Genomic DNA, 54,661 nt, shown 5'->3' with positions numbered 1-54,661 from the left:
TGATCACCGGCGGTGCCGGATACATCGGCGGACACGTCGTCCGACAGCTGCTCGACGCCGGGGAGCGCGTCGCCGTCCTGGACGACCTCAGCACCGGCGACGCCTCCCGGCTGCCGGCCGGCGTCCCCCTGATCGAGGGCTCCACCCTGGACCGCGCCGCCCTGGACGCCGCGATCCGCGACCACGGCGTCGAAGGCATCCTGCACTTCGCCGCCAAGAAGCAGGTCGGCGAGTCCGTCGAGCAGCCCTTCCTGTACTACCGCGAGAACATGATCGGCCTCCAGACCGTCCTGGAGGCGGCCGCCGAGGGCGGGGTGAAGCGCTTCCTCTTCTCCTCCTCCGCCGCGGTCTACGGCATGCCGGACGTCGACCTGGTCACCGAGTCCACGCCCTGCGCCCCGATGAGCCCGTACGGCGAAACCAAGCTGGCCGGCGAGTGGCTGGTCGCCGCGGCCGGCAAGGCCCACGGCATGTCCACCGTGGCCCTGCGCTACTTCAACGTGGCCGGCGCCGCCTCGCCCGAGCTCTCCGACGCCGGGGTGTTCAACCTGATCCCGATGGTCTTCGAGCGGCTCACCGCCGGCGAGGCCCCGCGGATCTTCGGCGACGACTACCAGACCCCGGACGGCACCTGCGTCCGCGACTTCATCCACGTCTCCGACATCGCCTCGGCGCACGTGGCGGCCGCCAAGCGGATGGCCGCCGACCCGGCCGGCGCGACCTCCCTGGTGCTGAACATCGGCCGCGGCGAGGGCGTCAGCGTCAAGGAGATGCTGGAGGTGATCGGCAAGGTCACCGGTTACGACACCGCCGCCGAGATGACCCCGCGCCGCCCCGGCGACCCGGCCCGCGTGGTGGCCTCGGCCGACCTGATCCACCGCGAGCTGGGCTGGACCGCCCGTCACGACGTGACGGAGATGGTCTCCTCCGCGTGGGACGGCTGGTGCAGCCGCCACCCCGGGGCCCGCAAGGCCTGAGTCCCGGACTGACGGCACCGACCCGTCGGCACCGGCACCGGTGGTGCCGACGGGCTGGTGCCGGCGCCGGCACCAGCGGTGTCCGCCCCGCGGTTCAGCGGGCGGGCACCGCCGTGCCGTAGAAGGCGTCCAGCGCGTACACGCAGCGGTCCTTGGAGCCGACGAAGACCCGGCCGCCGACCGCCACCGGCGAGCCGGTGAGCTCGCCCTTGGTGCCGAGCTCCCAGCGCAGCTGACCGCTCGCCAGGTCCAGGGTGTGCAGCGAGTGGTCCCGGCTGCCCAGGTGCACCAGGCCGTCGGCCACCGCCGGGGAGCCGACGATCTCGCCGCGGGCGGTGTAGCGCCAGCGCTCCCGGCCGGTGGCCGCCTCGAAGGCGTACAGCACCTCGCCGTTGCCGACCAGCACCATGCCGTCCGAGACCACCACCGGGTCGGCCCCCTGGCGGCGGCCGGTGACCCCGCGCCAGCGGTCCAGGCCGGTGGCCGCGTCCAGCGCGTGGACCGTGCCCAGGTAGTCGGCCACGTAGACCGCGTCGGCGTCCAGGGCCGGCGGGGTGAACAGCACCACCGGGGCCTCGAAGCGCCAGCGCTCGGCCCCGCTGGCCGCGTCCAGCGCGTACACCCGGGTGCCGGCCGCCACGTACAGCACGCCGCCGCGCTCGACCGGGTGCGAGGGCACGTCCTCGCCGACCGGGAAGGACCAGCGCAGGCCCGCGCCGCGCGGGTCGACGCAGCGCAGCCGCCCGCCTCCGTAGTAGTAGGCGGCGCCGCCCACCAGGACCGGGCCGGACTGCGGGTTCTCGTAGTCCTGCTGGGCGTCGTCGGCGCGCCACAGCTCGGCGCCGTTGGCGGCCGAGCGGAGCTGGACGCCGCCGCCCCTGATGCCGCAGCAGAGCACGCCGTCGGCGGCGGAGAGCGAGTAGACCCAGCCGTCCAGCGAGGTGCGCCAGCGCTCGGTGCCGTCCGCGGCGTCCACCGTGTACAGGTGCGGGCCGTCCGCGGCGTGCGCCCGGCCGGCGTCCACCGCGAGCGCCCAGGCGACGTCCCGGGTCTTGTAGCGGCGCTCGCCGGAGGCGATGTCCAGCGCGTGCACCTCGAAGCTGGAGACGAAGAGCGTGCCGTCGGCGACCACCGGGGTGCCCCAGACGTCGTTGGACATCCGGAACCGCCAGGGGCGCCAGCGGGCGACCGGCGGGGGCGGCGGGGTCGGGGCGCGGCGGACCCAGTCCGTCGTGGCCGGGGCGGTGCTCGGGCCGGGCTGCTCGTGCTCGGCCCGCGGCCCCGGGCCTATCCGCACCGAGGCGCCGGACAGCTGCACCTCGACGGAGCCGCCGGTGGGCGCCCGGTGCCGGTTCGGCGAGGCGATCTTCGCGGTCGGGATCTCGGCGTCCTGGTGCGGGCCCGGCTGCGGCAGGCTGTGCACCGGTCCGGCGGGCGGCTGGGCGTGCCGCCCGCCCGGGTTGGTGCGCGGGTCGGCCGGTCCGAGGTGCTGCGGCGGGACGTGCGAGGGCGGGCCCTGGGGGTGCGAGGCCTGGGGGTGCACGGGCTGGGGGTGCGAGGCCTGGGGGTGCGCGGCCTGGGGGTGCGCGGGCGGCTGCGGCGGCTGGGCCGGGCCGGCCGGCGGGCGCGACGGCGGGGCGGCCGTCCGGCGGCCCCGCTTGCGCTCGATCAGCTCCAGCGCGTTGGCCGGCAGCCAGTCCCCGGCCTCGCCGGAGGCGTCGTCCCGGGAGAAGAGGTGCGGGGCCAGCTCGGTCTGGATCTGCGCCGGGGTGGGCCTGCGCTCGGGGGCCTGCTGCATGCAGGCGCGGACCAGGTCCATCAGCTCGCGCGGCATGCCGGTCAGGTCCGGCTCCTCGCGCAGCAGCTGGAACACCGTCTCGACCGGGTTGGTGCCCCGGTAGGGCGGGTGCCCGGTGGCGCAGAAGACCATCAGCGAGCCGAGCGAGAAGACGTCGCTGGCGCCCCGGACGGTACGGCTGTCCCGGGCCTGCTCGGGGGACATGTAGGCGGGGGTGCCGACCGCGACGTTGGTCATGGTGAGCCGGGTGCTGGACACCCCGGCCGCGATGCCGAAGTCGATCACCTTCGGGCCGTCCTCGACCACCAGGACGTTGGAGGGCTTGAGGTCGCGGTGGATCAGCCCGGCCGCGTGGATGGACTGGAGAGCCTCCGCGATGCCGGCGACCAGCCAGCGGGTGGCCTCCACCGGCAGCGGGCCGCAGTCCTCGACCAGGTCCTCCAGCGAGGGGGCCGGGATGTAGGCGGTGGCCAGCCAGGGCACCCGGGCGTCCGCGTCCGCGTCCACCACGGCCGCCGTGTAGAAGCCGCCGACCGTCTTGGCCGCCGCGATCTCCCGGGCGAAGCGGACCCGGAACAGCTCGTCCTCGGCCAGCTCACCCCGCACGGTCTTGATGGCGACCCGTCGCCCCGACGCGGAACGCGCCAGGTAGACCAGACCCATCCCACCCGCGCCGAGCCGCCCCAGCACCTCGAAGGGCCCGATCCGCCTCGGATCGTGCGCCGTCAGCTGGTCCACTCCGCTGCCACCTCCCCGTTGTCCGCACCCGCCGCGTGGTGCCGGACCCGATTCTCCAATGCCGTCCCACGCATATCCAACCTCCCCCACCCGCCGGAACCCGTCGTCCGGGCCCCCACGGCACCCCGGACAGGCCTCTGACCAGCGAGGACGGAACGGCCGGATCCTGACGCCCGCTCCGGGGGCGGCTTGCGCGCGGAGCCCCGGCCCGTTCCCGTCCGGTCATGTCCGGAGGGGAACGCACTCTTCGACCGTCGTCACGCTCTGTCACCCGACCACCCCTCAGCGGACTCGCCGTCACGCTGTGAGGTCATAAGCACACGGGGGGGCTTCAAGAGGGGCTTCGAAGCCCGGTGAATATCCGTCCGAAGTGGTTCATGCCGCTATAGCAACCCCCCGTGCGGAGTAATAGTCGCATCACCGAATCGCGCCAAGATCGTGCCACGGTAAGCTGACGGCATGACAGGACAAGTTCGCACCGTCGACGGTCGCGTCGCCGGGCGACGCGGACAGGAGACGCGGCAGAAGCTGCTCGATTGCCTCCGCGAGATGCTCAGCACGTCGCCCTATCGGGACGTCAAGGTCATCGACGTCGCCCGTATGGCGGGTACCTCCCCCGCGACCTTCTACCAGTACTTCCCGGATGTCGAGGGCGCCGTCCTCGAAATCGCCGAGGAAATGGCCAAGGACGCCGACCAGCTCAAAGAGCTGGTGGCCGGAAAGTCCTGGGCAGGGAAGTCCGGACCGACCACTTCGGAAGAACTGGTCGACGGATTCCTCGCCTTCTGGCGCAAGAACGACGCCATTCTCCGAGTGGTCACGCTCGGTGCCGCCGAAGGGGACAAGCGGTTCTTCAAGATCCGCATGACGGTCCTCAACGCGGTCGCCAAGCCGCTCGCGGAGGCCGTCAAGGAACTCCAGGCGAAGGGCCAGGCCGACAAGTCGCTCGACCCGAACGCCGTGGCCGGGGCCCTGGTCTCGCTGCTCGCCTCGGCGGCCGAGCACCAGAAGGCCTTCACCTCCTGGGGCGTCAAGGTCAAGGACCTCAAGCCCAACCTCGCTCCCCTGGTGTACCTGGGCGTCACCGGCAAGAAGGCGCCCAAGTAGGACCGTCCTCCGACCCACCATCCGCTCCGCGCGCAGCCCCGGCCTCCTGTCCGGGGTACGGCGGACGGCGGCCGTGTCCTCGGGGGAGGTCCGCCGACGTACCGCAAGCGCGCCAGACATGCCGGTGGGCGGGCACCCGTGACAGGGTGCCCGCCCACCGGCATGTTCGGGTTCGGGACGGCCGTGCGGCGCCGTTCAGGCGGCCGTGCAGCGCCGTTCAGGCGGCCGTGGAGCGCCGTTCAGGCGGCCGTGGAGCGGCGTCCGGGTCAGGGGCAGCGCACGACCTGGCCCGCGTAGGCCAGCCCCCCGCCGAAGCCGAAGAGCAGGACCGGGTCGCCGGGCGAGAGCTCGCCGCGCTCGACCAGCTTGGAGAAGGCCAGCGGGATGGAGGCGGCCGAGGTGTTGCCCGAGTGGACCACGTCCCGGGCCACCACCGCGTCCGCGCCGAGGCCCAGCTTGCCGGCGATGGCGTCGATGATCCGCAGGTTGGCCTGGTGCGGGACGAAGCCCTTCAGCTCGGACGGGTCGATCCCGGCCCGTTCGCAGGCCTGGCGGGCCAGCGGGGCGAGCTGGGTGGTGGCCCAGCGGAAGACCGACTGCCCCTGCTGGCTGATCACCGGGTCCCAGCCGGTGATCACCACGGCGTCCCCCCGCTCCGGCTCGGAGCCCCAGACCACCGGCCCGATGCCGGGCTCGGCGCCCTCCTCCTGGGCCTCGACCACCGCGGCGCCCGCGCCGTCGCCGAAGATCACGCAGGTGGAGCGGTCGGTCCAGTCGAGCGTGTCGGACATCCGCTCGGCGCCGATCACCAGGGCGCGGCGGGCCGCGCCGGCCCGGATCGCGTGGTCGGCGGTGGCCAGGGCGTACGAGAAGCCGGAGCAGACCGTGTTGATGTCGTACGCGGCGGGCGAGCGCACGCCCAGCCGGGCGGCCACGGCGGCGGCGGTGTTGGGGCTGCGCTCGATCGCGGTGCAGGTGGCGACGACGACGAGGTCGATCTCCGCGGCGGTCCGGCCGCTGTTGGCGAGCGCCTTCTGCGCGGCCTCGGTGGCGAGGTCGACCAGGCTCTCGTCCTCGGCGATGTGCCGGGTGCGGATGCCCACCCGGGTGCGGATCCACTCGTCGTCGGTGTCGACGAGCGCCGCCAGGCCGTCGTTGGTGAGGACCTTGGGGGGCTGGTAATGGCCGAGTGCCACAATGCGCGAACCGCTCATACTGCCATGGAACCGGGTTACCCGCTGGTCAGCATGGTATGACCGGCGACAGGATCCGCCCCCTCGATCTGTAGGAGGTGGACAAGGGGCCTTGGGGGGCCCGGGTTCCGCGTAGGCCGAGGTCAGACGGCCAGTGCGGTGGCGTCGCCCATCACGATGACCGGGTGGGCCGCCGGGTCGAGGGTGCGGATCAGCTGGGCCATCTTGTCCTCGGGGATCGACACGCAGCCGTGGGTCGGGCCGTCGTGGTCCACGTGGAGCCAGATGCCGCCGCCCTTCTTGGAGCCCATCGGGCGGCGCGCGTCGAGCGGGGAGTTGCCGGGGACGCGGTTGTAGTTGATCGCGACCACGTAGTCGAAGGAGCCGGCCAGCTGGTCCCCGAAGAAGCCCGTGCCGGAGACCACGAAGCTCGGGTCCTTGTCGTACGGGAGCTTGCTGCCCGGGTCCGCCTTGCGGCCGCCCGCGTCGGTGAGGTTGAAGACGCCGATCGGGCTGCGCAGGTCGCCCTCGTTGTGGTCGGTGGTCCAGCCGTTCTTGCCGTTGTGGCCCTGCCAGGTCTCGCCGGCCAGCCAGCGGCCCTCGGGGGTGCGGGTCCACAGGACGACGGTGTTCTTGTCGGTGTTCTTGTCCTGGCCGGAGGCGACCACGACCTGGGTGGTCTCGGCGGGTATCTGCGCGGTGAACTTCGCGCCGAGGCCGGGGATCGCGGCGACCGAGCCGTCCGCACGGGTCTGGCTGCGGCCGGCGGCCGGGGCCGCGGCCTGCCGGTCGGAGGCGGCCTGGGCGGCCGCGGGGCCCGGGCCGGGCTGGTCGGGCTTGCTGAGGCCGTCCGGGCCGGGGCCGTCGGCGGCGGTGATGCCGGGCTTGGCACCGTCCTGGCCGACGGCGTACCAGCCGGCGGTGGCGGCGACCAGCAGGGCGGTGCCGGCCATCACGGCCTTTCCGTGGCGCTTCTGCTTGGCCTTGCGCCGCCGTCCCCGCGCGGCCGCCCGGCCACCCGGCACGGGTGCGGCGGCGGTCACGGGCAGGGCGGCGGGCGCGGGCGCGGCGGCGGTCATGGCGGCGAGCACCACGGGCTCGGGTTCGAACGCGGGCACCGGCTGGTACACCGACGCCGGCTCGTAGCCGCTCTCCGGCCCGTCCGGGAGGGCCCGGAACGACGGGTCGTACGGCCCGGAGTACGCGTCAGGAGCCTGCTCGTACGGCTGGTACACACCGTGGCCGTACTCCTGCGCGTCCGGCTGTCCGTACGCCTCGTACCCGGTGTACGGCTGCTCGTACGACTGCTGCGGCACCCCGTACGCCGGCTCCTGCATCGGCTCGTACGACGGGTACTCGGTGGCGCGATGAGAACCGGACATACGGTCGATCCTGCCAAACGCCGTACCCGTTGGTAAACCCGGGTCAGGTGCGGAGGCCGTGAAGACAACCGCCGCCCGGGCCGGAGAGCGGCGCGGGCGGCGGGGGAACCCGCGGATCCGAACGGGATCGGACGGGTCCGGAACGGGTTCGAACGGGTCAGAGGCGCATCGCCTGCGGGGACTCGCGGCGCATCGGGTCCGGGCCGTCGTACTCGCGGATGACCTCGTAGCGGGTGTTGCGCTCCACCGGGCGGAAGCCGGCGTCGCGGATCAGCCCGAGCAGGTCGTCGCGGCCGAGCTTGTTCGGGGTGCCGAAGTTGTCCGCGTCGTGGGTGATCTTGTACTCGACCACCGAGCCGTCCATGTCGTCCGCGCCGTGGCTGAGCGCCAGCTGGGCCGTGGTGACGCCGTGCATCACCCAGAACACCTTGACGTGCGGGACGTTGTCGAAGAGCAGCCGGGAGACCGCGAAGGTCTTCAGCGCCTCGGCGCCGGTGGCCATCTCGGTGCGGGCCATCAGCTTGTTGCGCACGACGCCGTCCTTGGAGTCGTGGAAGTCGTGCTGGTAGCGCAGCGGGATGAAGACCTGGAAGCCGCCGGTCTCGTCCTGGAGCTCGCGCAGCCGCAGCACGTGGTCCACCCGGTGGCGGGGCTCCTCGATGTGGCCGTACAGCATGGTGGCCGGCGTCTTGAGGCCCTTGGCGTGCGCGAGGCGGTGGATCCGCGACCAGTCCTCCCAGTGGGTGTCGTGGTCGACGATGTGCTGGCGGACCTCCCAGTCGAAGATCTCCGCGCCGCCGCCGGTCAGCGACTCCAGACCGGCGTCGATCAGCTCGTCCAGGATCTCGTCGGCGGGCAGGCCGCTGATCTTCTCGAACCAGTGGATCTCGGTGGCGGTGAAGGCCTTCAGCGAGACGTTCGGCAGGGCCGCCTTCAGCTCCCGCAGCGAGCGCGGGTAGTAGCGCCACGGCAGGGTCGGGTGCAGGCCGTTGACGATGTGCAGCTCGGTGAGGGAGTCGACCTCCATCGCCTTGGCGAGGCGCACGGCCTCCTCGATGCGCATGGTGTACGCGTCCTTCTCGCCCGGCTTGCGCTGGAACGAGCAGTACGCGCAGGACGCGCTGCACACGTTGGTCATGTTGAGGTGGCGGTTGACGTTGAAGTGGACGACGTCGCCGTTCTTCCGCGTCCGCACGTGGTGGGCCAGCCCGCCCAGCCAGGCCAGGTCGTCGCTCTCGTAGAGCGCGATCCCGTCCTCGCGGGTCAGCCGCTCACCCGCGTAGACCTTCGCCTCCAGCTCGCGCTTGAGCCCTGCGTCCATGCGGTGCCCCGCCTCCTCCGACATTCGATTCCTTGCCGGAACGAGCGTACGCCTATGCCGAGAGCAGCTCGGCGAGGAGTACCGGGTCGATGTTGCCCCCGCTGACCACGGCCGCGACCGCCTGGCCCCCGGTCTCGGCTGCGCGGTGGAAGTAGGCGGCCGGGGCGACCGCTCCGGAGGGCTCGGCGACCAGCCGGCCGCGGCGGGCCAGCACGGCCACGGTGGCGCGGATCTCGTCCTCGGTGACGGTGACGATGTCGTCCACGTAGGCGGTGACGTGCTCGAACGGCAGCACGCCGAGCGACGGGGTGCGCAGCCCGTCCGCGATGGTCCGGTAGGTGTCGGCGACCGGCCACTCGACCCGGCGGCCGGCCCGCAGGCTGGCCCGGGCGTCGGCGGCCAGCTCGGGCTCCACGCCGATCACCCGGATGCCGGGGCGGGTGAGCTTGAGCGCGGCCGCCGTCCCGCCGATCAGGCCGCCGCCGCTGACCGGCACCAGGACGGTGTCCAGCTCGGCCGGGGCGTCCTCGGCGATCTCCAGTCCGACCGTGCCCTGGCCCGCGATGACGAACGGGTCGTCGTACGGGGGCACCCAGACGTAGCCGTGCTTCCCGGCCAGCTCGGCGGGCAGGGTGTCCCGCTCCTCCGGCGCGACCAGGATCACCTCGGCGCCGAACGAGCGGGTGGCCTCCACCTTCACCGCGGGCGAGGTGTCCGGCATCACGATCACGGCCTTGACGCCGAGCGTCCGGGCCGCGTACGCCACCGCCTGCGCGTGGTTGCCGCTGGACTGGGCGACCACGCCCCGGGCGCGCTCGTCCTCGGTGAGCGCGGCCAGCCGGTTGTAGGCGCCGCGGGTCTTGAAGGCCCCGGTCGGCTGGAGGTTCTCCGGCTTGAGCCAGAGCCGCCGCTCCCCCTCGGCCGCCCAGGGGGCGGGAACCAGCGGGGTGCGCACGGCGACCCCCGCGATCCGCTGCCGAGCCGCCCGCAGCTCCTCCAGACCGACCAGCGCCATGCGTCACTCTCCTACAGGAGGAAGTTCACTCACCCGGTTCTCCCACTTCGTGGAGAGTACGACGGTGGTGCGGGTCCGGGCCACGCCCTTCGTGCCCGAGATCCGCTTGACCACCGACTCCAGGCCGGCCACGTCGGCCACCCGGACCTTCAGCATGTACGAGTCGTCACCGGCGATGAACCAGCAGTCCTCGACCTCGTTGAGGTCCTTCAGCCGGAACGCCACGTCCTCGTGGTCCGCGGCGTCGGTGAGCTGGAGGCCGATCAGGGCCGTGACGCCGAAGCCGAGCGAGGCCGGGTTGACCGTCGCCCGGTAGCCGGTGATGACCCCGGCCTGCTCCAGGCGGTTGATCCGGTCCGTGACGCTCGGGCCGGAGAGCCCGACCAGGCGGCCCAACTCGGCGTAGGACGCGCGGCCGTTCTCCCGGAGCGCCTGGATGAGCTGTCTGTCCACCGTGTCCATATACCGTCCGCGTCCTTCCGAACCTCACCAGACCCACAGATCATTATCCGGATTCAAAGGCGCCCTGCGCCGAACGACCCGGATATCGCAGAGAAGATACTCTCCCGCCCTCGGTCTCCTTACTCCCCCTCAGCCGGTGCGCCGTCGCCGTCGGCCGCCTTGCGGGCGGCCGCCCCCAACTCCCCTTCCCAGCGCAGGTACAGGGAATGCGGCACGTCGACGGCGTCCAGCACCCGTCCGGCCACGAAATCCACGAGTTCGCGCACGGTGGAGCCGCCGGCGTAGAAACCGGGCGAGGCGGGCAGGACGACCGCCCCCTGCGCGTCGAGCTCCACCAAGTGCTTCAACGTCACCCCGTTGAGTGGCGTCTCGCGCACGCAGACGACGAGCGGGCGCCGCTCCTTGAGGGTGACGCTGGCCACGCGCTGCAGCAGGTCCTTGCTCAGACCGAGCGCGATCCCGGCCACCGCGCCGGTGGTCGCGGGCACCACGAGCATGCCCTTGGCCGGGTAGGAGCCGCTGGACGGGCCGGCCGCGAAGTCCCCGGCGGGCCAGTAGCGGACGTCGTCCAGGCCCTCGTCGCTCCCGAGCCAGGCGGCCAGGTCGGTGCGCCAGTGGGCGTCCCGGAAGGAGATGCCGGTCTCGTCCAGGATGGTGAGCCGGGCGGCGCGGCTGACGATCAGGTCCACCGCCTCGCCGGCGGCCAGCAGCGCGCGGATCACCGAGGCCGCGTACGGCGTCCCCGACGCACCCGAGACCCCGACCACCCACGGCTGACGCTTCGCAGTTCCCATGGGGCAATTCTGTCCCGCCCCACCCGCGTGTTCGGCCCGGGCGGGCCGGGAAGGGGTCCGGGAGCCCCGGTCCCTGGAAGGATGGGCGCATGGCAGCGACCCTCGTCGACCTCACCCATCAGGTGACCACCGCGATGCCGGTCTACCCCGGCGATCCGGCCGTCCTGCTGGAGCCCGCGCTCACCACGGCCACCGCCGGGGTGAACGTGCTGGCCCTGCACCTCGGCTCGCAGTCCGGGACGCACGTGGACGCGCCGTACCACGTGGACGTCACCTGGCCGACCCTGGACGGACTTCCGCTGGAGCGGTTCACCGGCCCGGCCGTGGTCGCCGACCTGCGCGGGCTGGAGCCCCGGACGGCCGTCACCCCCGAGCTGCTGGCGCCCGCGCTGGAGCGGGTGGCCGAGGGGACCGTCCTGCTGCTGGCCACCGGCTGGGCCCGGCACTGGGGCACCGACGCCTACCTCGCCCACCCGAGCCTGACCCCGGCCGCCGCCGAGGCGATCGTCGCCGCCGGGGTGCGGACGGTCGGGGTGGACGCGCTCAGCGTCGACCCGACCCCCGACCCGGGCCCGGGCGATCCGGCGGTGGCCGCCCTGCTCGCCGACCTCACCGACGAGCACGACCACGAGACCGCCGAGGAGCCCACGCTGGCCGCCCACCGGGTGCTGCTGGGGGCGTCCGGCGGCGGGGTGATCGCCGAGAACCTGACCGACCTGAGGCCGCTGCTGGCGGCCCAGGAGGCCGGCCTGCCGGTGGAGGTCTCGCTGTTCCCGCTGCGGCTGGTCGCGGCGGACGGGGCGCCCGTACGGGCGGTGGCCCGGCTGGGCTGAACCGGCGGGTAGCATCCCGGGACTTGGTCTAGACCATCCCCCGTCTACGCCAGTACGCTGTTCGGCCATGGCTGAGATCATCGGAGTGATCGAGCGACTCTGGCGCTACCCCGTGAAGTCCACCGGCGGCGAGCTGCTCGACTCCGTCGAGGTGGACGGGCGCGGCCTGGCGGGCGACCGCCTCTACGCCGTCCGCGACGCGGCCGGGAAGCTCGGCTCGGGCAAGAACACCCGCCGCTTCCGCCGGATGGACGGCCTGCTCCGCCTCTCCGCCCGGCTCGGCCACCGGATCGACGGCCCCGAACTGTTCGATCCGCTCGGCCGCCCGGTCGACCGGCCGAACGCCTTCCTGCGCGCCTACCTCCAGCGCGAGGACGTCGAACTCACCCGCGAGGACGCCGTCTCGCACTTCGACCGGCTGCCGGTCAGCGTGCTCAGCACCGCCACCCTCGACTGGGTCCGCGAGGCCGTCCCGTTCGCCGTGATCGACGAACGCCGCTTCCGCCCCAACATCGTGCTGCGCACCCCTCCCGGCACCCCGCCGTTCGTCGAGGACGCCTGGCTCGGCCGCCAGGCGTCCGGCGAGGCCGCCGGCAGCGCCCGGCTCTCCTTCGTCGGCTCCAGTGAGCGCTGCGCGATGACCGGCGCACCGCAGCCCGGACTCCCGCACGCCCCCGAGATCCTCAAGGCCGTCGTGCACGCCCACGACGGCCGACTGGACGCGCTCGCCGAGGTCGCCGCCCCGGGCCGCCTGCGGGTCGGCGACCGGCTGCTCCTGGGCTGACCGTCACGCCGGCCGACCGACCGTCACTTCCCGTCCCGGTCGGGCACCGGACACTGCGACTCTCCGAACGCGGCCGCCCTCAGGGCGAGTCGGCGCCTCCCCGGGATTCCGCCGCCCGCGTCGCCCCACCCTCGGGGACGGCGACGGCGCGCAGGTAGGCGTCGACGAAGATGTCCACGGTCTCGTCCATCGAGGGCAGTTCGGCCCCCAGGGCGGGCTCCAGCACCGGCCGCATCAGGACGTGGTTGAGCAGCGGGCCGAGCAGCAGCTGCACCAACACGGGGGTGGGCAGCGGCCTCAGCCGGCCGGACCGCACGTGCGGGAGCAGCAGCCGGTCGAGGCTGTCGAGCGACTGCGGCAGGCTGGCGGCCATCACCCGGGCGGCGGGGCCGTCCGGCCGGCCGAGCAGGTCGGCGAAGACCGCCGGGACGATCCTCGGCTCGTGCGCGAAGGCCGCGACGAAGGTGGCGTGGAGCGCCCGGACGGTGTCCTCCAGGCGCTCCGGCGGGTCGGCCGCGAGGGCCTCCAGGCCGGGCAGCGCGGAGTGCCGCTCGAAGACGGCGGCGAGCAGGCCGTCGCGCCCCTCGAAGACGGTGTGCAGGCTGGGCAGCGAGCAGTCGGCCCGGTCCGCCACCGCGTCCAGGGTGACGCCGGCCAGCCCGCGCTCGGCCACCAGCAGCGCCGCCGCCTCGATCGCGCGCTCGCGCACCGGCGGCCGTCCGCCCGGGTCGACGCCCGACTCCCGGACCGCCTCGTCCAGCGCCGCCCGCGAGCCGCCGAGCCGGCGCAGCAGCGTGCTGCGGGAGATCCCGGCCGTCGCGGCGATCGCCGTCAGCGGGACGTCGGCGACGTCCTGGCCCCGTTCCTTCGCCGCCGTGAGGGCGGCCGTCACCAGCTCCTTCATGTGACGCATAGTACTACTTGACACCTGAGACGGTTCCACACATCCTGTATATGCAGGTTCCACACGGACAGTGATCGATCGAACACCGAAAGGGGAGAGCCATGAGCGTCGTGATCTCCGGGGGCGGGCCGGCCGGAATGATGCTGGGCCTGATGCTGGCGCGCGCCGGCGTCGGGGTGACCGTGCTGGAGAAGCACGGGGACTTCCTGCGCGACTTCCGCGGCGACACCGTCCACGCCTCCACCGTGCGGCTGATGGACGAACTCGGCCTCGGCCGGAAGTTCGCCGCCCTGCCGCAGAGCCGCCTCGGCAACCTGGTCGTCCGGGTGCCCGGCGCCGACCCCGTCGCGCTCAGCGCCTACGAGCGGCTGCGGCCCCCGTACAACTACATCGCCATGGTCCCGCAGTGGGACCTGCTGAACTTCCTGGTCGAGGAGGCCCGGCGGGAGCCCACCTTCACCCTGCGGATGGACACCGAGGCGACCGGCCTGCTCCGGGACGCCGGCGGCCGGGTGACCGGCGTCCGGTACCGCACCCGGGACGGCGAGGAGGGCGAGCTGCGCGCCGACCTCACCGTCGCCGCCGACGGCCGGCACTCCACCCTGCGCCGGGAGGCCGGGCTGGTGCCCGAGGAGTTCCCGGTGCCCTTCGACGTCTGGTGGTTCCGGCTCCCCCGGCACACCCACGAGCAGGCCCTGCCGCCCAGCCTCGTCCCCGGCTTCGGGCACGGCGACATGGCGCTGAGCTTCGCCCGGAGCGACTACTTCCAGGTCGCCTACTTCCGCACCAAGGGCGCCGACCCGCAGCTGCGCGCCGAGGGCGTCGAGCGGTTCCGCGAGCGGATCGCCCGGCTGCTGCCCCAGTACGCCGACCGGGTCGACCGGCTGGCCGGCCTCGACGACGTCCACCTGCTCGACGTCAGGCTGAACCGGCTGCACCGCTGGTACCAGGACGGGCTGCTGCTGATCGGCGACGCCGCCCACGCGATGTCCCCGGCCGGCGGGGTCGGCATCAACCTCGCGATCCAGGACGCCGTGGCGGCCGCCGCCCTGCTCGCCGAACCGCTGCGGCGCGGGCGCCCGACCGTGGCGGCCCTGGCCCGGGTCCAGCACCGCCGGTGGCGGCCGACCGTGATCATGCAGGGGGTGCAGCAGGTCCTGCACCACGTGATGTTCGAGCCGGTCCTCACCGGCCGGCAGTCCGGCCCGCCCACCCGGCTGGTGCGGCTCGCCCGGTACGTCCCCGGCTTCCCGTTGCTGCTGTCCCGGGTGATCGCCTTCGGTCCGCTTCCCGAGCACGCCCCGGCCTTCGCCCGGCGCGGCGCCTGAACTCACTCGATCGGGTGAGAGTCACGGCTCGGGGCCGGGGCCTGTAGCAGGCTCCTCCTCGAAGCCGACGAACCGCCGGCCAGGCGCCGATCCCACGGAGACCGCGATGTCCGACATTCCGACGAACCTGAAGTACACCAGGGACCACGAGTGGGTCGAGACCCTCGGGAAGGACCGGGTCCGGGTGGGCATCACCGACTACGCCCAGAAGCAGCTCGGGGACATCGTCTTCGTCGAACTCCCCAAGGCGGGATCGACGATCACGGCGGAGGAGCCCTTCGGCACCGTGGAGTCGGTCAAGTCGGTGAGCGACCTCTTCGCCCCCGTCTCCGGGACGGTCGCCGCGGTCAACGAGGAGCTGGACGGCTCCCCCGAGGAGGTCAACGCCAACCCGTACCACGACGGCTGGATGGTCGAGGTCACCCTGACCAAGCCCGCCGAGCTGAAGGACCTGCTCACGGCCGCCCAGTACACGGACCTCCTCGCCGAGTAGCGGCCGCCCGTTCCCCGCGGACCGTCCGTTCGGGCGGGCGGTTCGCGGGGAACGACCGTTGGCATGACGATCCCTCACCGCCTGACCGGCACCGGCGACCACCACGTCCTGGTCCTGCACGACTGGTTCGGCACCAGCGCGGGCTGGGGCCCGTTCCTCGACTACCTCGACGGCGACGCCTTCAGCTACGCCTTCCTCGACTACCGCGGCTACGGGCAACGCAAGGACGTCCCCGGCGCGTACACGCTCGCCGAGATCGCCTCCGACGCCCTCGCCCTCGCCGACCAGCTCGGCTGGGACCGCTTCTCGCTGGTCGGCCACTCGATGGGCGGCAAGGCGGCCCAGCAGGTGCTCGCCGAGGCGCCGCTGCGGGTGCGCAAGCTGGTCGGCCTGGCCCCGGTGCCGGCCGGGGCGTACCCGCTGGACGAGGCGGGCGAGGCGCTGTTCTACGGCGCCGCCGAGGACCGGGAGAAGCGCTTCGCCATCCTGGACCTGGTCACCGGACAGCGGGCCGGCCGGGTCTGGCTCGACCGCATGGTCGACCAGTCCCTGCGGCTGTCCACCCCCGAGGCCTTCGGCGGCTACGTCCGCGACTGGGCGACGGCCGACCTCCAGCGCCGGATCGACGGCAACCCGGTGCCGGTCAAGGTGATCGTCGGCGAGCACGACCTCGCCCTCACCGCCGAGGTGATGCGCGGCACCTTCCTCACCCACTTCCCCAACGCCCAGCTGGAGGAGCTCGGCGGCAGCGGGCACTACCCGATGTACGAGGCCCCGGTGGCCCTGGCGGTGGCGATGGAGGGCTTCCTGCACAACTGAGCCCGGCCGGGCGCGCCGGCGGGCCGGCGCGCCGTCACGGGGGTCAGATCCCGAGCCCGCGCAGGACCAGGTCCACCAGTGCGAAGAAGAACAGCGAGATGCCCACGAAGCTGTTGGTCTGGAAGAACGCCCGGTTGAGCTTCGACAGGTCGTTCGGCTTCACGATGGTGTGCTCGTAGACGAACGCGCCCGCGACGACCACGAGGCCGATCCAGAAGGCCACGCCGGCGTCCGTCAGGAGCGCGAACCAGCCCAGCAGGAGCGTGGTCAGGACGTGGCACACCCGCGCGCCCCGGATGGCGGCGGGGACGCCGTAGCGCGCGGGCACCGAGCGGACGCCGTGCTCGCGGTCGGACTCGACGTCCTGGCAGGCGTAGATCAGGTCGAAGCCGCCGATCCAGATGCCGACCGCCACACCGAGGACGACCGCGTCCCAGGACCAGCTGCCCGTCACCGCCAGCCAGGCGCCGACCGGCCCCATCGCCTGGGCCAGGCCCAGGATCGCCTGCGGGAAGTTCGTGAACCGCTTGCCGTACGGGTAGACCACCATCGGCACCACGGCGACCGGCGCGAGCGCCAGGCAGAGCGGGTTGAGCATCGCGGCGGAGCCGAGGAAGACCACCAGCGCGACGGCCGAGCCGACGTACGCGGTCTTCAGCGACACCGCGCCGGTGACGAGTTCACGCGTGGCCGTGCGCGGGTTCCGGGCGTCGATCTCGCGGTCGATGATCCGGTTGGCCGCCATGGCGAAGGTCCGCAGTCCGACCATGCAGACCGTGACGACGAACAGCTCGCCCCAGTGCACCCGCCGGTCGGCGAGGAACATGGCCGTCAGCGCGGCGATGTACGCGAACGGCAGGGCGAAGATCGAGTGCTCGATCATCACCAGGCGCAGGAAGGCCTTCGTACGCCCGGGCGTCTCGACGGCGGCCGTGCTCACAGTCCGTATTCCTTCCAGCGACGCGACACCAGCGCGGCCGTGGCCGGGTCCGAGGAGACCATCTCGGGCCAGCCGCCGTCCCGGGTGTAGCCCTCCTCGGGCAGCTTGCGGGTCGCGTCGATGCCGGCCTTGCCGCCCCAGAACTGCTGGTACGAGGCGTGGTCCAGGTGGTCGACCGGGCCTTCGACCACGGTGAGGTCGCGGCTGTAGTCGACGTTGCCGAAGGCCCGCCAGGCGACTTCCTGGTAGTCGTGCACGTCGCAGTCGGAGTCCACCACGATGATCAGCTTGGTCAGCGACATCATGTGCGCGCCCCAGATCGCGTGCATCGTCTTCTGGGCGTGCTTGGGGTACTTCTTGTCGATCGAGACGATCACGCAGTTGTGGAAGCCACCGGCCTCGGGCAGGTCGTAGTCGACGATGTCCGGGATGATGATCTTCAGCAGCGGCAGGAAGAACCGCTCGGTGAACTTGCCCAGCGGGCCGTCCTCCGTCGGCGGGCGGCCGACCACGATGGACTGGAGGATCGGGCGGCGGCGCATCGTCACGCAGTCGATCTTCAGCGCCGGGAACGGCTCCTGCGGGGTGTAGAAGCCGGTGTGGTCGCCGAACGGGCCCTCGGGGAGCATCTCGCCGGGCTCCAGCCAGCCCTCCAGGACCACCTCGGCGTCGGCCGGGACCTGGAGCGGCACCGTCTTGCAGTCGACCATCCGGACCCGCTCCCCGGCGATGAAGCCGGCGAAGAGGTACTCGTCGATGTCCCCGGGCAGCGGCGCGGTGGCCGCGTAGGTGACGGCCGGCGGGCAGCCGAAGGCGATCGCGACCGGGAGGCGCTCGCCGCGCTTGGCCGCCACCGCGTAGTGGTTGCGGCTGTCCTTGTGGATCTGCCAGTGCATGCCGATGGTGCGGCGGTCGTGCCGCTGGAGCCGGTAGAGGCCCAGGTTGCGGATGCCGCTGTCCGGGTCCTTGGTGTGGGTCAGGCCCAGGTTGAAGAAGGACCCGCCGTCCAGCGGCCAGGTGAAGAGGGCGGGCAGCTCCTCCAGGTTGACGTCGTCGCCGGTGAGCACGACCTCGTGCACCGGGGCGTCGGCCGACTTCACGTTCCGGGGCGGGACGTGCGCCATCGAGGCGAGCTTGCCGAAGGCGTCCCGGAAGCCGGTGAAGCCCTGCGGCAGCTCGGGCTTGAGCAGGCCGGCGATCTTCTCGGCGACGTCCTCCGGGCCCTTGAGGCCGAGCGCCTTGGACAGCCGCCGCTCGGTGCCGAAGACGTTCATGGCCAGCGGCATCGACGAGCCCTTGACGTTCTCGAAGAGCAGTGCCGGGCCCTTGGCCTTCTGCACCCGGTCGACGATCTCGCCGATCTCCAGGTGCGGGTCCACCTCCGCCTTGATGCGCTTGAGGTCGCCCTCGCGGTCGAGGGCCCGGAGAAACGAGCGGAGATCGTCGTATGCCATGCCTGTCAGTATCCGCCACCCGATAGCCTGGCCCGGTCAAGGGCCCCTGGAAGGCGCCCGCCGTCGTCGCCCGGGGGGAGATCCCAGCCGTGCCGAGGATTCTTCTGACCATCATCCTTCCGCTCGCGCTCTGGATCTGGGCGTTCGTGGACTGCCTGACCACGCCCGAGGACGAGGTGAAGCACCTGCCCAAGGTGGTCTGGGTGCTGATCGTGCTGCTCTTCCCGCCGCTGGGCCCGATCGCCTGGCTGATCGCCGGCAGGCAGCGCGGCTTCCTGCGGACCGCTCCCGCCGGCGCCCACCCGGGGTACCCGGCCGACGACCTCCCGGGCCGCCCCGCCCCGCGCGGCGGGCGCCGGCTCGCGCCGGACGACGACCCCGAATTCCTCGCCTCGTTGAAGAAGAGCGACAAAGACCACGAGGACATGCTCAAGCAGTGGGAGGCCGACCTGCGCCGTCGCGAGCGGGAGCTGCGCGACCGCGACGAGCCCGAGGACGGCCGGAAGAACTGATCGGAGCGGGTCCGCCCGCTCGCCCGGACAGCCCACCCCCAGTGCATGGGGTGGGCTGCGGCATTTTTGGTGCTTCCCTACGACTGCGCAACCCCTAACCTTGCTGACGTCCCCCTGCCCGCCGGGCTGGAGCGGGCCTGGGGCGGGCCCCGAGAGGGCCGGCCCGCCGCCCGGGGAGATGGCCCTGACCTGCGCTTTTCTTCATGCTCAGATCATCGGACCATCATCTTTCCGACAACCCCCGGTATCCAGATGAACACCGAGCGCGCAGTGAACGAACCGACCGCTTCTGTACAGGCCTGACAGCTAAACGAACCCGACCTTGTACGGAATCGACGCCGAAACCAGCGCACGGCCCCTCGTACAGTCATAAGTGAAGAAAGTGATTCGCAGCCGGGGGCACAGCAGACGTTGGCTGTCGGACAGTTCCCTCACCCTTGGAGTGGTTCGAGATGACGGTTGTGCATGAGGCGCCGGTCGACGGCGAGGTCCCCGAGGTCCCGGCCGACGCCCGCGGGCGGGTCGCCGAGCTGCACGAGCTGCGCGAGAAGGTCCGCCGCGGCCCCAGCGACAAGGCCACCGAGGCCCAGCACGCCAAGGGCAAGCTGACCGCCCGCGAGCGCATCGAGCTGCTGCTGGACGAGGGCTCCTTCCAGGAGGTCGAGCCGCTCCGCCGGCACCGTGCCCAGGGCTTCGGCCTGGAGGCCAAGAAGCCGCACACCGACGGCGTGATCGTCGGCTGGGGCACCGTCCACGGGCGCACCGTCTTCACCTACGCGCACGACTTCCGGATCTTCGGCGGCGCGCTGGGCGAGGCCCACGCGCAGAAGATCCACAAGATCATGGACATGGCCATCGCGGCCGGCGCCCCGCTGGTCTCGCTGAACGACGGCGCCGGCGCCCGCATCCAGGAGGGCGTCACCGCCCTGGCCGGCTACGGCGGCATCTTCCAGCGCAACACCAAGGCCTCCGGCGTCATCCCGCAGATCTCGGTGATGCTCGGCCCGTGCGCCGGCGGCGCCGCGTACTCCCCCGCGCTGACCGACTTCGTCTTCATGGTCCGCGAGACCTCGCAGATGTTCATCACCGGCCCGGACGTCGTCCAGGCCGTGACCGGCGAGAAGATCACCCAGAACGGCCTCGGCGGCGCGGACGTGCACGCCGGCGTCTCCGGTGTCTCCCACTTCGTCTACGACGACGAGCAGTCCTGCATCGAGGAGGTCCGCTACCTCCTGTCGCTGCTGCCGCAGAACAACCGCGAGATGCCGCCGCCCGTGATGAGCGAGGACCCGGTCGAGCGGCGCAACGACAGCCTGCTGGACCTGGTGCCCGCCGACGGCAACCGCCCGTACGACATGCGCAAGGTCATCGAGGAGGTCGTCGACCACGGCGAGTACCTGGAGGTCCACGAGCGCTGGGCCACCAACGTGCTCTGCGTGCTCGCCCGGATCGACGGCCACGTCGTCGGCATCATCGCCAACCAGCCGCAGTCGCTGGCCGGCGTGCTGGACATCAACGCGAGCGAGAAGGCCGCCCGCTTCGTCCAGATGTGCGACGCCTTCAACATCCCGCTGGTCACCCTGCTCGACGTCCCCGGCTTCCTGCCCGGCGTCGACCAGGAGCACGGCGGCATCATCCGGCACGGCGCCAAGCTGCTGTACGCGTACTGCAACGCCACCGTGCCGCGCATCTCGCTGATCCTGCGCAAGGCCTACGGCGGCGCCTACATCGTCATGGACTCCCGCTCCATCGGCGCCGACCTGTCCTACGCCTGGCCCACCAACGAGATCGCCGTGATGGGCGCCGAGGGCGCGGCCAACGTCATCTTCCGGCGCGAGATCAACGGCGCCGAGGACCCGGACGCCATGCGCGCCCAGAAGATCAAGGAATACAAGAGCGAGCTGATGCACCCGTACTACGCGGCCGAGCGCGGCCTCGTGGACGACGTCATCGACCCGGCCGAGACCCGCCAGGTGATCGCCTCCGCCCTGGCCATGCTCCGCACCAAACACGCCGACCTGCCCAGCCGCAAGCACGGCAACCCGCCGATGTAGCGGCACGCTCCGCCGCGCGGGCACATCGCCCGCGCCCCGCGGCAGCGGCCCGTACGCACCGGGCACCCACCTCAGACCACAGCAACCGGGGGAGAAACCAGGACATGACCGCTTCCGCCGAACCCCTCGTCCGCATCGTCCGCGGCAGTCTCACCGACGAGGAACTCGCCGCCCTGACCGCCGTCCTCGCCGCGCGCGCCGCCGCCGCGCAGCAGGCCGCCGCCACCGCGCCGATCGAGCCGATCGCCAACTGGCAGCGCCTGGAGCGCCGCCCGGCGTACTACTCGCCGTTCAGCTGGCAGCAGGCCGCCTGACGGCCCACGGCCCGAGCCGACGGCCGGTCACCCCACCCGGGTGACCGGCCGTCCGGCGTTCGCCCGGTACCGCACCGCCGGCGCCCCCGCCCGGTCGGCAGCGGCCGGAAGGGCCCGCGGAGGGCTCGGTAGGATGCCTACTACCGGACGGTATGCGTCCGCCGCCCCGTCCGCCCCCGTAGGATCGGCCGCTGCCGAGACCAGAACACTCCAGGGAGGCTGCGATGGCCAGGCAGGCCCGCGCACTGGCGACCCGCCAGGCGGTACTCATCGCGGCGGCCGAGGTGTTCGACGAGCGGGGCTACGCCGCCGCCACGATGTCCGAGATCCTGGACCGGGCCGGTGTCACCAAGGGCGCGCTGTACTTCCACTTCCGCTCCAAGGAGGAGCTGGCGCTCGCCGTCATCGAGGGACAGGGCGTCTTCATCTCCGGCTGGACCCCGGCCTCGGACAGCGCGGTGCAGAACCTGATCGACCTCGGGTACGCCTTCGCCCGCGCGCTCCAGACCGACCCGCTGGTGCGCGGCAGCATCCGGCTGACGATCGAGCACGGCAGCTTCACCCAGCCGCAGCTCGCGGCCTACCAGGGCTGGATGGACACGGTCCGCGTGCTGCTGGAGCACGCCCGGGAGGCCGGCGACCTCCACCCGGGCGTCGACCTGACCGCGGCCGCCGGGGTGATCACCGGGGCCGTCACCGGCATCCAGCTGAGCTCCCAGGTGCTGGCCGACCGGCAGGACCTGATCCAGCGGTTGTCCGACCTGTGGACGCTGCTGCTGCCGGGGCTGGTCCAGCCGCACGCACTCGCCCGGCTGAGCGTCGCCGAGCGCACCTGAGCCGGGCAGTTCCGAGCCGGGCGACGTCCCGAGCCGGGCGCACCCGAGCCGGGCGCACCGTGAGCCGCAGGGGTGGGCCCGCCCCGGTTCAGACCCGGTAGCCCGCCCGCCGCTCCGCCGCCACCAGGGCCGGCAGCGCCGCCGTCCAGAGCCGGGTCACGGCCTCCGGCCCGGGCCGGTCGGTCTCCTCGCCCGCGAGCAGCACCTGGCCGGCCGCCGCCGCGGTGAGCAGTTCGGCGGCGGCCCGCCGGTCCACCCCGGGGCACAGCTCGCCGGCCTCGGCGGCGCGGTCCAGCAGCCGCTGGACGACGGCGGTGAGGCTGCGCCAGGCGACGTCGGGGGCCACCGGGACGGGCCGGCCGTCCGGCCCCTCCTGGGCGCCGTCCCGGCGCGGCCCGGGCCGTCCGAGCCGGACACCGGCCCGCACCACCACGTCCTCGCGCAGCATCCGGGCCAGCTCGTGCGAGAAGTCGATCAGACCCTGGAGCGCCGGGCCGTCGGCCCGCAGCGCGCGCAGCGCGGCCGAGCCGACCTCCCGCCCGGAGGCGCGGCGCACCCCGTCGGCGAGGGCCTGCTTGGACACGAAGTGGAAGTAGAGGGCCCCCTTGCTCACCCCGGCCCGCCGGCTGATGTCGACCAGGCTGGCGGCCTCGAAGCCCACGCGTGCGAAGGTCTCCGCGGCGGCGAGCAGTACGGCCTGCCGGGTCCGCCCAGCCCGTTCCTGCTTGACCACTGGCCCCCTCCGGACTCGGCCGGGCGCGATCCCCGCCCACCCGGCTGCTGTCGGCGCGGCCCCTGCGGGGACGCCACCCACATGCGGACGGAACCTTCCGAAACCGCATGGTTGGTATCTAATCTAGCGCCTGATTCGCCCCCGCCGTCCAGCGGGGACAAGCCCCCATCGATGGTCCGGAACCCCCTGAACCGGCATTCCCCCAGCCCACGGGGCGGGTAGCGTGATCGGGCCGGAGAGTGCGGCCTGGGCACCCCAGTCGCCAAACACAAACCGGGTGGTATGTATGTTTTGCTCGGACGGCCATGGCGGCCGCTCCGACCGACACCCTGAAGCGGGGGCCCGTCATGCCATCGATCGTAGAGCCGGACCCGCACGGCCCGTACGCCCACCCCGGCCCGGGCAGCGGTGGCGGCTTCGACTTCCACGACGGCCCCGCGACCGGCTACGACTTCCACGACCGGACGGTCTCCCGGCACCTGGTGCACCGCGCCTCGGTGTCCGAGGTGTTCCTCACCGGCTGGCAGGCCACCGGCCCGTACGACTTCCTGCTCGGCGCCCAGTGGCCCCGGCTGCACGGCTTCTACCGGCTGCCCGGGGACCGCTACCACGACCCGGTGCTGCTCGCCGAAACGATCCGGCAGGCCGGACTGCTGATCGGCCACGCCGGGTTCGGGGTGCCGCGCGGCCACCACTTCGTGATGGAGGACCTCTCCTACGCGCTCGACGGCCCCGGGCTGCCGGGCCTGGCCGTCACCACCGGCCCCGCCTCGCTGATGCTGACCGTCGGCTGCGAGGACGTCCGGATGCGGCACGGCGAACTGGTCTCCCTGCGGGTGTGCGTCGACGTCACCCGGGACGGCCGGCCGATCGGCCGCGGCACCGGCCGGCTGCGGGTGGTCTCCCCCGCCTCGTACGCCCGGCTGCGCGGCCCCGCGCGGCGCACCGCCCCACCGCTGCTGCCCGCCCCCGCCGCACCCGAGCTGGTCGGCCGCGCGCAGCCCGCCGACGTGGTGCTCGGCCCGACCCTGGCCCCGGACACCTGGCTGCTGCGGGCCGACGCCACCCACCCGGTGCTGTTCGACCACGAGCTGGACCACGTGCCCGGCATGCTGGTGCTGGAAGCCGCCCGGCAGGCCGCCCAGCGGCTGCGCCACCCCGTACCGGTGGTCCCGGTCGAGCTGGTGACCTCCTTCGACCGCTACATCGAGCTGGACCGGCCCTGCTTCGTCCGGGCCGTCCCCGAGCCGGCACCCGGGCCCGCCGTCGAACCGGCCGCCGCGCCGACCCCGGCGGACGGCCGGCTGTCGGTGCGGGTCCAGCTGGTCCAGGACGGCCGGCCGGCGGCCGAGTGCGTGCTGCTCACCGCGCCGCTGGACGGGCCGGCCGAGGGCCCGAGGGTGCCGGCCCGGCGGGACGCCTACGACGGCCGCCCCGCCGCGCCGGGCCTCGGCGGCACCCGGCTGCCGCTGGCGAGCTGATCCCCGCCGGTCGGCCGGCCCCCGCCGCACGGCCGGTCCCCGTCAGGCGGCCACCAGCGCGGCCGGCCGGCCCGCGTGCATCACGCTGAGGTTGGTCGCCAGCCGGACCGGGTCCTGGGCCAGCCACAGCCGCAGCGCCGCGCCCAGGGCGGCGCTGGCCGACTCGACCCGGACGTCGGTGATCTGCGCGATCCGGGCCGCGCCCGGCACCAGCAGATCGGCCAGCGGGGTCGGCAGCCAGACCGTCAGGGCGCACGGCGCGGGCATCGCCAGCGCCCCCAGCAGCCGGTAGGCGTCCCCCGGCGCGCTGAGCGTGGGGATGATGTCCAGCAACGCGTCGGACACCACCTCGGACACGTCGCTCCGGTGTCCCTGGGCGAGCCGGCGGAGCAGCATGCGCTCGGCGGCGGTGATTCGGACGGTCAGCATGACCTCGTCGCACTCCATTGCGCGATTTCCTCCTCAATTCCCTCTCGCACCGACCGGCGGCCGGCACGCACTACCCCTGTCGCACCCAGGGCTGGTCTCCCGGGTCCTTGCCGGGTCCGCGGCGCCGGGGCACGCACCTCGCCGCGTTGTCGTCGGTCGCCAATGCTCCGCAGTGGCTCCCTCCTCCGCCTTGCGATGCACGCACCCCAACACCGCGCCCTGATCCGACAAAACCCGGGAGACCAGCCCGGCCCGGCTACCTGTGGGAGAGAGCCGGGCCGGTGGGTGATCGTGTGTCCCGGTCAGATCCCCGCGTAGGAGTGCTTTCCGGTGACGAAGATGTTCACGCCGTAGTAGTTGAAGAGCCAGCAGGCGAACGCCGCCAGCGCCAGGTAGGCGGCCTTGCGGCCCTTCCAGCCGGCCGTGGCGCGGGCGTGCAGGTAGCAGGCGTAGGCGACCCAGGTGATGAACGACCAGGTCTCCTTCGGGTCCCACTCCCAGTACTTGCCCCAGGCCGCCTCGGCCCAGATCGCGCCCGCGATGATGGTGAAGGTCCACAGCGGGAAGACCAGGGCGTTGATCCGGTAGGACAGCTTGTCGAAGGTCGACGCGGCGGGCAGGCGGCGCCAGATCGAGGCCGAGGTGCCCAGCGGACCGGTGGTCAGGCCGGCCGCCATCCGCTTGTCGAAGGAGTCCTTGCCGAGGTACAGCAGCGTCGCGATGAACGCCGCGTAGAAGGCGCCGCCGCAGAAGATCGCGGTGGACACGTGGATCGCCAGCCACGGCGAGTGCAGTGCCGGGACGAGCTGCTCGGAGTCGGTGTACAGCACCGTGGTGGCGATGCCGAGGGTCAGCAGACCCGCGAGGACGACCGGCAGGCCGAGCCAGCGGACGTTCTTCTTCGAGGCGAGCAGCACCAGGTACGCCGCCGTCATGGCGAACGCGAAGGCGCAGGAGAACTCGTACATGTTGCCCCACGGCCAGCGCGAGACCGAGAGGCCGCGGGTGACGATCCCGCCCGCGTGCAGCGCCGCGCCGAGCACGGTGAGCGAGACGGCGATCCGGCCGGCCAGGTCGGCCCGCTCGTTGGTGCCGGCCGCACCCGGGCCGTCCTCCTCGTCCGCGCCGCGCCCGCTGGTGACCACCGTCGCGCCCTCGCCCGCGACCGCGGTGCGGGTGAGCGTGGTGGTGCCGCCGCCGGCGCCCGCCACCGTGACGGTGACCTTCTTGGCGGCCCTGGTGTCCGCGGCGGCCACGCTCTCGGCCAGGCTGACCGACTGCTCCTTCGAGCGGACGGCGACGGCGCCCCTGCTGCCGAAGGTCCACTCGATCATGTGGGCGAACATGGCGAGCGTGTAGACCACCATCGCCGAATAGATCAGCTTGTTGGAGAGGTCGGCCAGCTGTGGGTCGACCGCCGAGGCGAGTTGCACCGTCTACTCCTTGGAGTTCTGGTCGGCAGGGACTGCGGGGTCCGAGGACGCGTCCGGGGCGGTGGGGGCCCCGGTCTCCTCGGGTACGTCCGTTTCGGTGGCGTCGTCCTCGTCCTCGGAGGCCGGGGCGTCGTCCTGGAGGTCGACCGCGAGCTCAGCCAGCTCCTCGGCGATCTTCGCCGACTCGCTGCGGGCCAGGCCGGCCAGCTCGACCTGGGTGCCGCCGCCCGGCAGGGCGACCGCCCGCACCCAGATCCGGCGGCGCTGGATGAACAGCGAGCCGATCAGACCGAGGATCGCCAGCACGCCGCCGACCAGGGCGATCTCGTTGCCCGGGCGGTGCGTGATGTTGAAGCTGGCCCACTGCTTGTAGCCCTCGAAGGTGACGGAGCCGTAGCCGTCGGGGAGGGTCCAGCCCTCCCCCGGCTTGAGCCTGGCCTTGGCCGGCTGGCCGTCCTGGATCAGCTGGGTGAGCTTGCGGGTGTTGAGCTGGTAGACGTTCTGCGGCAGGCCGGAGTCGGTGCCCAGGTCGCCGGCGAAGGCGTTCAGCACCAGTTCGGGGGCGGCGTCACCGGGGAACAGCGAGACGGGGCCGGTGCCCTCGAAGCTCAGCGGGGCGGTCGGCAGGAAGAACCCGGAGAAGCCCATCTGGGTCTTGTTGCCGTCGGGGCCCACGCCGTAGTCGGAGGCCTTCACCACGCCGGTGGAGGTCAGGTTGCCGTCCTGCGGCAGGAACGGGACGGCGCCCTGGTAGACGACGTCGCCCTTGCCGTTCCTGAGGGTGACCACGGGGGCGTAGCCGTGGCCGATCAGGTAGACCTTGCTGCCGCCGACCTCCAGCGGGTGGTTGACCTCGATCGTCGACTTCTTCAGCTTGGACGGGTCACCGCCCTCGGAGTACTCGACGTGCGCGGTGAACTGCCGGGCGGCGCCGATCTGGTCGCCCTTCTCCTGGAACTTCGAGGTGAAGCCGTCCAGCTTCAGGTAGAAGGGGTCCAGGTCCTGGCTGTCGTAGAACCGGGTGCCGGTGAAGTCGTCGAGCTGGGTGATCGTGTTGGAGTAGGCCTCGCCCTCGACCATCAGCTTGCCGCCGGTGCCGGCGGCCAGGCTGGACCAGGCGAAGCCGCCGAGCAGCGCGAACAGCGACAGGTGGAACAGCAGGTTGCCGACCTCGCGCAGGTAGCCCTTCTCGGCCGCCACCGCGCCGCCGGACAGGTGGGCGCGGAAGCCGCGCTTGCGCAGCAGCCGGTGCGCGGCGGCGTTCACCCGGTCGGCGTCCGCCTCGGTGCGCCAGGCCGCGTGCACCGGCATCCGGGTCAGGTTGCGCGGGGCGGCCGGCGGCCGGGAGCGCAGCACGCCGACGAACTGCCAGGTGCGCGGGACGATGCAGCCGGCCAGTGAGACGAACAGCAGGATGTAGATCGCGGAGAACCAGACCGAGCTGTAGACGTCGAAGAGCTGGAGCTTCTCGTAGATCGGCGCGACCGTGGTGTGCTGCGCCTTCCAGGTCTGCACCTTGAACTGGTTCTGCCCGTTCTGCGGGATCAGCGAGCCGGGGATGGCGGCCAGCGACAGCAGGAAGAGCAGGATCAGGGCGACCCGCATCGAGGTCAGCTGGCGCCACATCCAGCGGGCCCAGCCGAACGGCCCTATGCCGGTCGGGCCTTCGGACTCGACCGGCGCGGTGCTGAGCCGCTCGGCGGCGCCGTCGTCCGGCGCCGGGGGCTGCTCGGTCTCGGTCGTGGTGTTGCTCACGGTCAGATTCCGATCTGGAAGTCGGCGGTCCAGGACTGCAGCTGGCTCATCATCGAGTCCCAGATCCCGGTGACGAGCAGCAGACCGACCGCGACGAGCATGCCGCCGCCGATCCTCATGACGAGCGGGTAGTGCCGCTTGACCCAGCCGAAGGCGCCCAGCGCCCGGCGGAAGGCCACCGCGGCCAGGATGAACGGTACGCCGAGGCCCAGGCAGTAGAAGGTGGTCAGCAGCGCGCCGCGCTGGGCGTCGGCCTGGTTGAGGGCCAGGTTCTGGACGGCGGTCAGGGTCGGGCCCATGCACGGGGTCCAGCCGACGCCGAAGACCACGCCGAGCATCGGGGCGCCCAGCAGGCCGACCGCCGGGCGGCGGTGCGAGCGGACCTCGCGCATGCTCAGCCCGGGCACCAGTCCCATGAACGCCAGGCCCATCACCACGGTGAGCGAGCCCAGCACGATACTGATGATCCGCTTGTAGTCCTGGAGCTCCTGGCCGAAGTAGCCGAACAGGGCTCCGGTGGAGACGAACACCGCGGTGAAGCCGAGGATGAACAGCACCACGCCGAGCAACATCCGGCCGCGCCGCGAACCGCGGGCGTCCGCGAGGTCGGCGGCGGAGAAACCGGTCACGTACGACAGGTAGCCGGGGACCAGCGGCAGCACGCACGGCGAGAAGAACGACGCCAGCCCCGCCACCAGCGCGACCGGGGCTGCGGCCAGCAGCGCGCCGCTCTGGACGGTCGAGGTGGCGTCGGCGAGGTGAGGGAGCGGCAGGCTCACTGCTTCTGCTCCGCGACCACCGGCTGGAGGATCGACTCCAGCGCGTCCTCGGTGGTGCCGCCGACGGCGCGGGCGGCCAGCTTGCCGTCCCGGTCGACGATCAGGGTGGTCGGGATGGACTGCGGGTTGAGGCTGCCCTTGGGGAACTTGAGCAGCTGGGTGCCGGCCGGGTCGAAGAGGCTCGGGTAGGTGACGCCCTGCTCCTGCTCGAAGCGGACGGCGTTCTGCTTCTCGGTGTCCCGGGTGTTGATGCCGAGGAACTGGACGCCCTGGTCCTTGTACTTCTCCGAGACGTTCTGGAGGCTCTTGGCCTCGGCCCGGCACGGACCGCACCAGGAGCCCCAGACGTTCAGCACGACGACCTTGCCCCGGTAGTCGGAGAGCTTGGCCGCGGTGCCCTCCAGCGTCTCCCCGGAGATGTCCGGCGCGTCCCCGCGCTTGCCGGCCTCCGCCGTCGACAGGTTGGTGCCCTTGACCGTGACGAAGCCGACCTGGCCCTCGCCGCCACCCGACGAGCCCGAGGAGGAACAGCCGGTGAGGGCGAGCGCAGCGGCGGCGACGGTGGCGGCGGCTGCTGCGGCGACACGGGGACGGCGGCGCGTCATGGCAGACATGTGAAAAGTTTCGCATGGAGTTCCGGGCGGGTTCGCCGGGGTCCTGCCTTGCGCGTCGCACCCCCTCTGACCTGCGACGAAATCGGGTCACCCGGCGTTCGCCGGGTGACCCGAAGTCATACTTACACGCCGCTTACGGGGCTAGGCGCCGAAGCTCTTGCCCACCGGCTTGTCGCCCTTGCGGCCCTTGCCCACCAGGTGCGCGGGCAGCAGGTCGCGGGCCGGCTCGCGGTAGCCGACCGAGACGATCCGGTCGCCCTCGAAGGTGAAGCTGGTCAGCGAGGCCAGCGAGCACTGCCGGTTGCGCGGGTCGTGCCAGAGCCGGCGGCGCTCCACGAAGGAGCGGAGGGTCCAGATCGGCAGCTGGTGGCTGACGCAGACCGCCTCGTGCCCGCGGGCGGCGTCCCGGGCGGCCCCGATCGCGCCCATCATCCGCACCGCCTGGTCGAGGTACGGCTCGCCCCAGGAGGGCTTGAACGGGTTGGTGAGGTACTTCCAGTAGCCCGGGTTGCGCAGCGAACCGTCGCCGACCCCGAAGGTCTTGCCCTCGAAGACGTTCTCCGCCTCGATCAGCCGTCCGTCCACCGCGATGTCCAGGCCGTGCGCCTCGGCGATCGGCGCGGCGGTCTCCTGGGCCCGCTCCAGCGGGGAGGCCACCACGTGGGTGACGTCCCGGCCGGCCAGGTCCTCGGCGACCCGCTCGGCCATCTTCCGGCCCAGCTCGGACAGGTGGTAGTCCGGCAGCCGCCCGTACAGGACGCCCTCCGGGTTGTGCACCTCGCCGTGCCGCATCACGTGGACGACGGTGATCACTTTGGCGCTCACTTCTCGACTACTCCTGGGAATCGGGTTCGGGCCGCGACGGGTCAGGCCGTGGCGGCGGCAGCGGCGCGCGCGGCGGCCGGCAGCGCGGCGGCGATCCGCTCGATCGCCCGCTCGTCGTGGGCCGCCGAGACGAACCAGGACTCGAAGGCGGACGGCGGCAGGTAGACGCCCTCGGCCAGCATCGCGTGGAAGAAGGCGGTGAAACGGTACGCCTCCTGGGTCCTGGCCTCGTCGTAGTTCGTGACCGGGGCCTCGGTGAAGAACACCGAGAACATGTTCCCGGCGGTCTGCAGCCGGTGCGCCACGCCCTCCTTGGCGAGCGCGTCGGCGACCAGGCCGGAGATCTCGGCGGCGACCTTGTCCACCGTCGCGTACACCTCGTCGGTGCAGCCGCGCAGCTGGGCCAGGCCGGCCGCGGTGGCGACCGGGTTCCCGGACAGGGTGCCCGCCTGGTAGACCGGGCCCGCCGGGGCCAGGTGCGCCATCACGTCCGCGCGGCCGCCGAAGGCCGCGGCCGGGAAGCCGCCGCCCATGACCTTGCCGAAGGTCAGCAGGTCCGGCGCCCAGCCCTCGTTCGCCGCCTCCAGGCCGTACCAGCCGGCCTTGGAGACGCGGAAGCCGGTCATCACCTCGTCGGAGACGAACAGCGCGCCGTTCTCCCGGCAGAGCCGGGCCAGGCCGCCGTTGAAGCCGGGCAGCGGCGGGACGACGCCCATGTTGCCGGGCGAGGCCTCGGTGATCACGCAGGCGATCTCGCCCGGGTGGGCGGCGAAGGCCCGCTCGACGGCGGCCAGGTCGTTGTACGGGAGCACGATGGTGTCGCCGGCCTGGGCGCCGGTGACGCCCGGGGTGTCCGGCAGGCCGAAGGTGGCCACGCCGGAACCGGCGGCGGCCAGCAGCGCGTCCACGTGACCGTGGTAGCAGCCGGCGAACTTGACCACCTTCGCCCGGCCGGTGAAGCCGCGGGCCAGCCGGATCGCGGACATGGTGGCCTCGGTGCCGGAGGAGACCAGGCGGACCTGCTCGACCGGGGCGACCCGGGCGACGATCTCCTCGGCCAGCTCGACCTCGCCCTGGCCGGGGGTGCCGAAGGAGGTGCCGTGGGAGACGGCCCGCTGGACGGCGTCGATCACCGCGGGGTGCGCGTGGCCGAGGATCATCGGACCCCACGAGCACACCAGGTCGACGTACTCGCGGCCGTCGGCGTCGGTGAGGTAGGGGCCGGTGCCGGACACCATGAAGCGCGGCGTGCCGCCGACCGCGCGGAAGGCGCGCACCGGGGAGTTGACGCCGCCGGGCGTCACCACGGAGGCGCGGTCGAACAGCGACTGGGACTGGGGGGCTTCGTAGGGGTAGCTCACAAAAGACATGGTCTCAAATCGTGTCCTCACGCTCTGCATGTCCGACCCGATCATCTGGAACGATGATCCGGGCACCGTTGTCTGTACGGTTGTCCGTACAGCAGGGGCCGCTGACTGCACCGGACCGGGGACCAGTCAGACTGTGTACACAGAGTGCGCAGGCGTTCCGGTTTGTGTGCAGGGGTGTGGAGAGGACTGCCGCGTACCGCGAGTGGGTACGGCGGCGCATGACGGGTAAGGAGCACGTCCGGTGGGCGCCGGACGTGCGGGGGTCTGTCGATTCCGGCGAATTCCGGTGAGGATGGTCCGAGTGTCCGAGGCGCAGGACGGCTACGACGAGGCCGCGGGGGGCTCCCGCAGGCCCGCCGAGGCCGCACGCGGGGGTACGGGAGCGGGTACGGGTCGTGGTCGTCGCGGCGGTGAGAGGCGGGGTGAGGGACGCGTGGGGGTGACCTACAAGTACTTCGGAGCCCCGGACCGCGCGACCGCCGCCAGAGTCCCCACCGCCCTCGGCCCGGGCGGACTCGGCCTCGACGCCGGCGAGCTCGGCTCGCTGGGGCGGCTCGGCGACCTGATGGAGACCAGCGGCTCCCCCACCGGCCACCTCTCCACCAAGATCAAGCCGGAGACGATGAGCGCCATGGTGCTCACCGGCATCCAGGGCGTGCCGCTGCACCAGGTTCCGCCGCTGGAGCTGGTCGTGCTGCACCCCGACTACGCCGTCGTCCAGCTCCCCCACAACGTCGTCGAGCCGCTGCGCAAGGCCGACGAGACGGAGCTCGGCGCCGCCGCCTTCATCTGGTCCACCGTGCCGGACCGGCGCGGGCCGCGGGACGCGTTCGTGATCTACAGCATGCTGCACGAGTGGCAGGACTTCGCCAACCGGCTGCACGAGGCCGGGCACCAGCTGTACTGCCTGGTCTGGCCGTAACGCCGGATCCCCGTGCGAGGTTCGAACACGGGCCGGGGTGTGGCGGGTTGACGGATCGTCGGCTCCCGCTCCCCGGTCCGGTCAGCCCCGGGAGCGGCGGGCGCGGCGGACGGTGCGCTCGACCTCGACCGGCTCCGCGAGGTGGCCGTCCACCAGGCGGGTCAGGGCCGCGACGAACACCTCGCGCTCGGGCTGCGGCAGCGTCTCCAGCAGTTCGCGGTGCACCCGGTCGGCGATCGCGGTGCCCCGCAGCACGGCCAGCCCGCCCGCCTCGGTGACCGAGACGATCCGGGCCCGCCGGTCGGTCGCGGACGGGCGTCGCTCGGCCAGGCCCGCCTTCTCCAGCTCGTCGACGGTGACCACCATGGTCGTCTTGTCCAGGTCCGCCAGCTCGGCCAGCTGGATCTGGGTGCGCTCGGCCTCCTGGGCGTGGAACAGCACGCCGTAGGCGCGCGGGGTGATCCCCAGCTCGGTGAAGGCGGCCGCCATCCGGGTGGCCAGCACGTGGCTCGCGTGGTCCATCAGCCCGGAGATGTCGCGGATCTGGCGCACGGGCGGCGGGGTCGTCGTCATGCGTCCGAGGTTAGCAACGGCCCGTCTGCTCCCGGATGATCCCGTAGCCAACCACCGCCGGGTCTACGGGATGCCCAACTCGAACAGCGCATAGCCGCCGTACCAGCCCGCCGCGAGGACCGGCATCGCCAGCAGTCCGGCCAGCGAGGAGGTCCGCACCCGGCGCAGCACCAACGCCAGGCCGATGCAGAGCGGGAAGGCGGGCAGCAGGTAGCGCGAGATGTTGCCGAAGATCTGGTTGCTGCTCAGCGCGGTGAACATGATGAGCGCGGTGTAGACCCACAGCACCAGCGGCGGACGGGCGCGCCAGAGCAGCACCAGCAGCCCGGGCAGGGCGATCAGCAGGCCGATCGCGATCAGGTCCGGGACGGGGTTGGACTGCCAGAACACCCAGTGGCCGGTGATCACGTCCATGATCGTGCGCAGGGTGGAGGCGCCGCCGTCGAAGTAGCGGTTCCAGGCTCCCTGCTGGAGCTTGAAGTAGCCGCCCCAGTCGCCCATCCTCCAGCCGACCCAGGCGATGTAGCCGATCATGCCCCAGGGGGTGATCAGCATCGCGGTCAGCGGGCGGGCCACCCCGTCGGTGCGGCGGACCAGCGCGACCAGCGCAGCGATCGAGACCGCGGCGATCACCGCGGCGGCGGTCGGCCGGTTGAGGCCCGCCACCAGCGCCAGCAGGCCGGCCGCGAGCCAGCGGCGGGTCATCACGCAGTAGCAGGCCCAGGCGGACAGCGCGACGAACAGCGAGTCCGAGTAGACCGCCCACTCCACGCCGGAACCCGGGAACAGGCCCCAGAGCACCGCCGCGATCACGCCCGCCCGGAAGCCGCCGAGCCGCTCGGCGACCGCGAAGATCCCGGCCGCGGCGACCAGCGAGGCCAGCACCGAGACGACGATCCCGGAGCCGTACGGGCCGAGCCCGGTGACCGTGCCGACCAGCCGCATCAGCCAGGGGTAGAGCGGGAAGAAGGCCGCCGAGTTCTCGTAGTAGGTGGCCAGCGGGAAGCCGTGCAGCGGGATCAGCTGCGGGTCGTACCCGTTCTCGGCGATCCGCTGGTACCAGACGCCGTCCCAGCTGCCCAGCACGTCCCAGGCGTTGGTGCCGCCGCCGCGGCCGGGCTGCTTCTTCAGGTAGTCGCCGGTGTGCGAGAGCAGCAGCATGAAGACGGTCAGGCCGATGGCCTTGACCACCGCGTAGGCGCCCACCGCGGGCCCGAAGCGGTCCACCAGTGCCCCGAACCGGCCGGGCGCGCGGCCGGTCCGTTGCTCGGGGGCCTGGTCCGGCGCCTCCCCGGGCACCCCCGGGGCTCCGGGCTGGGTACTGGACGACTCAGTGCTCGATGCCGTGCTCATCTGGTCTGGGTACTCCCCGCCCCGCTCGTGTCCGCGCGGCTCCGGCGCAACGATTTTCCCGTGAGCCTACGGCACGGCCCCGAACCGGCGGTCCCTGGCGCCCCCCGGCCCCCGCCCGGCACCGTGCCGGCGGCGGACACCGCGCCGGAGAACGCGGCCGTCGCCGCCCGGTCTGGGCGGCGACGGCCTGGGAGCGTGCGGGGTGGATCAGCCCTGGACGTAGACGATGCCGAGCTTGGTGAGCTGCCAGAGCTGGTTGGCGGCGCCGGTGTCGGTGGCGAGTTCGACGTACGGGTTGCCCTTGGCGTCGAGGCTGCTGCCGGTGGCCAGGACCTTGGTCAGGTCCTGGGAGTCGGCGATCTTGTAGCGGCCGTCGCCGGCCGGCTTGAACACCCAGTGCTGGTTGCCGCCGCCGTTGCAGCCCCACTGCTGGATCCGGGTGCCGGGGGCGGTGGAGGCGGCGTTGGCGTCCAGGCACATGTTCCGGTTGCCGCTGAAGTCGAGCTCGAAGCTGCCGCCGGCCTTGGCCTCCAGGACGAAGGACTGGTTGAGCCCGCCGGTGGCCGGATAGGTGATCGCGGGCCGGCCGTTGGTGGAGTCGCCGTAGCTGCCGCCGCCGGTGAGGTCGAGCACGTTGCCGCCGGCGGCGTTGGTCAGCTGGTACCAGGCACCGTCCTCGGGGACGTCCCCGAACGGCTGTCCGGGCGTGAGCGGCTGGATCGAGTTGGCGTTCTGCTGGTTGAGCGTGCAGTACGCCTGCGCCAGCTCGGGCCGGGCGTAGAACTGGCCGAGGCAGACGCCCTCCGCGTGGTAGCCGGCCACCCGCAGGTGGTACGACTGGCGGACCATGTTGGTGCACAGCCCGGGGATGCCGATCTGCGAGTCGCAGCCGTTGCGCACCCACTCGGAGAGGTTGATGACGTCCCCGTTGGTGTACTCGTACGGGGAGGACGTCCACTCCGCGCAGACCTCGTGCCCGAAGGCGACCCGCCGCTGGTCCAGGTAGCGGACGCCGGGCACCTGCTCGGCCGCGCCGCGCAGCGCGTCGCTGAAGGTCGGCACCACCCAGTTGTGGCCCCAGGCGAGGTCCTCGGGGAAGGCCGGGCAGCCGTCGGCGATCTTGCCGAGGTAGTCGTTGCGCCGGATGTCCGGGGTGATCGGGTTGAAGTACGACTGGTAGACCAGCTGGTACGAGGAGTCGGCGTAGCCGGCCCTGCGCATGGTCTGACGGATGTTCTGGAGCGCGGCGACCACCTTGGGCTGGACGCCCTTGGCGCGCCGGCGGATCTCGTCGCTGCCGATGGTGTCCCGGCAGCCCTGGTCCTTGGGGATCGGGAAGTACTGCGCCAGGCAGTGCATCATGACCCCGCTGAAGTCGAAGTCGTCGTTGGCGCCGATGGTGACGACGACCATCTTGACGTCGTACCTGGCCGCCGTGTCGGCCAGCTTGACGTCCTGCTTGGGCTCGCCGAAGTCGCCGCTGCCGGGGCCGGTGATCTTCGCCAGCTCCGGGTCGCTGACCAGGTCGCCGGTCTGGGCGCCGGAGCAGGCGAGGTCGATCGGGGTGACCCCGGGGATGTCGGTGACGAAGATCTCCGACTTGGGGTGGCGGTGGCAGTAGTTGGTGGGGCTGTCCGTCTCGGGGAAGTAGCCGTCGTTGGTGTCGGTGCCGGCGCCCTCCCCGGAGATGGCGCTGTCGCCGAGGGCGACGATCGCGGCCGGACGGGTGGCCGCGGGCGCGGCCGGGGCGGGGTCGGCCAGGGCGGCGGGGGCGCCGGCCAGGCCGAGGGTGGCGAGGAGGGTTCCGGTGGCGAGCAGTGCGGCGCACCGGGACGCACCCGTACGCGTCCGCCGCGCCGCCGACCGTGGTGACCTGATCACACGCGACTCCTTGCGGGGGTGGGGGACCGCCCTGGCGGGGAGCCGAGCGGTGCGGAGCAAGAGAGGAGCAGGAAAGGTGAGCAGGTCTCGCATTCTAGGAACTGACAAGTAACACAACAAGACTCGTGACACCGCCGGGACCTGACGGCCCGACACACTCCCGGCGCACGAAAGAGCCGCCGCCCCGCGCCCCAGGAGGGAGGCGCGGAGCGGCGGCTCGCACCGGCCGAACCGGGTGCGGGCTCAGCCCACGTTGGCGCACTTGTTGCCGAACGCCGGGTTCAGCAGGCCGACGATGTCGATGGTGTTGCCGCAGACGTTGACCGGAACGTGCACCGGGACCTGGATCAGGTTGCCCGAGACGACACCGGGGGAACCGGCGGCGACACCCTGGGCGCCGGCACTGGCCATCGCGGTACCGGCGCCGGTGGCCACGATGCCCACCACGGCCGCGCCGACGGCGGCGGTCTTCTTGATGCTCATATGAGCCTCCTGACTGTTCGACAGATATGCACGGGGAGTGCGACATCTAGAACGAGACCTCACCGGACCGGTTGCGACGCTCCCGGCACTGTCACCCATCCGGCGCAACGGCACCGCGGACCGGGCATTCGGGTGATCGGGGGGTCGGACCGTTTCCCCCTGCGCGGTGCCTCGTTCTCCCTCACGGAACCCGGTCTCCACGGCCCCCACGCGGCGGGCCTCCCGAACCCGGCGTCCGGCAACCCGTGCCGGAACGCCAGACCCGAATTCCACCTGGTCGCGCCTTTGTCCGACGCCTTTCCCGGCCGTGCGGGAATCGTTTCGCGAGGCACCCCGACCCGGCAGTCGCGGCCACGCCCGAGCCACGGGCGGAACACGCGGATATGCGCCGACCGAGTGACAATCACGGCAATCCCTGAAGCCGGCGGGTGAGTATTCGTGCTCACCCGGCCCCGACATTTCCCTTCCGTCGGGAAGAAATCGGAGGAATGACATGCGCAACTTCAAGAAGGCCGCCGTCCTGTCCCTGGCCGCCAGCGGCCTGGTGCTCGGTGCCGCCGGCGGTGCGGTCGCCAGCTCGAGCGCCGAGGGCGTGGCCGCCGGTTCCCCGGGCGTGCTCTCCGGCAACCTGATCCAGGTGCCGGTCCACATCCCGATCAACCTGTGCGGCAACACCATCGACATCATCGCCCTGCTGAACCCCGCCTTCGGCAACGAGTGCGCCAACATCGGCTGAACCCGCGGTCGCCGCACCGGCGACCGCCGCTTCACCGAGCCCGTGCCGCACCCCGCAGCGCCGGGGCGCGGCACGCTCCCCCCGTGTGTGATCGAGGAGATCAACCCCCCATGCAGAACATGAAGAAGGCCGCCGTCCTCTCCGCCGCCGCTGCCGGCCTGGTGCTGGGCGTGGCGGGCTCCGCCGCCGCCAACTCCACCGCCGAGGGCGTCGCCGCCGGCTCCCCCGGTGTCATCTCCGGCAACCAGATCCAGGTGCCGCTGGACATCCCGATCAACCTGTGCGGCAACTCCATCAACATCGTCGGCCTGCTGAACCCGGCCTTCGGCAACGCCTGCGCCAACGTGGAGCTGCCCCCGCAGCACGAAGAGGACTGCTGATCACCGATCGGCACGTGTTCCGGCCGTCCTGCCCCCCGACCAGCCGGCCGGGGGGCAGTTCGGCGTCCCCGGACAGCCGTCCGGGACCCCCGATCCACCGAAGGGTGATCACGATGGTTTCGAAGAAGAGCGCGGCCGGACTGGCCGCCGCCGTGGGTGCCGCGGTGCTGCTCGGCGCCGGTTCGGCGCAGGCCGCCACCGCCCCGGGCGAGGCCCCGGCCGGCCCGACCGCGCTGGCCAAGACCGATGTCGGCCAGGCCCTGAACGGGACGACCACCGGCCTCGGCTACGGCATCGCGCCGATCAAGAGCCTGCGGCTGGACCCGTGGGCGAACTCCTCCGCCGACTTCCTCAACAACGGCGCGGTCCTCCAGCCGGACCAGGGCCTGCCCGAGGTCGGCACCGGGACGCTGACCGGCCCGCTGAGCGCGGGCGGCGGCGTCAAGGACCTCCCGCTGGTCGGCGGGCTGACCGGCCTCCTGCCGGGCTGAGCGCCCGGGCACGACGAGAGCCCGGCATCCCGCCGCGCGGCCGGGGTGCCGGGCTCTGGTACCGGAGGCGGACTAGAGCCGGGTGAGCTCGGTCAGGCCGGTCTGCTGCACCACGCCGGTGGTCATCCCGGTGGTGGTCCCGGCCAGGGCGCCCGCCGTGTCGGTGAGGGAGAGCCGGCTGTCCTCGCCGCCGAGGCTGGCCTTGGCCCCGGGCACGACCTGCACCGCGCCGGAGACCAGCCGCGGGTCGATCTCGTCCACCTTCAGCCGGCCGTCGGCGAGCTGGCCGGCGCCGTCCCGGGCGAGCGAGAGCGGCTTGCCGAGGGTGAGGCCGGGGGTCTTGGCGTGCAGCGGCGCGGCCGGGGCGTCCAGCAGCACCTTGCCGAGGTCGGCGCTCTGGTCGAGCAGCGGGAGCGGCAGCTCGGCCTTGGCGCTCGGGCCGACCTTGCCGGTGGTCAGCTGGGGCAGGATCCCCTCCGGGATCAGCTCGCCGCCGGCGCTGGTGGTCGGGCCGGGCACCGGCGGCATCAGCAGGGAGGTCGGGATGCCGGCCGTGAGGCGGCTGCCCAGCGGGGCGAGCGGGATGTCCGCCGGGACCTGCTGGCCGGCCAGCGCGTCCTCCAGGGCGCCGACCTGGTCGGGGCCGATCGGGGCGGCGGCGCCGGCCGCTCCTTGGGAGGCGAGCACACCGGCACCGACCGCCAGCAGCATCGCGCCGGCCCGCTTGGAGAGCTTCATGCTTTTCACCGTTCTGCCGTCCGTACTGGAGATCACTGGGAAGGGCTGCGGGGGCCGCAGCCGGAAAGCGATCTGCTCAACGAGTGACCGGGAGCGCGGATTGCGGCCGTTAACCGATTCGGAGTAATAATCCGATCGGATTCCCTTCGCCGTCGCGCCTCCGCGACTCTTTTCAAAAATCCCCGTAACCTTCCGTGCCGTCGTTCTTTGATCTGGACGTCAGTGACTGCAGACCGGGTCTGAGCGTTCTCAGCGTTGTACGCACGGAATCCAAAGAGCATTTCAGAGAGGGATCTCGCCATGATCCAGAAGTCCTTCGCCGCCGCCGGCCTGGCCGCCGCCGCGCTGGCCGGTGCGGCCGCGCCCGCCTACGCCATCGGTGACGCGGACGGCGCCGCCGCCTCGATCGAGGGCAACGGCGGCACCAACTTCACGGGCACGGTCGGGAACAACAGCCCGAACTTCCACTTCCTGGACAACCCGAACATCTGCCTGCCGGAGATCCACAACATCGCGGTCGGCGTGCTCGGCGTGGCCGTCCCGGTCGAGGTCCCGATCGCCAACAACGGCGGCAGGCAGTACTGCACCGTCGGCCAGGGCACCCAGAGCCAGGGCGACGGCGGCGTGTCCCACCTGATCGGCTGATCGGGTCGTCGCTCCGTTCGCCCTGCACCACCCTCCGAATCACCCACGAATCGCTCCCCGATTCACCCCGAGAGGAAAACCAGAAATGATCAAGAAGTCCCTCGCCGCCGCCGGCCTGGCCGCCGCCGCGCTCGCGATGTCCGCCGGCTCGGCCTCCGCCATCGTCGACTCGGACGGCGCCGCCACCTCCGTCCAGGGCAACGGCGGCACCAACCACACCGGCACCTACGGCAACGGCAGCCCGAACAACCACGTTCTGGACAACCCGAACATCTGCCTGCCGGAGATCCACAACGTCGCCGCCGCCGTCATCGGCATCGCGGTGCCGATCGAGGTCCCGGTCCTGAACAACCAGCCGAAGCAGATCTGCAACGTCGGCCAGAACACCCAGTCCACGGGCGACGCGGGTGTCTCGCACCTGATCGGCTGATCACGGGGCACAGCACGGTCGGAGGGCCCGGGGAGGAACACCTCCCCGGGCCCTCCGGGCTGTGCGGACGAGGTGTCCGGCCGGCCGCGCCACAGCGCGGTCCGGACGGGTGAGCGGCGGGCCGGTCGGCGCGTGGATCGCCGATCAGGACCGCCGGTTGTGATCACGTGTCAGAGCGCCCGCGGGGGCGCTCCCAGAGAGAGGGCAGTTCCATGAAGAGCAAGCTGGCCAAGGCCGCCCTGACCGCCGCCGCCGCACTGGCGCTCGCGGGTGCCGCCACCCCGGCCTTCGCCCACGTCGGCGTGGCCGGCGGCGGCGAGTTCGTCGCCTCCGCCGACCAGCCGTTCGTGGCCGGCGAGGTCTTCGGCATCGCCCACGCCGGGGACACCGCCGCCGGCGGCTTCGGTGGCGGCGCCGCCACCTCCACCGACCTGGTCGGCGGCGGCGCGGGCTTCGCGCACGCCGGCGACGTGGGCATCTAGGCGCGGGCACCTAGCGGAAACCCGGAAGGCCGGGACGTCCCCCGCGGGGGACGTCCCGGCCTTCCGCCGTACCGGGGGCCGCTACTTCAGCATCGCGGCGGCGTCCAGGGCCCAGTAGGTGAGGATCTGCTCGGCGCCCGCGCGGCGGATCGAGGTGAGCGTCTCCATGATCATCCGCTCCCGGTCGATCCAGCCGTTCGCGGCGGCCGCCTCGACCATCGCGTACTCGCCGGACACCTGGTACGCGGAGACCGGCACCGGGGAGGCGTCGGCGACCTGGCGCACGATGTCCAGGTAGGCCATGGCCGGCTTCACCATCACCATGTCCGCGCCCTCGGCGATGTCCTGCGCCAGCTCGCGCAGCGACTCGCGGGCGTTGGCCGGGTCCTGCTGGTAGCTCTTGCGGTCGCCCTTGAGCGAGGAGCCGACCGCCTCGCGGAACGGGCCGTAGAAGGCCGAGGCGTACTTGGCGGTGTAGGCGAGGATGCCCACGTCCTGGTGCCCGGCCTCGTCCAGCGCCCGCCGGATCACGCCGATCTGGCCGTCCATCATGCCGGACGGACCGACCAGGTGGACGCCGGCGTCGGCCTGCACCCGGGCCATCTCGGCGTAGCGCTCCAGGGTGGCGTCGTTGTCGACGCTGCCGTCGGCGGCCAGCACGCCGCAGTGGCCGTGGTCGGTGTACTCGTCCAGGCAGAGGTCCGACATGATCACCAGCGAGTCGCCGACCTCGGAGACCACGTCCCGGATCGCCTGCTGGAGGATGCCGTCCGGGTTGGTGCCCTCGCTGCCGACCGCGTCCTGCACCTCCGGGACGCCGAACAGCATGAGTCCGCCCAGGCCCGCCTCGGCCGCCTCCACCGCGGCCTTGCGCAGGGTGTCCCGGGTGTGCTGGACCACGCCCGGCATCGAACTCACCGGGACGGGCTCGCTGACGCCCTCGCGGACGAACAGCGGCAGGATCAGCTCCGCCGGGTGCAGCCGGGTCTCGGCCACCAGACGGCGCATCGCCGGGCTCCGGCGCAGCCGGCGCGGGCGTACGTACGGGAATTCAGCGGACATGGCTTCTCTCTCCGAACGGTTGAGCAGTGCCGGGGGCGACGGTCGGCCGCCCCCGGCCACGAGGGGTGTCAGCGGGCCTTGCGGCGCGAGCCGGGACGGCGCTCGCTGGGCCGGTAGACCGGCTCACCGGCGGCCGTCGCGGTGTCGCGGCGCTTGGCCCCGAAGTCTGCCAGCGCCTGGGCCAGCGCGGCCGCCGACGGTGCCGGGGCCATCACGTCGACCCGCAGGCCGTGCTCCTCGGCGGTCTTGGCGGTGGCCGGGCCGATGCAGGCGATGACGGTCACGTTGTGCGGCTTGCCCGCGATGCCGACCAGGTTCCGGACGGTCGAGGACGAGGTGAACAGCACCGCGTCGAAACCGCCGCCCTTGATCGCCTCACGGGTCTCGGCCGGCGGCGGCGAGGCGCGCACCGTCCGGTACGCCGTCACGTCGTCGACCTCCCAGCCGAGCTCGACCAGGCCGGCCACCAGGGTCTCGGTGGCGATGTCGGCGCGCGGCAGCAGCACCCGGTCGATCGGGTCGAAGACCGGGTCGTACGGCGGCCAGTCCTCCAGCAGCCCGGCCGCGGACTGCTCGCCGGAGGGCACCAGGTCCGGCTTCACACCGAAGTCCACCAGGGCCTGCGCGGTGGTCTCGCCGACCGCCGCGACCTTGATCCCGGCGAACGCGCGGGCGTCCAGGCCGTACTCCTCGAACTTCTCCCGGACGGCGCGCACCGCGTTCACCGAGGTGAAGGCGATCCACTCGTAGCGGCCGGTGACCAGGCCCTTGATCGCCCGCTCCATCTGCTGCGGGGTGCGCGGCGGCTCGACCGCGATGGTCGGCACCTCCTGCGGCACCGCGCCGTACGAGCGCAGCTGCTCGGACAGACCGGTGGCCTGCTCCTTGGTGCGCGGCACCAGGACGTTCCAGCCGAACAGCGGCTTGGTCTCGAACCACGAGTGCGAGGCCCGGTGGGCGACCTGCTCGCCCACCACGGCTATCACCGAGGTGGCCGGGTCGACCGGGGCGGAGACCGGCGAGGGCAGCACCCGGGCGGCCTTCAGGTCGGCCGCGATGCCGGACAGCGTGGAGGTGAAGGTCCGCTGGCGGGTGGTGGTGCCGGAGAGCGTGGCGCTCAGCGCCGACTCCGGCTTGCGGCCGCCCGCGACCAGGGCGGTCGCGGTGGCGGGCAGCTGACCCAGGGTGGTGCGGACCACCAGGGTGGTCTCCGGCACGCCCAGGTCCACCGGGCCGCCGGCCAGCAGCGCGGCGCCGTCCACGAAACGCACGTCGGTGCCGGAACCGGCGCGCAGCGGGACACCCGCGTACGCCGGGACGCCGACCGACTGGGCGACGCCCGGGATCACCTCGAACGGGATCCCGTCGCCCGCGCAGCTGAGCATCTCCTCGGCGGCGCAGCCGTCCAGGCCCGGGTCTCCGTCGACGGTGCGGACCACGTGCTTGCCGGAGCGGACGGCCTCGGAGACCAGCTTGGCCAGGTCGAAGTCGGTGCCCTCGGCGACCGGGGCGTGCACCTGCACGCCGGCCGGACAGTGGCTGCGCACGGCGGCGGCGGTCAGCGGGTCGGCGACGAGCACGTCGGCGGTGGACAGCACCTCGACCGCGCGCAGGGTCAGCAGGCCCGGGTCCCCGGGGCCCGCGCCCAGGAAGGTGCACCGTCCGGTGGCGGGCTGTCCCGCCGGGAACAGGGCGTCGGTGGCGGTGGTGGGGCTCATGCGCCCACCTCGCTGCGCTCGGCGGTCTCTTCGCGAAACGCGCACCTCTTCATGATTCGCTCGCTTCGCTTGCTCATCGGGCTCGCTCCCCCATCAGGGCGGCCGCGCCCGCGGCGAGCAGCCGGTCAGCCAGCGCGCGGCCGAGGGCCGCCGCCTGCTGCTCGGCGGTCTCGTCGAGGACGATCGGACCGTTGGCGGACATCTTCAGCAGGGCGGTTCCGTCGGGGTCGCCGACCACGCCGTCCAGCCGCAGTTCGTTCTCCCGGCCCCAGGTGGCCAGCGCGGCCACCGGTGCCGAGCAGCCGGCCTCCAGGGTGGCCAGCAGGGCGCGCTCGGCGGCCACGGCGACCCGGGTGGGGGCGTGGTCCAGGGCCGCGAGCGCGGTCGTCAGATCCGTGTCGGCGGTGGCGCACTCGATCGCGAGCGCACCCTGGCCGGGGGCCGGGACCATCACCTCGGTGTCGAGGTGCTGGGATATCTCGGCGCTGCGGCCGAGCCGGTTCAGGCCCGCCGTCGCCAGCACCACCGCGTCCAGCTCGCCGCTGGTCACGAAGCCGATCCGGGTGTCCACGTTGCCGCGGATCGCGACGGTCTCCAGCCGGGCGTCGTGGGCCTTGGCCCAGGCGTTCAGCTGCGCCATCCGGCGGGGCGAGCCGGTGCCGATCCGGGCCGGGCGGCCGGCGCCGGCCAGCTTCTCCACCAGCTCGTCCAGGGCCAGGCCCTCGGTCGCCACCAGGGCGTCCCGGACGTCCTCGCGCTCGGGGACGGCGGCCAGCGCCAGTCCTTCGGGGGCGGCGGTGGGCAGGTCCTTGAGCGAGTGCACGGCGAAGTCGATCCGGCCCTCCAGCAGCGCGTCGCGCAGCGCGGAGACGAACACGCCGGTGCCGCCGATCTGCGCCAGCGACTCCCGCGAGGTGTCGCCGTAGGTGGTGATCTCGACCAGCTCGACGGGGCGCCCGGTGACCCTGGTCACCTCGCGGGCCACCATGCCCGACTGCGCCATGGCGAGGGCGCTGCGCCGGGTGCCGAGCCGCAGGGCCGCGGTGGCCGAGGGCTGCTCCGTGATCGGTTGACCATTCATGAGGTGATCGTCCCGGTGGTACTCGTGGGATGGCTGACGGTTCATCTGGCGCCCCCGGCCGAGGGCTGGGGCGCGCCGCCTACGGGCGTGCCCGACACGGCGTGCACAGCCGCCGGGTCGAGGTCGAACAGTTCGCGCAGCGCCTCCGCGTAGGAGGCGCCACCGGGCTCGGCGGCCAGCTGCTTCACCCGGACGGTCGGGGCGTGCAGCAGCTTGTCGACGACGCGGCGGACGGTCTGGGTGATCTCGGCGCGCGAGCGCTCGTCCAGGTCGGGCAGCCGGGAGTCCAGCCGGCCGAGCTCGGCGGCGACCACGTCGGAGGCCATCGAGCGCAGCGCGACCACGGTCGGCGCGATCCGGGCGGCCCGCTGGGCGGCGCCGAAGGCGGTCACCTCGTCGGAGACGATCCGGGTGACCTGGTCGACGTCGCCGGCGCCGGGGCTGGCGGCGTGCGCGTGGGAGAGGCTCTCCAGGTCGACCAGCAGGGCGCCGGGCAGCTCGTGCACGGCGTGGTCGACATCGCGCGGCATGGCCAGGTCGAGCAGGGCGAGCGGCTCGGGAGAGGTGCGGGAGGCCACCGCGGCGGCCACGTCCTCGGCCTTGATCACCACACCGGCCGCGCCGGTGCAGGAGATCACCAGGTCCACCTCGGCGAGCGCCTCCGGCACCTTGGCGAGGTCCAGCACACCGGCCACGTCCGGGCCGAGGATCTCGACCAGCCGCTCGGCGCGGGCCGGGGTCCGGTTGGCGATCAGCAGGTCGGTCACGCCGGAGCGGACCAGGGTGGCGGCGGCCAGCGAGCTCATCGAGCCGGCGCCGACCACCAGCGCGCGCTTGCCGGCGATCTCGCCCGCGCCCGCCGCGACCTGCTCCAGGCCGAAGGTGACCAGCGACTGGCCGGCCTTGTCGATGCCGGTCTCGCTGTGCGCGCGCTTGCCGACCCGCAGGGCCTGCTGGAACAGCTCGTTCAGGCCGCGCCCGGCGGTGTGCTCCTCCTGGGCCTTGGCCAGCGCGTCGCGCAGCTGGCCGAGGATCTGGCCCTCGCCGACGACCATCGAGTCCAGGCCGCAGGCCACCGAGAAGAGGTGGTGGACGGCGCGGTCCTCGTAGTGGACGTACAGGTGGGAGGTCAGCTCCTCCAGGTCCACCCCGCTGTGGTGGGCCAGCAGCAGCGACAGCTCGGCGACGCCGGCGTGGAACTTGTCCACGTCCGCGTACAGCTCGATCCGGTTGCAGGTGTTCAGCAGCGCGGCCTCGCCGACCGTCGCGGTGGCGGCCGCGTCGTGCAGCAGCCGGGTCGGTACGTCACCCGTCAGCGCGGCGCGCTCCAGCACCCCGACCGGGGCCGTGCGATGGCTCAGCCCTACGACGAGAAGGCTCATGCCCGCCCCCCACAGCTCTCGGTGTTCATGCGGGCATCACCGCGGAGAGATCCCCGTCGCCGCCCTTGGCGGACTTGTCCTTGGCCTGCTCCGCCGGGTCCTTGGCCGCCGGCTCGGCGGTGCCGCGGCCCTTGCCGCTGCCGCCGGCCGCGCGGCGCAGCTTGGCCGCGGCCGCCCGGACCGGACCGGGGGCGCGGTCCAGCACCGACTCGGAGCGGTCGTCCGGCTCCTCGCCGGCCTTGCGCTGCTCGTGGAAGGCGAGGATCTGCAGCTCGATGGAGAGGTCCACCTTGCGCACGTCCACGCCGTCCGGGACGGCCAGCACGGTCGGGGCGAAGTTCAGGATGCTCGTGACGCCCGCCTCGACCAGCCGGTCGCAGACCTGCTGGGCGGCGCCCGGCGGGGTGGTGATCACACCGATGGAGACGTGCTGGCTCTCGACGATCGACTCCAGCTCGTCCATGTGCCGCACCGGCAGTCCGGCCGCGGTGGAACCGACCACGTTGGGGTCGGCGTCCAACAGGGCGGCCACCCGGAAGCCGCGGGAGGCGAACCCGCCGTAGTTGGCGAGCGCGTGGCCGAGGTTCCCGATGCCGACGATGACGACCGGCCAGTCCTGGGTCAGGCCGAGCTCGCGGGAGATCTGGTAGACGAGGTACTCGACGTCGTAGCCGACGCCGCGGGTGCCGTAGGAGCCGAGGTAGGAGAAGTCCTTGCGCAGCTTCGCCGAGTTCACGCCGGCCGCGGCGGCCAGCTCCTCGGAGGAGACGGTCGGCACCGAGCGCTCGGAGAGCGCGGTGAGGGCCCGCAGGTAGAGGGGAAGGCGGGCGACGGTCGCCTCCGGGATGCCCCGGGCACGCGAGGGTCGGCGCGCGGCGCCCTGGTCGGGCGTCTGCGAACTGCTCTGTGGTGATCGGCCGATTGCCACGGTGCTCCTGTGGGTGAAGCTGGGCTTTGGCAGCCAGGCTATGCGTTTGTGAACGTGTGCACAAAGATGGTGTCCGTTTTGTCCCCGCACAGTGATGCGCATCACGCCGTCGAACCCATAGCACCGGCCCGGGTCAGCACGACCTCCGGGGCACGCGAACCGGGCAGCCACGGGCCGTACGGAGCCTCCCGGCGCAGCAGCGGAACGGCGGCGCCGGACGGCCGGGAGCGGGCCCGGCCCAGCCGGGGCCAGGGCAGCCGGGCGGCCTCGCGCAGCGGGCCGGCCCAGTCGTCCGGCGGGCAGGACGGGGCGCCCAGGCAGTGCCGCAGCAGCTCGGCGGTCACCCGGGCGTCGCCCAGCGCGGTGTGCGCCGGGTACCAGCCGAGGTCCGCCGCCTCCGCGCAGGCCGCCAGGCCCTGGCCGCGGGCCTCCGGCAGGTGGGCGCGGGCCAGCCCCATCGTGCACAGCAGCGGGACGGGCGGCAGCGGCACCCCGATCCGGGCGAACTCGCGATCCAGGAAGGCGTGGTCGCAGGTGACGTGATGGCCGACCAGCACCCGGCCGGCCAGCAGCTCCAGCAGCCGCGGGGCGATCTCCCGGAACCGCGGGGCGCCCTCGACGTCGCACTGGCGTATCCGGTGCACATGGGTCGGGCCGACCGGTCCGAGCGGATCCAGCAGGGTGGCGAACTCCCCCTCGGGACGCAACCGCTCGTCGAGCAGCACCACCGCCACCTCGACCACCCGGTGCCGCCACGGGCTGCGGCCGGTCGCCTCCACGTCCACCACGGCGAAGCCCCGGGGGTCCGTCCGTGACTCCGTCCGGGGATCCGTCCAGGGCTCCGGGGCTCCGGACGCCCCGAGGACAGGACCGGGAAGCATGGCGCACTCCTCGTGTGCTCAGCCCCCCACGGGCGCAAACGCGTTCGATCGTAAGCCGACCGACCCGCCCCGCCCCACGCCGGAACGGAGTGTCTTCGGCAACGATTCGGCGAACCGCCCCCGCCGATCGGCGGGGGGTCGGTATACGGACGAACGCCCGGTCAGGCCCCGGTCAGCCGCCGAGGGCGGTGCGCAGCCGGCGCTCGTCGACCCGCCAGAAGTCGTGCTGGCGACCGTCGATCAGGGTGACCGGAATCTGCTCCCAGTAGCGGCGGTACAGCTCCTCGTCCCGGGTGATGTCCCGCTCCTCGAAGGACGCGCCCAGCTCGCCCGTCACCCGGAGGATCACCTCGCGGGCCTCGTCGCACAGGTGGCAGCCCGGCTTGCCGACCAGGGTCACGGTCCGGTCCGCGGGCTTGGGGCTCTTACGTCGCAGCAGTGGGCTCACCGCCCCATTCTCCACCGGGTGCCGGCCGTCCCGGGGCGGCCCGCACCCGGTGGAGCTGTTCACCTCGCGGGCACGGCTCCGTCACGGTCGCCGCGCGCCCGGCTGGCTATCCTCGATGACATGGCCGTGCTCAGAAGGCTCACCCAGGCAAGGCGTTCCAGCAGCGAGCGGAGCGCCCTGGCCGGCGAAGCCGCGGCCGAGGCCGCCGAGGCCGCGCTGCGGGCCGAGCCCGGGCCGGGGGGCGGCCCCGAGCCGGAGGGCGTCGGGGAGCCGGAAGGTGCCGGCGAACCCGGGAGCGGCCCCGAGCCGGAAGGTGCCGGCGAGCCGAACGCGTCGGACGCGGCCAGGACCGGCAAGGCCCCCAAGGCCTCCAAGGCCCCGGCCGAGAACCACACCCCGGACCCGGACGACCCCCGCGCCGCCGCCTTCTTCGACTGCGACAACACCATCCTGCGCGGCGCCGCGATCTTCTACCTCGGTGTCGGCCTCTACCGCCGCGGCTTCCTCACCCGCCGCGACATCGCCCGCTTCGCCTGGCAGCAGGCCTGGTTCCGGCTGCACGGCACCGAGGACCCGGAGCACATCTCGGACGCCAAGCAGTCCGCCCTCGGCATCGTGGCCGGCAAGCCCACCGCCGACCTGGAGGCGATCTGCGAGGAGATCTTCGAGGACGTCGTGGCGGACAAGATCTGGCCGGGCACCCGCGCCCTGGTCCAGATGCACCTGGACGCCGGCCAGCGGGTCTGGCTGGTCACCGCCGCCCCGCTGGAGGTGGCCCGGATCATCGCCCGGCGGCTCGGCATGACCGGCGCGCTGGGCACCGTCGCCGAGGCCCGGGACGGCCTGTACACCGGCCGGCTGGTCGGCGACCTGCTGCACGGCCCGGCCAAGGCCGCCGCCGTCCGCGCGCTGGCCCGGCGCGAGCGCCTCGACCTGGACCGCTGCGCCGCCTACAGCGACTCGGCCAACGACATCCCGATGCTCTCGCTGGTCGGCCACCCGTACGTGGTGAACCCGGACGGCGCGCTGCGGCGCCACGCCCGGGCCCAGGGCTGGCGGGTGCGGGACTTCCGGACCGGGCGCAAGGCGGCCCGGGTGGGGCTGCCGGCTGCGGCCGCGCTCGGGGTGCTGGCCGGTGCGGCGGCGGCCGGGGTGGCGCTGAACCGGCGCCGGCGCCGCGCCTGAACCTCCCGTGCCGGGGGCCGCGCGGACTCCCGGCGGCCGCCCGGAACGAGCCCGCGGGCCGTACGGAGCGCACCTGGCGACCACCCGGAGGCCGTTGGGAGGCCGTCCGGGCCGGCTCGCCCCGACGGGTGAACGGGCGTCAACAGGGCCTCTGACCTGGCCCCTCTTACGGGCGAACTCCCCCGCACCGCAGGGCAGTCCGACCCGACTGCGCGAACTTGTCGCCCAGTGACCGGTTCTGATCGTTCGCCAGGCCGGGAAAGTCGGGGATTGCCGAGCCCCAAGGCTGGGAAACCGCCCCTCAGGCCGCCGAATTGGTCACCCTGAGCGCCTGTTCGATCACGTTGAGCCGGATGAACGATGACAGCTCCGGTCAGTGTCAGCCGAATCTGCACAACAAATGGATCCCAAACGACCACTTCGACCACACGGTGTAGCTGTCATTGCACAAAGCGTTATTCTCTCCTGGATGCACGTCCCCACGCGTCCCGCTCGAACGGACGCTTCGGGGAGTGCTCTCCGCGCAGGCGGAGGTGATCCGTCCACAGTTCTGCCTCTGGGAGTCCCGTGTACCCACCCGTCCGGAACGACGCGCCTGCACCCTCCCGCCCGTCGTCCGCGCCCCTGCGCCCCCGCACCGGCCTGCGCGACCGGCCGACCGCCGAGCGGCAGATCTCCACCGGCCTGACCCTGCTGCGCACCCTGCTCCGCAGCCAGTTCGCCGTCTCGCCCCAACTCGCGCCGGCTGGAGGATCGTTCGTCCAGCCCCAGCAGCCCGGCCCGGTGCTGCGCACCACCGCCGCCGGCGCGGCCGGCACCGGCTCGCGCGGCCGCACCGGCAGCACCGGCACCGGCCGGGGCCGCGCCAGGACGGCGCCCAACCCCGGCTACGAGACCGAGCACAACCCGATCATGGAGCTGGTCGAGCGGGCCCAGGCCGGTGAGAGCGAGGCCTTCGGCCGGCTCTACGACCACTACGCGGACACCGTCTACCGCTACATCTACTACCGGGTCGGCAGCCGGGCCACCGCCGAGGACCTCACCAGCGAGACCTTCCTGCGCGCACTGCGCCGGATCGGCACCTTCACCTGGCAGGGCCGGGACTTCGGCGCCTGGCTGGTCACCATCGCCCGCAACCTGGTCGCCGACCACTTCAAGTCCAGCCGCTTCCGGCTGGAGGTCACCACCGGCGAGATGCTCGACTCCAACGAGTGCGAGCGCAGCCCGGAGGAGTCGGTACTGGAGTCGCTCTCCAACGCCGCCCTGCTGGACGCGGTGCGCCGGCTCAACCCGCAGCAGCAGGAGTGCGTCACCCTGCGCTTCCTGCAGGGGCTCTCGGTCGCCGAGACGGCCCGGATCATGGGCAAGAACGAGGGCGCCATCAAGACCCTCCAGTACCGCGCCGTCCGCACCCTGGCCCGGCTGCTCCCGCCCGACGCGCGATGAGCCGTGCCGACGACGGCACCGGCGCCATACGGCACGGCCCGCCGTCACCGTTCGCGCCCGGCCGACACGTCAGGGTGAACGGTCGGTCCGATGATCAGCCGTGCGTAACCGACCGCCCGCACCGCTCGTTGGCCAGCGTGCAAGCCCCCACCAGGCGTACGGTCAAGTCGAATTGCGGCCTATCACCCGATGGAGTGGCTTTGGCCAGCCTGGGCAACCGTCCGGCAGGCCAGGGTGTCGACAACGACGAAGGGAGGTGTGGCCCGTGACGGCAAACGTGCTGGAGCACCGGCGGGCGAAGGCCTTCGCCGAGGCGCTGGAGGCCCACCAGGCAGAGCAACGCGCTGCGGCCAACGCCGAATCGGACAACGCCGCCGCCACCGGCGCCGTTCCGGTCGCGATGGCCGGACTGGTCGGTCTGACCGACGCGCTGGGGGCGCTGCCCGGGCCGGTGCTGGACCGGGAGGTCCGCACGGTCCAACGCGCCCAGCTGATGGCCGCGTTCGAGCAGGCCTTCGCCGGCGGGACGGGCACCCCGGTGCCCCGACAGCGCCGCCACCGGGCGGCCCGGACGGCGCCGCGCGGCCGCTGGAGCCGCCGGTTCGCGATCGGCGGGCTGGTCGCCGGGCTCGCCGTCGGCAGCCTGGCCGGCGCCGCCGCGGCCAGCTCCAACGCCCTCCCCGGCGACACGCTGTACGGCTTCAAGCGCGGGCTGGAAGGACTCCGGCTCGACCTCGCCGACTCCGACTCCGAACGCGGCGAGCTGCTGCTCGACAACGCGGCCACCCGGCTCGGCGAGGCCAAGACCCTGGTCGGCCGCACCGACCCGGCCGGCGCGCTCAGCCCCGGCACCGTCGAACAGGTCCGCCGCGCCCTGGACGACATGCACGCCGACGCCCTCAGGGGCCGCGAGCTGCTGCGCTCGGTCTACCGCAGCAACGGCTCGCTCGACCCGATGCGGGCCCTGGCCGGCTTCGCCCACGACGAGGACGGCCGGTGGAGCGAGCTGCAGGGCCGGCTGCCCGCCCAGCTCACCCGGCAGGCCGACCTGGTGAACCGCCTCTTCGACGACATAAGCGAGGACGTCGCGCCCCTGCGCCTGGTCCTGCCCACCGCTCAGAACGGTGGCGCGGTCGGCTCCGGAGCGGGCGACGGCTCGTCCCACTCGACCGGCGGCTCCCCGGCCGGCTCCCCCGCGGCCGGCTCCGGCACCACGGCCGGCACCGACCAGGCCCCGGGCTCCGCCGCCAACCGCCCCGGCGCCACCGAGCACGCCCCGGCCAACCCCGGCTCCGGCGCCTCCGGCACCGGCGGCAAGGCCGGCGTCCTGCCGGACACCCTGCCCAGCAGCGCCCCCGACGCCGTCAACGGCCTGGTCGGCGGCCTCACCAGCGGGCTGACCGGCACCAAGCCCTCGCCGAGCGCCGACGCGGCCCCGGCGCAGGCACCGCAGCAGGCCACACCCAGCGCCCCGAACGCGGCCCAGCCGCAGGGCGTCGAGGTGCCGCCGCTGCTGCCCGACCTGCTGCCCGGGCTGCGCATCCTGGGCGGCTGACAGCAGGGCGGTGAGGGCCCGGCGGAGTGCGATATCCGCCGGGCCCTCGCCGTGCCCGGGGCATCGGTGTTCCTCCGCAGCGCCGCGGGAAGAACCGGGGCGCCACGGAGGAACACCGTCGGAAGGGCCCGGAGGAACTCAGAAGAACACCGAACGCCGCTGCACCAGCAGCTGGTAGAGGGTGTGCTGGATGGTCTCGCGCACCTCGTCGGCCAGGTCGAAGACCAGCATCGGGTCGTCCGCCGCCTCCGCCGGGTAGGCGTCGGTGGCGATCGGCTCGCCGAAACGGATCGTCCACTTGGTCGGCAGCGGCAGCACCCCGAGCGGGCCCAGCCACGGGAAGGTCGGGGTGACCGGCACGTACGGCAGGCCCAGCAGCCGGGCCAGCGTCTTCACGTTGCCGATCATCGGGTAGGTCTCCTCGGCCCCGACGATCGAGCAGGGCACGATCGGCACCCGCGCCCGCAGCGCCGAGGCGACGAAGCCGCCGCGGCCGAACCGCTGGAGCTTGTAGCGCTCGGAGAACGGCTTGCCGATGCCCTTGAAGCCCTCCGGCCAGACCCCGACGACCTCGCCGCGCTCCAACAGGGCCTGGGCGTCCTCGTTGCAGGCCAGGGTGTGGCCGGCCTTGCGGGCCAGTTCGTTGATGCCGGGCAGCACGAAGACCAGGTCGGCGGCGAGCATCCGCAGGTGCCGCCGGGCGGGGTGGTGGTCGTGGATGACCACCTGGGTCATCAGGGCGTCCAGCGGGATCGTGCCGGAGTGGTTGGCGACGATCAGCGCGCCGCCCTCGGCCGGGATGTTCTCGACGCCCTGGACGTCGATCCGGAAGTACTTCTCGGCCAGCGGGCGCAGCAGCGAGAGCAGCACCTCCTCGGTGAGCTCCCGGTCGAAGCCGAACTCGTCCACCTCGTAGTCGCCGGTCACCCGGCGGCGCAGGAAGGCCAGCCCCTCGGCGGCGCGGCCCTCCCAGCCCTTGCCGAACAGCCGGGTGGCGGCCGGGCCGAGCGGTCCGGCCAGCGCCCCGCCGACGGCCTCGGCGATCCGGTCGGCCGGTTTCGGCCCTTCGGGTGAGGTCCAGCTGGGAGCGGACTCGATCGGGATGACCCTGGCCTCGCCCGGCGCGTTCTCGGCTGCGGCACTCATCGCGGGTTCAGCTCCTCGGTCGGCGGGGGCGGTTCGGTACGGCGGCCGGTCCGGCGGCCGGCCCCGCGGGGGCGGCCCCTTCCGGGCCGAGCAGGGCGGTCAGCCGGTCGGCGGCGGCGGCCAGCCGCTCGGGCGGCAGCAGACCCGGCCCCCGGGCGGCGGCGAAGTCGGCGAAGGCCTCCGGGGTACTGAACGCCGGACGGTAGCCGAAGGTGTCGCGCAGCCGCGCGGTGTCCACCACCCGGCCGTGGGTGAGCAGGCGCAGCTGCTCGGGCGAGACGTCGACCAGGCGGGTCCGCCGGGCCAGTACGGCCATCCAGCTGACCGCGGGCAGCAGCAGCGGCAGGGTGGGCCGGCCGAGCCGGCGGGCGCACTGGGAGAGCAGCAGGACGCCCTCCCCCGCCACGTTGAAGGTCCCGGTGTTCACCGTGCCCGGCGCGGGCTCGTCGGCGGCCCGGCAGAGCACCGCGACGGCGTCGTCCTCGTGCACGAACTGCAGCCGCGGGTCGTAGCCGAGGACGGTGGGCAGCACGGGCAGCGCGAAGTACTCGCTGAGCGGGGTGTCCGCGTCCGGGCCGACGATGTTGGCGAAGCGCAGCACCGTCACCGCGACGTCCGGGCGGCGCCGGGCGAAGCCGCGCACGTAGCCCTCGACCTCCGCCGCGTCCTTGGCGAAGCCGCCGCCGGGCGGGTCCTTGGGCTGCATCCGCTCGCTGAACACCGCCGGGTCGCGGGGCGCGGACCCGTAGACGCCGGTGGTGGACTTCACCACCACCCGGCGGACCCCGGGGGCCTTCTGGCAGGCGCCGAGCAGCTGCATGGTGCCGATCACGTTGGACTCCTTCACCGCGGAGCGGTTGGTGGAGCCCAGGCCGGTGGCGCTGACGCTGAGGTGCACCACGGTGTCCACCCGGTGCTCGGCGAGCACCCGGGAGAGCGCCGGGCGGCGCAGGTCGAGCTGGTGGAAGCGGTACGGGGCGGCCGGACCGGCCGGCTCCTCGGGTGACAGCCGGGGCGGCTGCACGTCCACGCCGACCACCAGGTCCACGCCCGGCCGGCGGCGGACCTCGGCGACGAAGCGGGCACCGAGATGGCGTGCCACGCCGGTGACGAGCACGACCACGCCCACGGTGCTGCCCCCACATCCTCGGCCCGAGCGGCCTGCGTGCACCGTACCGCGCCGCCCCACCGGGCCGTGAAACGACACCGCCCGCCCAGGCCACAGGGGACTGGACGGG

Annotated in this window: 54 protein-coding genes (1 of these 54 cut by a window edge); 22 read left to right on the top strand and 32 right to left on the bottom strand. The window is 73.0% G+C overall.

Annotated features, from left to right (window positions below):
• Window positions 1-977: the 3' portion of a UDP-glucose 4-epimerase GalE gene (galE, locus tag ACFWP2_RS03440; protein WP_380447827.1), read on the top strand. 10 nt of this gene lie to the left of the window's left edge; 977 of the gene's 987 nt are visible here — the last part of the coding sequence; its start codon lies beyond the left edge, outside the window; it ends in the stop codon at window positions 975-977.
• Window positions 978-1,071: 94 nt separating this feature from the next.
• Here the strand turns inward: galE and ACFWP2_RS03435 are convergent, their stop codons facing one another.
• A complete protein-coding gene (locus ACFWP2_RS03435) occupies window positions 1,072-3,513 on the bottom strand; it encodes a PQQ-binding-like beta-propeller repeat protein (protein WP_380447825.1) in 2,442 nt (813 codons plus the stop codon).
• Window positions 3,514-3,972: 459 nt separating this feature from the next.
• Here ACFWP2_RS03435 and ACFWP2_RS03430 point away from each other — a divergent pair, with 459 nt between their 5' ends.
• Window positions 3,973-4,620 (top strand): TetR family transcriptional regulator, encoded by a 648-nt coding sequence (locus tag ACFWP2_RS03430; protein WP_224284690.1) that lies wholly within the window; start codon window positions 3,973-3,975, stop codon window positions 4,618-4,620.
• Window positions 4,621-4,886: 266 nt separating this feature from the next.
• Here the strand turns inward: ACFWP2_RS03430 and ACFWP2_RS03425 are convergent, their stop codons facing one another.
• From ACFWP2_RS03425 to ACFWP2_RS03400, 6 genes are all read right to left on the bottom strand, one after another.
• Window positions 4,887-5,834 (bottom strand): beta-ketoacyl-ACP synthase III, encoded by a 948-nt coding sequence (locus ACFWP2_RS03425; RefSeq protein ID WP_380447822.1) that lies wholly within the window; start codon window positions 5,832-5,834, stop codon window positions 4,887-4,889.
• A gap of 122 nt (window positions 5,835-5,956) precedes the next feature.
• Complete coding sequence (locus tag ACFWP2_RS03420) at window positions 5,957-7,195, bottom strand: L,D-transpeptidase family protein (RefSeq protein ID WP_380447820.1); 1,239 nt, start codon at window positions 7,193-7,195, stop codon at window positions 5,957-5,959.
• Window positions 7,196-7,352: 157 nt separating this feature from the next.
• A complete protein-coding gene (mqnE, locus tag ACFWP2_RS03415) occupies window positions 7,353-8,516 on the bottom strand; it encodes an aminofutalosine synthase MqnE (protein ID WP_360342562.1) in 1,164 nt (387 codons plus the stop codon).
• A gap of 52 nt (window positions 8,517-8,568) precedes the next feature.
• The gene (locus tag ACFWP2_RS03410; RefSeq protein ID WP_380447817.1) at window positions 8,569-9,531 is read right to left on the bottom strand and encodes a threonine/serine dehydratase; all 963 of its coding nucleotides are present in this window, start codon (window positions 9,529-9,531) and stop codon (window positions 8,569-8,571) included.
• Between the two features lie 3 nt (window positions 9,532-9,534).
• On the bottom strand, window positions 9,535-9,993 hold the full coding sequence (locus tag ACFWP2_RS03405; RefSeq protein WP_030055719.1) for an Lrp/AsnC family transcriptional regulator: 459 nt from the start codon (window positions 9,991-9,993) through the stop codon (window positions 9,535-9,537).
• Window positions 9,994-10,112: 119 nt separating this feature from the next.
• A complete protein-coding gene (locus tag ACFWP2_RS03400) occupies window positions 10,113-10,787 on the bottom strand; it encodes a UbiX family flavin prenyltransferase (RefSeq protein ID WP_380447815.1) in 675 nt (224 codons plus the stop codon).
• Window positions 10,788-10,876: 89 nt separating this feature from the next.
• Between ACFWP2_RS03400 and ACFWP2_RS03395 the strand changes: the two genes are divergently transcribed.
• Together ACFWP2_RS03395 and ACFWP2_RS03390 are read left to right on the top strand one after the other, a co-directional pair.
• On the top strand, window positions 10,877-11,620 hold the full coding sequence (locus ACFWP2_RS03395; protein ID WP_380447813.1) for a cyclase family protein: 744 nt from the start codon (window positions 10,877-10,879) through the stop codon (window positions 11,618-11,620).
• Between the two features lie 67 nt (window positions 11,621-11,687).
• Window positions 11,688-12,404, top strand: coding sequence for an MOSC domain-containing protein (locus tag ACFWP2_RS03390; protein ID WP_380447811.1), 717 nt, complete (start codon window positions 11,688-11,690; stop codon window positions 12,402-12,404).
• Window positions 12,405-12,483: 79 nt separating this feature from the next.
• Here ACFWP2_RS03390 and ACFWP2_RS03385 read toward each other — a convergent pair whose 3' ends face one another.
• Window positions 12,484-13,308 (bottom strand): TetR/AcrR family transcriptional regulator, encoded by an 825-nt coding sequence (locus tag ACFWP2_RS03385; protein ID WP_380447809.1) that lies wholly within the window; start codon window positions 13,306-13,308, stop codon window positions 12,484-12,486.
• Between the two features lie 101 nt (window positions 13,309-13,409).
• Here ACFWP2_RS03385 and ACFWP2_RS03380 point away from each other — a divergent pair, with 101 nt between their 5' ends.
• The 3 genes from ACFWP2_RS03380 to ACFWP2_RS03370 all read left to right on the top strand — a co-directional run bounded on the left by ACFWP2_RS03380 (window position 13,410) and on the right by ACFWP2_RS03370 (window position 15,948).
• Complete coding sequence (locus ACFWP2_RS03380; RefSeq protein ID WP_380447807.1) at window positions 13,410-14,636, top strand: FAD-dependent oxidoreductase; 1,227 nt, start codon at window positions 13,410-13,412, stop codon at window positions 14,634-14,636.
• A 106-nt stretch (window positions 14,637-14,742) separates the two neighbouring features.
• Window positions 14,743-15,129, top strand: a complete 387-nt coding sequence (gene gcvH, locus ACFWP2_RS03375) for a glycine cleavage system protein GcvH (protein ID WP_380447805.1) — start codon at window positions 14,743-14,745, stop codon at window positions 15,127-15,129.
• A gap of 63 nt (window positions 15,130-15,192) precedes the next feature.
• Window positions 15,193-15,948 carry an alpha/beta fold hydrolase gene (locus ACFWP2_RS03370; RefSeq protein ID WP_380447803.1) on the top strand — a complete coding sequence of 252 codons (756 nt, stop codon included), beginning with the start codon at window positions 15,193-15,195 and terminating at the stop codon, window positions 15,946-15,948.
• Window positions 15,949-15,991: 43 nt separating this feature from the next.
• On the opposite strand, the gene mqnP is transcribed toward ACFWP2_RS03370, so the two are convergent.
• Both mqnP and ACFWP2_RS03360 read right to left on the bottom strand, forming a co-directional pair.
• A complete protein-coding gene (mqnP, locus tag ACFWP2_RS03365) occupies window positions 15,992-16,897 on the bottom strand; it encodes a menaquinone biosynthesis prenyltransferase MqnP (RefSeq protein WP_380448204.1) in 906 nt (301 codons plus the stop codon).
• Window positions 16,885-18,342 carry a menaquinone biosynthesis decarboxylase gene (locus ACFWP2_RS03360; RefSeq protein WP_380447801.1) on the bottom strand — a complete coding sequence of 486 codons (1,458 nt, stop codon included), beginning with the start codon at window positions 18,340-18,342 and terminating at the stop codon, window positions 16,885-16,887. Before ACFWP2_RS03360 ends, mqnP begins: the two co-directional genes overlap by 13 nt.
• A gap of 89 nt (window positions 18,343-18,431) precedes the next feature.
• Between ACFWP2_RS03360 and ACFWP2_RS03355 the strand changes: the two genes are divergently transcribed.
• From ACFWP2_RS03355 to ACFWP2_RS03340, 4 genes are all read left to right on the top strand, one after another.
• A complete protein-coding gene (locus ACFWP2_RS03355; protein ID WP_380447799.1) occupies window positions 18,432-18,854 on the top strand; it encodes a PLD nuclease N-terminal domain-containing protein in 423 nt (140 codons plus the stop codon).
• A gap of 452 nt (window positions 18,855-19,306) precedes the next feature.
• Window positions 19,307-20,908 (top strand): acyl-CoA carboxylase subunit beta, encoded by a 1,602-nt coding sequence (locus tag ACFWP2_RS03350; protein ID WP_380447797.1) that lies wholly within the window; start codon window positions 19,307-19,309, stop codon window positions 20,906-20,908.
• 104 nt (window positions 20,909-21,012) lie between these two features.
• Window positions 21,013-21,222, top strand: a complete 210-nt coding sequence (locus ACFWP2_RS03345; protein WP_360342592.1) for an acyl-CoA carboxylase epsilon subunit — start codon at window positions 21,013-21,015, stop codon at window positions 21,220-21,222.
• 224 nt (window positions 21,223-21,446) lie between these two features.
• Window positions 21,447-22,058 carry a ScbR family autoregulator-binding transcription factor gene (locus ACFWP2_RS03340; RefSeq protein ID WP_380447794.1) on the top strand — a complete coding sequence of 204 codons (612 nt, stop codon included), beginning with the start codon at window positions 21,447-21,449 and terminating at the stop codon, window positions 22,056-22,058.
• Window positions 22,059-22,146: 88 nt separating this feature from the next.
• On the opposite strand, the gene ACFWP2_RS03335 is transcribed toward ACFWP2_RS03340, so the two are convergent.
• Window positions 22,147-22,791, bottom strand: a complete 645-nt coding sequence (locus tag ACFWP2_RS03335) for a ScbR family autoregulator-binding transcription factor (RefSeq protein WP_380447792.1) — start codon at window positions 22,789-22,791, stop codon at window positions 22,147-22,149.
• 347 nt (window positions 22,792-23,138) lie between these two features.
• Here ACFWP2_RS03335 and ACFWP2_RS03330 point away from each other — a divergent pair, with 347 nt between their 5' ends.
• Window positions 23,139-24,272: a ScbA/BarX family gamma-butyrolactone biosynthesis protein gene (locus ACFWP2_RS03330; RefSeq protein WP_380447790.1), complete on the top strand. Its 1,134-nt coding sequence runs from the start codon at window positions 23,139-23,141 to the stop codon at window positions 24,270-24,272.
• A gap of 42 nt (window positions 24,273-24,314) precedes the next feature.
• Here ACFWP2_RS03330 and ACFWP2_RS03325 read toward each other — a convergent pair whose 3' ends face one another.
• The 7 genes from ACFWP2_RS03325 to hemL form a co-directional block, all read right to left on the bottom strand.
• Window positions 24,315-24,701, bottom strand: coding sequence for a hypothetical protein (locus tag ACFWP2_RS03325; RefSeq protein ID WP_380447788.1), 387 nt, complete (start codon window positions 24,699-24,701; stop codon window positions 24,315-24,317).
• A gap of 302 nt (window positions 24,702-25,003) precedes the next feature.
• Complete coding sequence (ccsB, locus tag ACFWP2_RS03320; RefSeq protein ID WP_380447786.1) at window positions 25,004-26,134, bottom strand: c-type cytochrome biogenesis protein CcsB; 1,131 nt, start codon at window positions 26,132-26,134, stop codon at window positions 25,004-25,006.
• A 3-nt stretch (window positions 26,135-26,137) separates the two neighbouring features.
• Window positions 26,138-27,889, bottom strand: coding sequence for a cytochrome c biogenesis protein ResB (locus ACFWP2_RS03315; RefSeq protein WP_380447784.1), 1,752 nt, complete (start codon window positions 27,887-27,889; stop codon window positions 26,138-26,140).
• A 2-nt stretch (window positions 27,890-27,891) separates the two neighbouring features.
• On the bottom strand, window positions 27,892-28,668 hold the full coding sequence (locus tag ACFWP2_RS03310) for a cytochrome c biogenesis CcdA family protein (RefSeq protein ID WP_380447782.1): 777 nt from the start codon (window positions 28,666-28,668) through the stop codon (window positions 27,892-27,894).
• Window positions 28,665-29,282 (bottom strand): TlpA family protein disulfide reductase, encoded by a 618-nt coding sequence (locus ACFWP2_RS03305; RefSeq protein ID WP_380447780.1) that lies wholly within the window; start codon window positions 29,280-29,282, stop codon window positions 28,665-28,667. The genes ACFWP2_RS03310 and ACFWP2_RS03305 overlap by 4 nt, the downstream gene beginning before the upstream one ends.
• A gap of 141 nt (window positions 29,283-29,423) precedes the next feature.
• The gene (locus ACFWP2_RS03300) at window positions 29,424-30,074 is read right to left on the bottom strand and encodes a histidine phosphatase family protein (RefSeq protein WP_380448202.1); all 651 of its coding nucleotides are present in this window, start codon (window positions 30,072-30,074) and stop codon (window positions 29,424-29,426) included.
• 74 nt (window positions 30,075-30,148) lie between these two features.
• Window positions 30,149-31,477 (bottom strand): glutamate-1-semialdehyde 2,1-aminomutase, encoded by a 1,329-nt coding sequence (hemL, locus tag ACFWP2_RS03295; protein ID WP_380447778.1) that lies wholly within the window; start codon window positions 31,475-31,477, stop codon window positions 30,149-30,151.
• Between the two features lie 439 nt (window positions 31,478-31,916).
• Here hemL and ACFWP2_RS03290 point away from each other — a divergent pair, with 439 nt between their 5' ends.
• A complete protein-coding gene (locus ACFWP2_RS03290; protein WP_078589103.1) occupies window positions 31,917-32,399 on the top strand; it encodes a hypothetical protein in 483 nt (160 codons plus the stop codon).
• Between the two features lie 81 nt (window positions 32,400-32,480).
• On the opposite strand, the gene ACFWP2_RS03285 is transcribed toward ACFWP2_RS03290, so the two are convergent.
• The 4 genes from ACFWP2_RS03285 to ACFWP2_RS03270 all read right to left on the bottom strand — a co-directional run bounded on the left by ACFWP2_RS03285 (window position 32,481) and on the right by ACFWP2_RS03270 (window position 36,689).
• Window positions 32,481-32,972 carry a MarR family winged helix-turn-helix transcriptional regulator gene (locus ACFWP2_RS03285; protein ID WP_380447776.1) on the bottom strand — a complete coding sequence of 164 codons (492 nt, stop codon included), beginning with the start codon at window positions 32,970-32,972 and terminating at the stop codon, window positions 32,481-32,483.
• Between the two features lie 63 nt (window positions 32,973-33,035).
• Entirely contained in the window at window positions 33,036-34,325 is a 1,290-nt protein-coding gene (locus ACFWP2_RS03280) for a hypothetical protein (RefSeq protein WP_380447774.1), read from the bottom strand.
• 207 nt (window positions 34,326-34,532) lie between these two features.
• A complete protein-coding gene (locus ACFWP2_RS03275; protein ID WP_380447772.1) occupies window positions 34,533-36,206 on the bottom strand; it encodes an RICIN domain-containing protein in 1,674 nt (557 codons plus the stop codon).
• Window positions 36,207-36,449: 243 nt separating this feature from the next.
• Entirely contained in the window at window positions 36,450-36,689 is a 240-nt protein-coding gene (locus tag ACFWP2_RS03270; protein ID WP_380447770.1) for a chaplin, read from the bottom strand.
• A 493-nt stretch (window positions 36,690-37,182) separates the two neighbouring features.
• Here ACFWP2_RS03270 and ACFWP2_RS03265 point away from each other — a divergent pair, with 493 nt between their 5' ends.
• From ACFWP2_RS03265 to ACFWP2_RS03255, 3 genes are all read left to right on the top strand, one after another.
• Entirely contained in the window at window positions 37,183-37,425 is a 243-nt protein-coding gene (locus ACFWP2_RS03265; protein ID WP_380447768.1) for a chaplin, read from the top strand.
• A gap of 110 nt (window positions 37,426-37,535) precedes the next feature.
• A complete protein-coding gene (locus ACFWP2_RS03260) occupies window positions 37,536-37,805 on the top strand; it encodes a chaplin (RefSeq protein ID WP_380447766.1) in 270 nt (89 codons plus the stop codon).
• Window positions 37,806-37,918: 113 nt separating this feature from the next.
• Complete coding sequence (locus tag ACFWP2_RS03255; protein ID WP_380447764.1) at window positions 37,919-38,296, top strand: hypothetical protein; 378 nt, start codon at window positions 37,919-37,921, stop codon at window positions 38,294-38,296.
• A 72-nt stretch (window positions 38,297-38,368) separates the two neighbouring features.
• Here ACFWP2_RS03255 and ACFWP2_RS03250 read toward each other — a convergent pair whose 3' ends face one another.
• Window positions 38,369-39,034 carry a hypothetical protein gene (locus tag ACFWP2_RS03250; protein ID WP_380447762.1) on the bottom strand — a complete coding sequence of 222 codons (666 nt, stop codon included), beginning with the start codon at window positions 39,032-39,034 and terminating at the stop codon, window positions 38,369-38,371.
• 300 nt (window positions 39,035-39,334) lie between these two features.
• Between ACFWP2_RS03250 and ACFWP2_RS03245 the strand changes: the two genes are divergently transcribed.
• The 3 genes from ACFWP2_RS03245 (at window position 39,335) to ACFWP2_RS03235 (ending at window position 40,591) form a co-directional block, all read left to right on the top strand.
• On the top strand, window positions 39,335-39,679 hold the full coding sequence (locus tag ACFWP2_RS03245; RefSeq protein WP_380447760.1) for a rodlet layer protein: 345 nt from the start codon (window positions 39,335-39,337) through the stop codon (window positions 39,677-39,679).
• 85 nt (window positions 39,680-39,764) lie between these two features.
• Window positions 39,765-40,109 (top strand): rodlet layer protein, encoded by a 345-nt coding sequence (locus tag ACFWP2_RS03240; RefSeq protein WP_380447758.1) that lies wholly within the window; start codon window positions 39,765-39,767, stop codon window positions 40,107-40,109.
• A gap of 212 nt (window positions 40,110-40,321) precedes the next feature.
• Entirely contained in the window at window positions 40,322-40,591 is a 270-nt protein-coding gene (locus ACFWP2_RS03235) for a hypothetical protein (RefSeq protein ID WP_380447756.1), read from the top strand.
• 81 nt (window positions 40,592-40,672) lie between these two features.
• Here ACFWP2_RS03235 and hemB read toward each other — a convergent pair whose 3' ends face one another.
• The 7 genes from hemB to ACFWP2_RS03200 all read right to left on the bottom strand — a co-directional run bounded on the left by hemB (window position 40,673) and on the right by ACFWP2_RS03200 (window position 48,091).
• Entirely contained in the window at window positions 40,673-41,653 is a 981-nt protein-coding gene (hemB, locus tag ACFWP2_RS03230) for a porphobilinogen synthase (protein WP_380447754.1), read from the bottom strand.
• Window positions 41,654-41,721: 68 nt separating this feature from the next.
• Window positions 41,722-43,371: a uroporphyrinogen-III synthase gene (locus ACFWP2_RS03225; RefSeq protein WP_380447752.1), complete on the bottom strand. Its 1,650-nt coding sequence runs from the start codon at window positions 43,369-43,371 to the stop codon at window positions 41,722-41,724.
• Between the two features lie 73 nt (window positions 43,372-43,444).
• The gene (hemC, locus tag ACFWP2_RS03220) at window positions 43,445-44,452 is read right to left on the bottom strand and encodes a hydroxymethylbilane synthase (protein WP_380447750.1); all 1,008 of its coding nucleotides are present in this window, start codon (window positions 44,450-44,452) and stop codon (window positions 43,445-43,447) included.
• A gap of 41 nt (window positions 44,453-44,493) precedes the next feature.
• Window positions 44,494-45,834, bottom strand: coding sequence for a glutamyl-tRNA reductase (locus tag ACFWP2_RS03215; protein ID WP_380447748.1), 1,341 nt, complete (start codon window positions 45,832-45,834; stop codon window positions 44,494-44,496).
• 25 nt (window positions 45,835-45,859) lie between these two features.
• A complete protein-coding gene (locus tag ACFWP2_RS03210; RefSeq protein ID WP_380447746.1) occupies window positions 45,860-46,762 on the bottom strand; it encodes a redox-sensing transcriptional repressor Rex in 903 nt (300 codons plus the stop codon).
• 101 nt (window positions 46,763-46,863) lie between these two features.
• Entirely contained in the window at window positions 46,864-47,643 is a 780-nt protein-coding gene (locus ACFWP2_RS03205) for an exonuclease domain-containing protein (RefSeq protein WP_380447744.1), read from the bottom strand.
• 172 nt (window positions 47,644-47,815) lie between these two features.
• Window positions 47,816-48,091 carry a glutaredoxin family protein gene (locus ACFWP2_RS03200; RefSeq protein ID WP_380447742.1) on the bottom strand — a complete coding sequence of 92 codons (276 nt, stop codon included), beginning with the start codon at window positions 48,089-48,091 and terminating at the stop codon, window positions 47,816-47,818.
• A 120-nt stretch (window positions 48,092-48,211) separates the two neighbouring features.
• Between ACFWP2_RS03200 and ACFWP2_RS03195 the strand changes: the two genes are divergently transcribed.
• From ACFWP2_RS03195 to ACFWP2_RS03185, 3 genes are all read left to right on the top strand, one after another.
• On the top strand, window positions 48,212-49,276 hold the full coding sequence (locus ACFWP2_RS03195; protein ID WP_380447740.1) for an HAD family hydrolase: 1,065 nt from the start codon (window positions 48,212-48,214) through the stop codon (window positions 49,274-49,276).
• A 672-nt stretch (window positions 49,277-49,948) separates the two neighbouring features.
• On the top strand, window positions 49,949-50,722 hold the full coding sequence (locus tag ACFWP2_RS03190; RefSeq protein WP_380448200.1) for an ECF subfamily RNA polymerase sigma factor, BldN family: 774 nt from the start codon (window positions 49,949-49,951) through the stop codon (window positions 50,720-50,722).
• Between the two features lie 265 nt (window positions 50,723-50,987).
• A complete protein-coding gene (locus tag ACFWP2_RS03185) occupies window positions 50,988-52,277 on the top strand; it encodes a DUF5667 domain-containing protein (RefSeq protein WP_380447738.1) in 1,290 nt (429 codons plus the stop codon).
• A gap of 138 nt (window positions 52,278-52,415) precedes the next feature.
• On the opposite strand, the gene ACFWP2_RS03180 is transcribed toward ACFWP2_RS03185, so the two are convergent.
• Both ACFWP2_RS03180 and ACFWP2_RS03175 read right to left on the bottom strand, forming a co-directional pair.
• Window positions 52,416-53,423, bottom strand: a complete 1,008-nt coding sequence (locus tag ACFWP2_RS03180) for a lysophospholipid acyltransferase family protein (RefSeq protein ID WP_380447736.1) — start codon at window positions 53,421-53,423, stop codon at window positions 52,416-52,418.
• 7 nt (window positions 53,424-53,430) lie between these two features.
• A complete protein-coding gene (locus ACFWP2_RS03175; RefSeq protein ID WP_380447734.1) occupies window positions 53,431-54,552 on the bottom strand; it encodes an NAD-dependent epimerase/dehydratase family protein in 1,122 nt (373 codons plus the stop codon).
• Window positions 54,553-54,661 lie beyond the last annotated feature (109 nt).

The organism is Kitasatospora sp. NPDC058444, from assembly GCF_042721415.1.
Classification (GTDB): domain Bacteria; phylum Actinomycetota; class Actinomycetes; order Streptomycetales; family Streptomycetaceae; genus Kitasatospora.
Note: the sequence above shows the minus strand (reverse complement) of the source record. Positions and strands in the feature narration are given on the sequence as shown.

Excerpts from the sequence above, each read along its gene's own strand:
- ACFWP2_RS03235 (WP_380447756.1), top strand. The coding sequence starts at position 40,322 with ATGAAGAGCAAGCTGGCCAAGGCCGCCCTGACCGCCGCCGCCGCACTG.
- ACFWP2_RS03285 (WP_380447776.1), bottom strand. The coding sequence starts at position 32,972 with ATGACGACGACCCCGCCGCCCGTGCGCCAGATCCGCGACATCTCCGGG.
- ACFWP2_RS03430 (WP_224284690.1), top strand. The coding sequence starts at position 3,973 with ATGACAGGACAAGTTCGCACCGTCGACGGTCGCGTCGCCGGGCGACGC.
- ACFWP2_RS03265 (WP_380447768.1), top strand. The coding sequence starts at position 37,183 with ATGCGCAACTTCAAGAAGGCCGCCGTCCTGTCCCTGGCCGCCAGCGGC.
- ACFWP2_RS03370 (WP_380447803.1), top strand. The coding sequence starts at position 15,193 with ATGACGATCCCTCACCGCCTGACCGGCACCGGCGACCACCACGTCCTG.
- ACFWP2_RS03240 (WP_380447758.1), top strand. The coding sequence starts at position 39,765 with ATGATCAAGAAGTCCCTCGCCGCCGCCGGCCTGGCCGCCGCCGCGCTC.
- gcvH (WP_380447805.1), top strand. The coding sequence starts at position 14,743 with ATGTCCGACATTCCGACGAACCTGAAGTACACCAGGGACCACGAGTGG.
- ACFWP2_RS03245 (WP_380447760.1), top strand. The coding sequence starts at position 39,335 with ATGATCCAGAAGTCCTTCGCCGCCGCCGGCCTGGCCGCCGCCGCGCTG.
- ACFWP2_RS03420 (WP_380447820.1), bottom strand. The coding sequence starts at position 7,195 with ATGTCCGGTTCTCATCGCGCCACCGAGTACCCGTCGTACGAGCCGATG.
- ACFWP2_RS03255 (WP_380447764.1), top strand. The coding sequence starts at position 37,919 with ATGGTTTCGAAGAAGAGCGCGGCCGGACTGGCCGCCGCCGTGGGTGCC.
- ACFWP2_RS03205 (WP_380447744.1), bottom strand. The coding sequence starts at position 47,643 with ATGCTTCCCGGTCCTGTCCTCGGGGCGTCCGGAGCCCCGGAGCCCTGG.
- mqnE (WP_360342562.1), bottom strand. The coding sequence starts at position 8,516 with ATGGACGCAGGGCTCAAGCGCGAGCTGGAGGCGAAGGTCTACGCGGGT.
- ACFWP2_RS03340 (WP_380447794.1), top strand. The coding sequence starts at position 21,447 with ATGGCCAGGCAGGCCCGCGCACTGGCGACCCGCCAGGCGGTACTCATC.
- ACFWP2_RS03390 (WP_380447811.1), top strand. The coding sequence starts at position 11,688 with ATGGCTGAGATCATCGGAGTGATCGAGCGACTCTGGCGCTACCCCGTG.
- ACFWP2_RS03305 (WP_380447780.1), bottom strand. The coding sequence starts at position 29,282 with ATGTCTGCCATGACGCGCCGCCGTCCCCGTGTCGCCGCAGCAGCCGCC.
- ACFWP2_RS03225 (WP_380447752.1), bottom strand. The coding sequence starts at position 43,371 with ATGAGCCCCACCACCGCCACCGACGCCCTGTTCCCGGCGGGACAGCCC.
- ACFWP2_RS03180 (WP_380447736.1), bottom strand. The coding sequence starts at position 53,423 with ATGAGTGCCGCAGCCGAGAACGCGCCGGGCGAGGCCAGGGTCATCCCG.
- ACFWP2_RS03270 (WP_380447770.1), bottom strand. The coding sequence starts at position 36,689 with ATGAGCATCAAGAAGACCGCCGCCGTCGGCGCGGCCGTGGTGGGCATC.
- hemB (WP_380447754.1), bottom strand. The coding sequence starts at position 41,653 with ATGTCCGCTGAATTCCCGTACGTACGCCCGCGCCGGCTGCGCCGGAGC.
- ACFWP2_RS03350 (WP_380447797.1), top strand. The coding sequence starts at position 19,307 with ATGACGGTTGTGCATGAGGCGCCGGTCGACGGCGAGGTCCCCGAGGTC.
- ACFWP2_RS03345 (WP_360342592.1), top strand. The coding sequence starts at position 21,013 with ATGACCGCTTCCGCCGAACCCCTCGTCCGCATCGTCCGCGGCAGTCTC.
- ACFWP2_RS03410 (WP_380447817.1), bottom strand. The coding sequence starts at position 9,531 with ATGGCGCTGGTCGGTCTGGAGGAGCTGCGGGCGGCTCGGCAGCGGATC.
- ACFWP2_RS03300 (WP_380448202.1), bottom strand. The coding sequence starts at position 30,074 with ATGCGGCACGGCGAGGTGCACAACCCGGAGGGCGTCCTGTACGGGCGG.
- ACFWP2_RS03395 (WP_380447813.1), top strand. The coding sequence starts at position 10,877 with ATGGCAGCGACCCTCGTCGACCTCACCCATCAGGTGACCACCGCGATG.
- hemC (WP_380447750.1), bottom strand. The coding sequence starts at position 44,452 with ATGAATGGTCAACCGATCACGGAGCAGCCCTCGGCCACCGCGGCCCTG.
- ACFWP2_RS03215 (WP_380447748.1), bottom strand. The coding sequence starts at position 45,834 with ATGAGCCTTCTCGTCGTAGGGCTGAGCCATCGCACGGCCCCGGTCGGG.
- ACFWP2_RS03360 (WP_380447801.1), bottom strand. The coding sequence starts at position 18,342 with ATGGCATACGACGATCTCCGCTCGTTTCTCCGGGCCCTCGACCGCGAG.
- ACFWP2_RS03330 (WP_380447790.1), top strand. The coding sequence starts at position 23,139 with ATGCCATCGATCGTAGAGCCGGACCCGCACGGCCCGTACGCCCACCCC.
- ACFWP2_RS03400 (WP_380447815.1), bottom strand. The coding sequence starts at position 10,787 with ATGGGAACTGCGAAGCGTCAGCCGTGGGTGGTCGGGGTCTCGGGTGCG.
- hemL (WP_380447778.1), bottom strand. The coding sequence starts at position 31,477 with ATGTCTTTTGTGAGCTACCCCTACGAAGCCCCCCAGTCCCAGTCGCTG.
- ACFWP2_RS03425 (WP_380447822.1), bottom strand. The coding sequence starts at position 5,834 with ATGAGCGGTTCGCGCATTGTGGCACTCGGCCATTACCAGCCCCCCAAG.
- ACFWP2_RS03385 (WP_380447809.1), bottom strand. The coding sequence starts at position 13,308 with ATGAAGGAGCTGGTGACGGCCGCCCTCACGGCGGCGAAGGAACGGGGC.
- ACFWP2_RS03325 (WP_380447788.1), bottom strand. The coding sequence starts at position 24,701 with ATGCTGACCGTCCGAATCACCGCCGCCGAGCGCATGCTGCTCCGCCGG.
- ACFWP2_RS03380 (WP_380447807.1), top strand. The coding sequence starts at position 13,410 with ATGAGCGTCGTGATCTCCGGGGGCGGGCCGGCCGGAATGATGCTGGGC.
- ACFWP2_RS03260 (WP_380447766.1), top strand. The coding sequence starts at position 37,536 with ATGCAGAACATGAAGAAGGCCGCCGTCCTCTCCGCCGCCGCTGCCGGC.
- ACFWP2_RS03405 (WP_030055719.1), bottom strand. The coding sequence starts at position 9,993 with ATGGACACGGTGGACAGACAGCTCATCCAGGCGCTCCGGGAGAACGGC.
- ACFWP2_RS03280 (WP_380447774.1), bottom strand. The coding sequence starts at position 34,325 with ATGAGCACGGCATCGAGCACTGAGTCGTCCAGTACCCAGCCCGGAGCC.
- ACFWP2_RS03195 (WP_380447740.1), top strand. The coding sequence starts at position 48,212 with ATGGCCGTGCTCAGAAGGCTCACCCAGGCAAGGCGTTCCAGCAGCGAG.
- ACFWP2_RS03250 (WP_380447762.1), bottom strand. The coding sequence starts at position 39,034 with ATGAAGCTCTCCAAGCGGGCCGGCGCGATGCTGCTGGCGGTCGGTGCC.